This is a genomic window from Bifidobacterium vansinderenii (assembly GCF_002234915.1).
Lineage (GTDB): Bacteria > Actinomycetota > Actinomycetes > Actinomycetales > Bifidobacteriaceae > Galliscardovia > Galliscardovia vansinderenii.
This window is the reverse complement of sequence record NZ_NEWD01000006.1, coordinates 57,672-112,472: the sequence shown is the minus strand read 5'-3', so window position 1 is coordinate 112,472 and position 54,801 is coordinate 57,672. Positions and strand designations below refer to the sequence as shown.

57 protein-coding genes and 1 tRNA gene (1 of these 58 cut by a window edge) are annotated in these 54,801 nt (G+C 62.3%); 24 read left to right on the top strand and 34 right to left on the bottom strand.

What is annotated here, in order from left to right:
* Positions 1 to 323, top strand: partial view of a phosphatase PAP2 family protein gene (locus tag Tam10B_RS03550; RefSeq protein ID WP_233133565.1) — the final stretch only. It extends 334 nt beyond the left edge of the window; the window shows 323 of its 657 coding nt (coding positions 335-657); the start codon falls outside the window, past its left edge; its stop codon occupies positions 321 to 323.
* Positions 324 to 513: 190 nt separating this feature from the next.
* On the top strand, positions 514 to 1,161 hold the full coding sequence (locus tag Tam10B_RS03545) for a sugar O-acetyltransferase (RefSeq protein ID WP_093959890.1): 648 nt from the start codon (positions 514 to 516) through the stop codon (positions 1,159 to 1,161).
* Between the two features lie 94 nt (positions 1,162 to 1,255).
* Here the strand turns inward: Tam10B_RS03545 and Tam10B_RS03540 are convergent, their stop codons facing one another.
* Entirely contained in the window at positions 1,256 to 1,666 is a 411-nt protein-coding gene (locus Tam10B_RS03540) for a peptide deformylase (protein WP_093959889.1), read from the bottom strand.
* Positions 1,667 to 1,780: 114 nt separating this feature from the next.
* Here Tam10B_RS03540 and Tam10B_RS03535 point away from each other — a divergent pair, with 114 nt between their 5' ends.
* Entirely contained in the window at positions 1,781 to 2,836 is a 1,056-nt protein-coding gene (locus Tam10B_RS03535; protein ID WP_158214120.1) for an alpha/beta fold hydrolase, read from the top strand.
* Here the strand turns inward: Tam10B_RS03535 and Tam10B_RS03530 are convergent.
* Positions 2,811 to 3,683 carry a potassium channel family protein gene (locus Tam10B_RS03530; RefSeq protein ID WP_198947517.1) on the bottom strand — a complete coding sequence of 291 codons (873 nt, stop codon included), beginning with the start codon at positions 3,681 to 3,683 and terminating at the stop codon, positions 2,811 to 2,813. The genes Tam10B_RS03535 and Tam10B_RS03530 overlap by 26 nt on opposite strands.
* A 279-nt stretch (positions 3,684 to 3,962) precedes the next feature.
* Here Tam10B_RS03530 and Tam10B_RS03525 point away from each other — a divergent pair, with 279 nt between their 5' ends.
* Entirely contained in the window at positions 3,963 to 4,793 is an 831-nt protein-coding gene (locus tag Tam10B_RS03525; protein ID WP_093959887.1) for a tyrosine-type recombinase/integrase, read from the top strand.
* Here the strand turns inward: Tam10B_RS03525 and Tam10B_RS03520 are convergent.
* The 22 genes from Tam10B_RS03520 to Tam10B_RS13800 form a co-directional block, all read right to left on the bottom strand.
* On the bottom strand, positions 4,790 to 5,632 hold the full coding sequence (locus Tam10B_RS03520) for a peptidoglycan recognition protein family protein (RefSeq protein ID WP_093959886.1): 843 nt from the start codon (positions 5,630 to 5,632) through the stop codon (positions 4,790 to 4,792). The two genes, Tam10B_RS03525 and Tam10B_RS03520, sit on opposite strands and share 4 nt — an antisense overlap.
* A complete protein-coding gene (locus Tam10B_RS03515; RefSeq protein WP_093959885.1) occupies positions 5,629 to 5,982 on the bottom strand; it encodes a phage holin family protein in 354 nt (117 codons plus the stop codon). The genes Tam10B_RS03520 and Tam10B_RS03515 overlap by 4 nt, the downstream gene beginning before the upstream one ends.
* Before the next feature lie 12 nt (positions 5,983 to 5,994).
* Positions 5,995 to 6,666, bottom strand: coding sequence for a hypothetical protein (locus Tam10B_RS03510; RefSeq protein ID WP_093959884.1), 672 nt, complete (start codon positions 6,664 to 6,666; stop codon positions 5,995 to 5,997).
* On the bottom strand, positions 6,666 to 8,177 hold the full coding sequence (locus tag Tam10B_RS03505) for a hypothetical protein (RefSeq protein ID WP_093959883.1): 1,512 nt from the start codon (positions 8,175 to 8,177) through the stop codon (positions 6,666 to 6,668). Before Tam10B_RS03505 ends, Tam10B_RS03510 begins: the two co-directional genes overlap by 1 nt.
* On the bottom strand, positions 8,177 to 9,907 hold the full coding sequence (locus Tam10B_RS03500) for a hypothetical protein (protein ID WP_093959882.1): 1,731 nt from the start codon (positions 9,905 to 9,907) through the stop codon (positions 8,177 to 8,179). The genes Tam10B_RS03505 and Tam10B_RS03500 overlap by 1 nt, the downstream gene beginning before the upstream one ends.
* A 159-nt stretch (positions 9,908 to 10,066) precedes the next feature.
* Complete coding sequence (locus Tam10B_RS03495; RefSeq protein ID WP_093959881.1) at positions 10,067 to 10,411, bottom strand: hypothetical protein; 345 nt, start codon at positions 10,409 to 10,411, stop codon at positions 10,067 to 10,069.
* A complete protein-coding gene (locus Tam10B_RS03490; RefSeq protein WP_093959880.1) occupies positions 10,408 to 10,821 on the bottom strand; it encodes an HK97 gp10 family phage protein in 414 nt (137 codons plus the stop codon). The genes Tam10B_RS03495 and Tam10B_RS03490 overlap by 4 nt, the downstream gene beginning before the upstream one ends.
* Positions 10,822 to 10,824: 3 nt before the next feature.
* The gene (locus tag Tam10B_RS03485) at positions 10,825 to 11,235 is read right to left on the bottom strand and encodes a hypothetical protein (RefSeq protein WP_233133564.1); all 411 of its coding nucleotides are present in this window, start codon (positions 11,233 to 11,235) and stop codon (positions 10,825 to 10,827) included.
* Between the two features lie 10 nt (positions 11,236 to 11,245).
* Positions 11,246 to 11,629: a hypothetical protein gene (locus Tam10B_RS03480; RefSeq protein WP_093959878.1), complete on the bottom strand. Its 384-nt coding sequence runs from the start codon at positions 11,627 to 11,629 to the stop codon at positions 11,246 to 11,248.
* A complete protein-coding gene (locus tag Tam10B_RS03475) occupies positions 11,626 to 11,958 on the bottom strand; it encodes a hypothetical protein (protein WP_093959877.1) in 333 nt (110 codons plus the stop codon). The genes Tam10B_RS03480 and Tam10B_RS03475 overlap by 4 nt, the downstream gene beginning before the upstream one ends.
* 13 nt (positions 11,959 to 11,971) lie before the next feature.
* A complete protein-coding gene (locus Tam10B_RS03470) occupies positions 11,972 to 12,694 on the bottom strand; it encodes a hypothetical protein (protein WP_093959876.1) in 723 nt (240 codons plus the stop codon).
* Between the two features lie 65 nt (positions 12,695 to 12,759).
* On the bottom strand, positions 12,760 to 14,337 hold the full coding sequence (locus Tam10B_RS03465; RefSeq protein WP_093959875.1) for an HK97 family phage prohead protease: 1,578 nt from the start codon (positions 14,335 to 14,337) through the stop codon (positions 12,760 to 12,762).
* On the bottom strand, positions 14,327 to 15,421 hold the full coding sequence (locus Tam10B_RS03460; RefSeq protein WP_233133563.1) for a phage portal protein: 1,095 nt from the start codon (positions 15,419 to 15,421) through the stop codon (positions 14,327 to 14,329). Before Tam10B_RS03460 ends, Tam10B_RS03465 begins: the two co-directional genes overlap by 11 nt.
* A gap of 119 nt (positions 15,422 to 15,540) precedes the next feature.
* A complete protein-coding gene (locus Tam10B_RS03455; RefSeq protein ID WP_093959873.1) occupies positions 15,541 to 16,986 on the bottom strand; it encodes a hypothetical protein in 1,446 nt (481 codons plus the stop codon).
* Positions 16,983 to 17,288 carry a hypothetical protein gene (locus Tam10B_RS03450; RefSeq protein ID WP_233133562.1) on the bottom strand — a complete coding sequence of 102 codons (306 nt, stop codon included), beginning with the start codon at positions 17,286 to 17,288 and terminating at the stop codon, positions 16,983 to 16,985. Before Tam10B_RS03450 ends, Tam10B_RS03455 begins: the two co-directional genes overlap by 4 nt.
* Positions 17,289 to 17,416: 128 nt before the next feature.
* Positions 17,417 to 18,136 (bottom strand): HNH endonuclease, encoded by a 720-nt coding sequence (locus Tam10B_RS03445; RefSeq protein ID WP_093959872.1) that lies wholly within the window; start codon positions 18,134 to 18,136, stop codon positions 17,417 to 17,419.
* Positions 18,136 to 18,327: a helix-turn-helix domain-containing protein gene (locus Tam10B_RS03440; RefSeq protein ID WP_143248522.1), complete on the bottom strand. Its 192-nt coding sequence runs from the start codon at positions 18,325 to 18,327 to the stop codon at positions 18,136 to 18,138. The genes Tam10B_RS03445 and Tam10B_RS03440 overlap by 1 nt, the downstream gene beginning before the upstream one ends.
* An 8-nt stretch (positions 18,328 to 18,335) precedes the next feature.
* The gene (locus Tam10B_RS03435) at positions 18,336 to 18,677 is read right to left on the bottom strand and encodes a hypothetical protein (RefSeq protein WP_093959870.1); all 342 of its coding nucleotides are present in this window, start codon (positions 18,675 to 18,677) and stop codon (positions 18,336 to 18,338) included.
* A gap of 503 nt (positions 18,678 to 19,180) precedes the next feature.
* Positions 19,181 to 19,366 (bottom strand): iron-sulfur cluster assembly protein, encoded by a 186-nt coding sequence (locus Tam10B_RS03430; protein WP_093959869.1) that lies wholly within the window; start codon positions 19,364 to 19,366, stop codon positions 19,181 to 19,183.
* Positions 19,367 to 19,642: 276 nt separating this feature from the next.
* The gene (locus Tam10B_RS03425) at positions 19,643 to 19,909 is read right to left on the bottom strand and encodes a hypothetical protein (RefSeq protein ID WP_093959868.1); all 267 of its coding nucleotides are present in this window, start codon (positions 19,907 to 19,909) and stop codon (positions 19,643 to 19,645) included.
* A 3-nt stretch (positions 19,910 to 19,912) separates the two neighbouring features.
* Positions 19,913 to 20,197 (bottom strand): hypothetical protein, encoded by a 285-nt coding sequence (locus Tam10B_RS03420; RefSeq protein WP_093959867.1) that lies wholly within the window; start codon positions 20,195 to 20,197, stop codon positions 19,913 to 19,915.
* Positions 20,198 to 20,199: 2 nt separating this feature from the next.
* Positions 20,200 to 20,433 carry a helix-turn-helix domain-containing protein gene (locus tag Tam10B_RS13800; protein WP_093959866.1) on the bottom strand — a complete coding sequence of 78 codons (234 nt, stop codon included), beginning with the start codon at positions 20,431 to 20,433 and terminating at the stop codon, positions 20,200 to 20,202.
* A 91-nt stretch (positions 20,434 to 20,524) separates the two neighbouring features.
* On the opposite strand from Tam10B_RS13800, the gene Tam10B_RS13795 reads away from it, so the two are divergent.
* Positions 20,525 to 20,842, top strand: a complete 318-nt coding sequence (locus Tam10B_RS13795) for a helix-turn-helix domain-containing protein (RefSeq protein WP_143248523.1) — start codon at positions 20,525 to 20,527, stop codon at positions 20,840 to 20,842.
* On the opposite strand, the gene Tam10B_RS03410 is transcribed toward Tam10B_RS13795, so the two are convergent.
* Positions 20,802 to 20,875 (bottom strand) — tRNA-Ile (locus Tam10B_RS03410). The genes Tam10B_RS13795 and Tam10B_RS03410 overlap by 41 nt on opposite strands.
* 279 nt (positions 20,876 to 21,154) lie before the next feature.
* On the opposite strand from Tam10B_RS03410, the gene hdhA reads away from it, so the two are divergent.
* Complete coding sequence (hdhA, locus tag Tam10B_RS03405; protein ID WP_093959865.1) at positions 21,155 to 21,979, top strand: 7alpha-hydroxysteroid dehydrogenase; 825 nt, start codon at positions 21,155 to 21,157, stop codon at positions 21,977 to 21,979.
* A gap of 139 nt (positions 21,980 to 22,118) precedes the next feature.
* Here the strand turns inward: hdhA and Tam10B_RS03400 are convergent, their stop codons facing one another.
* The 4 genes from Tam10B_RS03400 to Tam10B_RS03385 form a co-directional block, all read right to left on the bottom strand.
* Positions 22,119 to 23,258: a 4-hydroxybutyrate dehydrogenase gene (locus tag Tam10B_RS03400; RefSeq protein ID WP_093959864.1), complete on the bottom strand. Its 1,140-nt coding sequence runs from the start codon at positions 23,256 to 23,258 to the stop codon at positions 22,119 to 22,121.
* Positions 23,259 to 23,437: 179 nt separating this feature from the next.
* A complete protein-coding gene (gene gabT, locus Tam10B_RS03395) occupies positions 23,438 to 24,772 on the bottom strand; it encodes a 4-aminobutyrate--2-oxoglutarate transaminase (protein WP_093959863.1) in 1,335 nt (444 codons plus the stop codon).
* A 134-nt stretch (positions 24,773 to 24,906) separates the two neighbouring features.
* Positions 24,907 to 26,304, bottom strand: coding sequence for an APC family permease (locus Tam10B_RS03390; protein ID WP_093959862.1), 1,398 nt, complete (start codon positions 26,302 to 26,304; stop codon positions 24,907 to 24,909).
* Between the two features lie 123 nt (positions 26,305 to 26,427).
* Positions 26,428 to 27,321, bottom strand: a complete 894-nt coding sequence (locus Tam10B_RS03385) for a carbon-nitrogen hydrolase family protein (protein WP_093959861.1) — start codon at positions 27,319 to 27,321, stop codon at positions 26,428 to 26,430.
* Positions 27,322 to 27,543: 222 nt separating this feature from the next.
* On the opposite strand from Tam10B_RS03385, the gene Tam10B_RS03380 reads away from it, so the two are divergent.
* The gene (locus Tam10B_RS03380) at positions 27,544 to 29,163 is read left to right on the top strand and encodes a PucR family transcriptional regulator (RefSeq protein WP_093959860.1); all 1,620 of its coding nucleotides are present in this window, start codon (positions 27,544 to 27,546) and stop codon (positions 29,161 to 29,163) included.
* A gap of 97 nt (positions 29,164 to 29,260) precedes the next feature.
* On the opposite strand, the gene Tam10B_RS03375 is transcribed toward Tam10B_RS03380, so the two are convergent.
* Positions 29,261 to 30,844, bottom strand: coding sequence for a GntR family transcriptional regulator (locus Tam10B_RS03375; protein WP_093959905.1), 1,584 nt, complete (start codon positions 30,842 to 30,844; stop codon positions 29,261 to 29,263).
* Positions 30,845 to 31,058: 214 nt separating this feature from the next.
* On the opposite strand from Tam10B_RS03375, the gene Tam10B_RS03370 reads away from it, so the two are divergent.
* The 5 genes from Tam10B_RS03370 to Tam10B_RS03350 all read left to right on the top strand — a co-directional run bounded on the left by Tam10B_RS03370 (position 31,059) and on the right by Tam10B_RS03350 (position 36,767).
* A complete protein-coding gene (locus tag Tam10B_RS03370; protein ID WP_093959859.1) occupies positions 31,059 to 32,081 on the top strand; it encodes an ABC transporter ATP-binding protein in 1,023 nt (340 codons plus the stop codon).
* A gap of 96 nt (positions 32,082 to 32,177) precedes the next feature.
* A complete protein-coding gene (locus Tam10B_RS03365; protein ID WP_093959858.1) occupies positions 32,178 to 33,374 on the top strand; it encodes an extracellular solute-binding protein in 1,197 nt (398 codons plus the stop codon).
* Entirely contained in the window at positions 33,353 to 34,375 is a 1,023-nt protein-coding gene (locus Tam10B_RS03360) for an ABC transporter permease (protein WP_233133560.1), read from the top strand. Before Tam10B_RS03365 ends, Tam10B_RS03360 begins: the two co-directional genes overlap by 22 nt.
* A gap of 63 nt (positions 34,376 to 34,438) precedes the next feature.
* Positions 34,439 to 35,206 (top strand): ABC transporter permease, encoded by a 768-nt coding sequence (locus Tam10B_RS03355; protein ID WP_233133559.1) that lies wholly within the window; start codon positions 34,439 to 34,441, stop codon positions 35,204 to 35,206.
* Between the two features lie 208 nt (positions 35,207 to 35,414).
* Positions 35,415 to 36,767, top strand: a complete 1,353-nt coding sequence (locus Tam10B_RS03350; RefSeq protein ID WP_093959855.1) for an NAD-dependent succinate-semialdehyde dehydrogenase — start codon at positions 35,415 to 35,417, stop codon at positions 36,765 to 36,767.
* Positions 36,768 to 37,163: 396 nt separating this feature from the next.
* Here Tam10B_RS03350 and Tam10B_RS03345 read toward each other — a convergent pair whose 3' ends face one another.
* Positions 37,164 to 37,667: an Lrp/AsnC family transcriptional regulator gene (locus tag Tam10B_RS03345; protein WP_093959854.1), complete on the bottom strand. Its 504-nt coding sequence runs from the start codon at positions 37,665 to 37,667 to the stop codon at positions 37,164 to 37,166.
* 240 nt (positions 37,668 to 37,907) lie between these two features.
* Between Tam10B_RS03345 and Tam10B_RS03340 the strand changes: the two genes are divergently transcribed.
* From Tam10B_RS03340 to prmC, 8 genes are all read left to right on the top strand, one after another.
* Complete coding sequence (locus Tam10B_RS03340) at positions 37,908 to 39,029, top strand: ABC transporter ATP-binding protein (protein ID WP_093959853.1); 1,122 nt, start codon at positions 37,908 to 37,910, stop codon at positions 39,027 to 39,029.
* The gene (locus Tam10B_RS03335; protein ID WP_093959852.1) at positions 39,029 to 40,069 is read left to right on the top strand and encodes an ABC transporter permease; all 1,041 of its coding nucleotides are present in this window, start codon (positions 39,029 to 39,031) and stop codon (positions 40,067 to 40,069) included. The genes Tam10B_RS03340 and Tam10B_RS03335 overlap by 1 nt, the downstream gene beginning before the upstream one ends.
* Entirely contained in the window at positions 40,066 to 41,037 is a 972-nt protein-coding gene (locus Tam10B_RS03330) for an ABC transporter permease (protein ID WP_093959851.1), read from the top strand. Before Tam10B_RS03335 ends, Tam10B_RS03330 begins: the two co-directional genes overlap by 4 nt.
* Before the next feature lie 27 nt (positions 41,038 to 41,064).
* Complete coding sequence (locus Tam10B_RS03325; protein ID WP_158214119.1) at positions 41,065 to 42,267, top strand: ABC transporter substrate-binding protein; 1,203 nt, start codon at positions 41,065 to 41,067, stop codon at positions 42,265 to 42,267.
* Positions 42,268 to 42,827: 560 nt separating this feature from the next.
* Positions 42,828 to 44,201: an aspartate aminotransferase family protein gene (locus Tam10B_RS03320; protein ID WP_093959849.1), complete on the top strand. Its 1,374-nt coding sequence runs from the start codon at positions 42,828 to 42,830 to the stop codon at positions 44,199 to 44,201.
* Positions 44,202 to 44,416: 215 nt separating this feature from the next.
* Positions 44,417 to 44,629 (top strand): 50S ribosomal protein L31, encoded by a 213-nt coding sequence (rpmE, locus tag Tam10B_RS03315; RefSeq protein WP_093959848.1) that lies wholly within the window; start codon positions 44,417 to 44,419, stop codon positions 44,627 to 44,629.
* 135 nt (positions 44,630 to 44,764) lie between these two features.
* A complete protein-coding gene (prfA, locus tag Tam10B_RS03310; protein ID WP_093959847.1) occupies positions 44,765 to 45,856 on the top strand; it encodes a peptide chain release factor 1 in 1,092 nt (363 codons plus the stop codon).
* Between the two features lie 86 nt (positions 45,857 to 45,942).
* On the top strand, positions 45,943 to 46,836 hold the full coding sequence (prmC, locus tag Tam10B_RS03305) for a peptide chain release factor N(5)-glutamine methyltransferase (protein ID WP_093959846.1): 894 nt from the start codon (positions 45,943 to 45,945) through the stop codon (positions 46,834 to 46,836).
* Between the two features lie 197 nt (positions 46,837 to 47,033).
* Here prmC and Tam10B_RS03300 read toward each other — a convergent pair whose 3' ends face one another.
* Positions 47,034 to 47,750 (bottom strand): sugar O-acetyltransferase, encoded by a 717-nt coding sequence (locus tag Tam10B_RS03300; protein ID WP_408606625.1) that lies wholly within the window; start codon positions 47,748 to 47,750, stop codon positions 47,034 to 47,036.
* Positions 47,751 to 48,140: 390 nt separating this feature from the next.
* On the opposite strand from Tam10B_RS03300, the gene Tam10B_RS03295 reads away from it, so the two are divergent.
* From Tam10B_RS03295 to guaB, 4 genes are all read left to right on the top strand, one after another.
* Positions 48,141 to 48,851 carry an L-threonylcarbamoyladenylate synthase gene (locus Tam10B_RS03295; protein ID WP_093959845.1) on the top strand — a complete coding sequence of 237 codons (711 nt, stop codon included), beginning with the start codon at positions 48,141 to 48,143 and terminating at the stop codon, positions 48,849 to 48,851.
* Positions 48,848 to 50,050, top strand: a complete 1,203-nt coding sequence (locus tag Tam10B_RS03290; RefSeq protein ID WP_093959844.1) for an MraY family glycosyltransferase — start codon at positions 48,848 to 48,850, stop codon at positions 50,048 to 50,050. The genes Tam10B_RS03295 and Tam10B_RS03290 overlap by 4 nt, the downstream gene beginning before the upstream one ends.
* A gap of 2 nt (positions 50,051 to 50,052) precedes the next feature.
* On the top strand, positions 50,053 to 50,598 hold the full coding sequence (locus Tam10B_RS03285; RefSeq protein WP_093959843.1) for a hypothetical protein: 546 nt from the start codon (positions 50,053 to 50,055) through the stop codon (positions 50,596 to 50,598).
* A 143-nt stretch (positions 50,599 to 50,741) separates the two neighbouring features.
* Positions 50,742 to 52,289, top strand: a complete 1,548-nt coding sequence (gene guaB, locus Tam10B_RS03280) for an IMP dehydrogenase (protein ID WP_093959842.1) — start codon at positions 50,742 to 50,744, stop codon at positions 52,287 to 52,289.
* A gap of 163 nt (positions 52,290 to 52,452) precedes the next feature.
* Here guaB and Tam10B_RS03275 read toward each other — a convergent pair whose 3' ends face one another.
* Complete coding sequence (locus Tam10B_RS03275) at positions 52,453 to 52,701, bottom strand: hypothetical protein (protein WP_093959841.1); 249 nt, start codon at positions 52,699 to 52,701, stop codon at positions 52,453 to 52,455.
* A gap of 213 nt (positions 52,702 to 52,914) precedes the next feature.
* On the bottom strand, positions 52,915 to 54,567 hold the full coding sequence (locus tag Tam10B_RS03270; protein ID WP_093959840.1) for an aryl-sulfate sulfotransferase: 1,653 nt from the start codon (positions 54,565 to 54,567) through the stop codon (positions 52,915 to 52,917).
* Positions 54,568 to 54,801 lie beyond the last annotated feature (234 nt).

Sequence of the window (54,801 nt, the reverse complement as noted above, 5' to 3'; positions counted from 1 at the left end):
AACAGGTGGTGGAACGGCCTCGCCCCTCCACATCGGTCGGCTCGTCCCTGCTGCCGAGCGACCCGAGCTTTCCCAGCGGGCACACCGCCGGAGCGGTCATGGTGGCGACCATGGGCGTGCTTATGACCCGCAGCATGAAACGACGCATCCGGCACGCGGTGGTTATCATCGGCGTGCTGTTGGTGGCCGCCGTCGGGTTCTCCCGACTGGTGCTCGGCCTGCATTTCCCCACCGACGTGCTGACCTCGATCCTGGTGTGTCCGGCCATCTCCTACGCCCTGTGGTACCTGTTCGTGGACGTGGGCAAGCGTCGAACTCGCTAGAAGCCGGTTCACGATTGCGAGAGTGCCATAAATCGTGAACCGAAGTCGGTTCGCCGATCAGCATGATTGCAATGGGAGACCATTGTTTTCTGGTTCACGATTTGCATGCCCCTGAAAATCGTGAACCGGAAACCGGCCATGCTTTAATGGATGGGTGACTTTGACGCCATGAAACAAGGAGGTTTGACCCATGAATGCCGAAGAGAAAGCCGAAATGCGCGAACACTTCGCCGAAATGCTCGGCGGTGACGTCTACCTGCCCACCGATCCCAGGTTCTTCCCCGTGCAGGCCGCCCAGCGAGACATCCAGATGGAGCTTAACGCCACCCCGATGAGCGACCAGAAACGCCGGACCGAACTCATGCAGGAGTTCTTCGGCGCCGCCGGCGAAGGACTCTACCTGGAATGCCCGGTGTACGCCAACTGGGGATGCAACACCTTCTGGGGCGAACGCTGCTACGCCAACTTCAGCCTCACGCTCGTCGACGACGGTGAGATCTACATCGGCGACCACACGATGCTCGGCCCGAACGTGACACTCGTGGCCACCGGACACCCCATCCGCCCCGACCTGCGGCTCGAAGGCGCCCAGTACTCGTTCCCCATCCACATCGGCAAGAACGTGTGGATCGGCGCGAATGTGACCGTGATGCCCGGCGTGACCATCGGAGACAACACTGTGATCGGCGCGAACAGCCTCGTCACCAAGGACATCCCCGCCAACGTGGTGGCGTTCGGCACCCCGTGCAAGGTGGTGCGCGAGATCAACGAACACGACGACGAATACTATTGGCGCGATCGCCGGTTCAAGCCGCCATTCGACAAGGTGGGAGAATAAGCGGCTCCGAGGTTCTTCCCTCCTTCAGTCCAGCCTGTGGCCGGACAGCTCCCTCCCCGGAGGGAGCACATCGGTACGGGGCTGAATGGTGGGGTCAGATCACGATGCCGTTGCAGTGGTCGATCTCATGCTGGATGATCTGCGCCGTCCAGCCCTCGAAGTTCTCGGTGCGGCGGCGGAACGCCGGATCGTCAAATGAGACCGTGATGCGACGATAGCGGGTGGTCCCGCGCTCGCCGACCAACGACAGGCATCCCTCACGGGTCTCATACGGTTCGGACTGCGCGGTGATCCGCGGATTGAACATCGCGCGGGCCGTACCGTTGTCGTCGAACACGATCACCTGCTTGGAGATGCCAATCATGTTGGCCGCCATGCCCACGCATTCGTTGGCGTGCGCGGTCAGCGTATCCAGCAGATCCTGCGCCACCCTGGCATCGTTCTTCGTGGCTGGGGCGGACGGCTGCGACAGGAATGCCGCGGAGGTCATGATCGGTCGGCGCATGGGGAGGCTCCTTGATGATGGGATGAATGGTGACGGACGCAGATCGTCGTCATGCCGTTCCAGCTTACGGCAAGATCGACGACCATCCTGCCGCGACGGGCGCACAATGAAGGCATGACACAGGTTGGGATGAACTCGCATGGCGCGGACGCCCGGCACCAAAAGCATGCGATCAGCGAACGACATACGGTGACACTTGGGGGAGTGCCACAGAAGATCTCCGTGGAAGGACCGGGAGGTGAAGCGCCGGTCATGATCATGTTCCACGGCGGGCCATGGGCGCCGTTCATCTACGGACTCGCCTACCGCGGCTTCTATCCGGAACTGTCCAGCCGATTCACACTCGTCTGGTGGGACCAATACGGCTGCGGCAGGAACGCCAGACGACTGCGCGACATGCCATCCGACATCAGCGTGGAAACGTTCGCGCACATGGCCATCGGCTTGACCGACGAAATCCGCAGACGATTCCCGCATAGTCCGATCCTGCTCAACGGATACTCGTTCGGCACCTACCTGACCATGCAGACGGCCGCCGCACGTGAATCGGACATCGCCGGCGTGATCAACCTCGGACCGATCATGAGCATGCGCGAAGCCACCGGACACTTCCGCGCCGCATGCGACCGTCGGATGAACGAGCGCGAACGGTTCAGAATGCAACGGCTGCAGACTGTGGAACGCTACGATCCCTACGCCGCCTACGTGGAACAATTGGCCGGCAAATACACGAACTGCTGCCACTACAGAGGCGCATCGTCGGGTGACGGTTCGGCATGGCGCACGATAACAGACAGTTGGCGCAACGATGCCATGTTTCGCCGGTGGATGCTACGCCTGGTAACCTCCGGAGACTACCGTCCGCTCGACCTGATCGGAGCCGCCATGGGAACGCTGCCATACGGCCGCACATCGCGACGATTCCACACGCTCTGGGACTCCATGGAAAACATCGACCTCTGGTCGCTCGCCGAACGACTCACCGTCCCCATGATCTATCTTCAGGGCGACGCCGAACTCTACGTGCTGCCCGACAAGCTGGCCGCGCTCGCCGAACGCAGACCCAACGTGGAATACGTACGGCTCGCCCACAGCGGACATATCCCGACAAGCCGGGCATGGGAACAGGCGATGCAAGCCATGATCAGGTTCGGCGAGACCGTTTCGTAAGTGGCTCCCGTGACCGTGCACGCTCGCCATCGCGTTCTTCGATGAGCTGGGCGAGCTGCGCGGACAGGGCGTCGATCTTGGCCTCCAGATTGGCGTCACGGGTGGCGCTCTCCTGTGCGTCCTCATCAAGTTCGCGGCTCATCTGCGCCTCGAGGGTCTTGGTGAACGCCTTCTGATCGCCCACCTGCACGCGTTCCATGATCCACGACGCCACCATGGCCGAGACCACGCCGATCAGCGTGATGCCGCCGAGCATGAGCGCCGCCGCGACCAGACGGCCCTGCCATGTCGTGGGCGCGTAGTCGCCGTAGCCCACCGTGGTCACCGTGACGAACGCCCACCACACGGCGTCGCCGAAATCGTCGATCTGCCTGGTGGGGGCGTACTGTTCCACGTCGTACACGGCGAGCGCGCCCACGTAGATCATCATCGTGACCGCACCCACCACATAGATGGCGATTCGGCCGCGCAACGCCATGCCGGACGTGCGGTTGAGTACCTTGAGCACCATGAACAGGCGGAGCAGCCGCAGTGGCCGCAGCATGGGCAGTACGACCGTGGCAAGATCGAACAGGTGACGGAAGAACCAGAACTGGCGGTTGTCCGACAGGATGAGCGACACGATGTAGTCGGTGGCGAACATCACCCAGATGATGTTCATGATGGTTTCCGTGACGATCGTGCTGGATGGGCGGGCGAGCACCTGATACGAGTAGACGACGAGGAACACGACGGCGGCGCCGGTCATGGGCCATTCCGTCCACTTGCGCCACTGGTCGAGCGTGAGTCGGTTGTGGCGCTTCGGACCGTTTGGTTCGGGGGCGTGAATCTCGTGAATCTTCGGCATGATATTCGACACCTTCGTCGGTTCTGTACCGTTCATGATTCCAGAGTATCCCAGAACGGTGGGGGATACGTCGGATGCGGTTCGGATGGGGAAGATGGGTTGGTATGCATTATGCGTGGCTTCCCATGACGGGAAGCCGGAAATGCAAGAAGTATGAAGTAGGGCCGCAGGGGCTTGAACCCTGGACCGACGATTCATCGATTCCAGAGGTTCGATTTCCTGCAAGGCGTATTGTACTGACATTGGCCGATTAGCTAGGATGACGAAATATGGTGCACCATGACCAGATATCGCAACCGGCATGTGGCACCGCCCCCGACACAACGCCTGATCGACTCGTATCTTGATTCGCTGCGCGCCGCAGGGCAGCGGCCTCAGACATTGGATACCCGGTACAGGCAGCTTGTGAGGATTCTCAGTGAAGTGGATCCACTGACATGCACCGATGAAGACATCGTTGGTTGGTTGGCCGCGCGACGGTGGGCGGCCGAGACCAGAAAAAGCAATCGTTCCGCCATTCGCGGATTCTTCCAGTGGCTGCAACGGACAGGGCGCCGGGCCGATGACCCTGCCTATGATCTGCCCAGGATACGCGCGCCGAAGCCTCAGCCACGGCCGTGCCCGGACAGGCATGTGACGGCCGCGCTCGGCATGGCCGAAGATCTCGGCGAGACCATCATGGTGCGCGCGGCGGCGGAATACGGGTTGCGGCGTGGCGAGATAGCGCGGCTCAGCAGCAACGACGTCATCGATGATGCGGGCGGTCGGGCGCTGATCGTCCACGGCAAGGGCGGCAAGACGCGCACGCTGCCGATCTCGGACGATTTCGCCGCTCTGGTCTTGGCTCACGACGGGTACGTGTTTCCCGGCCGGTTCGGCGGGCATGTAGAGGAATCGTACGTGGGTACGCGTCTGTCCAGGCTGCTGCCGGACGGGTTCGGCGCCCATACGCTGCGTCACCGCTTCGCGACGCGCACGTATGAGAGCACGCGGGATATCCTCATGGTGTCCCGCGCGCTCGGTCACGAATCGGTCGCAACGACGCAACGCTATGTCGCGCTGCCTGCCGACATGCTGCGCGATATGGTCGAAACCGCGCGTCTCGCCTAGCCTTCGGCGCTCACGGTGATCTTCAGGGCGTCCAGTTTGGCCTTCACCGCGTCCTGCACGGTCTTGGCGATGTCCTGCGGGTCGGCGCCCATGGCCTTGGACAGGGCCTCTATGGCGGCGGCCTGCGCGGTGATCGTTGCCGACATCTCGCGCACGCGCTTGTCGATGTTGACGACGCGCGTGTAGATGTCGCCGTTGGTGCCGTCGCCGGTGCCGGCGTCATCGGTTCGGCCGAGGATGGCGAAGAGTCTCGCGGTGTCCCAGTGTGTGAAGCTTAGGTGTTTCCATGCCTCGATGTCGTTCTTGCCGTATTCGCCTTCCTGTCCGATGCCGGCGTTCCATACGTCCTGTGGTGTCATGGTTTCGGGTTCCTTTCCTGTCGCCACCAGATTCCTGAATTGGTCCCATGTGTATCCCCACCTGGTGAAGTAGGGGATGGGGTCGGTGTGGTCGGTGCCACCCCACCGTGATCGGGCGATGTCGTGGTTGATGAGCCGGTCCATGCCCCAACCGTGGGCGTTCAGCCGTTCGCGCACCACGGCGGCGGCGATGATGATGCCGCGTGCGAAGTCGTCCCGGTTGGTCGCTTCGCAGATCTCCAGTCCCTCGACCATGCGATTGCCGTTGCCCACCTGCCAGCACACGCGGTTGTAGGGCACGGTGTGCAGGGCTTCCTTCCAGTCGCTGACCAGGTGTACGGCGTACGGGTAGTCGCGTGACCACAGACTGGCGTGGTTGGCGGCCGTCGCTCCCGGATTCGCGGTGGAATGCACGCAGAAGTAGGACGGGGTGAAGACGCCGTGTCCCCCGTTGACGATGCGCTCCTTGATGACGCTCATGACTTTTTCCCGTCGTCGCGGCGGAACAGGTCCAGCACCGGACTTTGGGCCAGTTCGGGGTTGATCTGCACCAGATTCTCAAGGATGGATGCCGTCTCGGTGAGGATGATGTACACGCACGCGGGGATGACTAATGGCAGCGTGTATCCGAGATCCACCCAATGCTGTCCGTGCTCGATGACGCCGGCCAGCACGACAACGAGCACGTACGCGCTCTTGTGCCACAGTCCCTCGCGCATTTTCCCGCTGTCGATGTCGTGGGCGTGCGCGGCCTTGGCGATGCCGGTGCCGTAGTCCATGATGATGAGGATGCCGGTAATGATGAGCGCGGCGAGTTCGGTGGTGTTCATGCCTAGTCCTTCCTAGTTGCCGGATTTGGCGATGATGAGGCCCTGGTGCCACATCTTCTCCGGGATGTCGTTCTTGCTGCCGTCCGTGTGGCACCAGAAGATCTCATGCCCGTTGATGCCGAGGAATCCGGTACCGGCTCGGTCGGCGCCCGTGTTCTCGGCGCATGGGAACATGCATTCCTCGCTCGACAAATCGTTGCCGATGTTTGCGATGGGCACCTTCACGAAGGCGTCCTTGTTGAACGCGCCGTTGTTCTGCCAGTACACGCGAATGAACAGCATGGCGCCCAGTCGTATGCCGCTGACCGACACCACGTCGTTCGTGTCGGCCTTCTTGGTCCATGTCAGCACCTTGTACTGGGTCGCCCACCACAGGTCACGGCGGGTCACGTCCATCAGCGCGGTCCATTTGCTGCCGTCGCTGATATAGGCGCCGAAACCGCCGTTGGGGCCGGTCGATGGTGATTGCACGAAGCCGATTTGGCCCATGCTGCCGGACTGGTTGCCGAGCACCTGCGGGTTCAGGGCGATCACGGGTGCGATGCCCTCGGGCGTGGTGCGCGCGTCCACGATCTTCAACGCGTCTTCCACGCCCTGCGCGATGCTTTTGGACGCGGCGGGCGCGTCGGCCACGAAGTCCGATGGTTCCAGATAGGGGATGCCGTATGTGGGGGTCTTGTCCATTACTGTCCTTTCTCGATGGTGTTGACGGTGCCGAGTTCGCCCAACGTGACGTCGGCCAGCGTCGCCCAGGTGATGGCGGTGCCGGTGAACGCGTTCCAGGTGATGCGGCCGGTCGCGGTGGTCAGCGGCCATAGGGTCACGTCGTGGCGGAGCACCGGCGTGGTGCCGTGCCATTGGAACGTGAGGGTGCCGCCGATGGTGGTCCACGCGCCGCCGAGCGCGGGGTGTCCGTCCGCGTCGGTCAGTCGGTTGGTGAGCGCGCCGGCGAAGACGATGGGGCCGCTCGGTGCGGCGTGGAAGAGCGTGGGCCATGCGGGCGGGTCCAGTTTGTCGCTGCGGAACGTGATGGTCTCGTATCGCAGTCGTCGGTTGATCTGCACCAGCCATTCGGCGCGCACGGTGCGTTCGGTGTCGTTCGGCGTCCATGTGCCGGAACCGTAGACGCCGGCCGATTCGTCGGCGCTTACCGCGTCGGACTGCACGGAGATCGTGTGCGCCGTCGCGGTCAGGTTGCCGGGCAACCGGCCTTGGCCGCTGAACGTCACCTGCGCGTCGTCGAACTCAAGCACGCCGTCGTTGTCGGTCTTGGCGCGCCGCGTGTCGATCACCGCGCCGGTGACGGGTTCGGGCACCACGTACACGCTGTCGGCCACCACGCGGCTTGCCGGTATCGCCGGACGGTCCACGCCCGCACGCTGCACCGACAGGCCGCCCGAAGCGTCCATGACGATGGCGGCGGTGTCGTAGTCGGCAGACTCGGCCACGGTCTGCGCCATGACCATGCTGCCGTTGCGTGACGGGTATTCGTACCAGAGCGGCCATGATCGGTGATGCGCGTACAGGCGGTGCAGCAGGTCCAGCAGGCTCGGGTAGTCGTCGGTGGTGTAGGGCGCGACGGACGGGGGCAGGGACAATGCGCCAACGTCCACGTTCGGAGCGCCGGCCGCTATCGCCCGGCGGCGGATCTCGGCCAGTCGGGCGGCGGGCGTGCCGGTCCAGTGCAGTCCCGACCATTTCGCGGCCGATGACGTCGGGCCCTGCGATTGGCTGCGCTTCCACAGCAGCAGGCGACTGGTCGCCGTGAGGTCCAGCCGGTACCCGGTCTTGGTCCGTTCGATGGTGCCGCCCGTGCTCACGATGCCGTCGAACAGGGTGATGGCTTCGGGGTCCAGACTGTCGGGCAACGGCGGTTGCACGCGCGTGTACAGGCGTTCCAGGGTCACGCCCTGTTCCGCCCATGTGCCGATCGATTCGGTCGCGTCGGCCCATCGCGGCTGCGATGAGAGTTGCAGCAGCACGCGCGCGCCGGCCAGTTCCAGCACATGGCCGGCCGTGTCGCCGGTCCTGTCCAGAAGCGTGAAGGACAGCACGGCGGGGTCGGGCTGCTCGGCGATGTCGTCGGTGCCCCACTCGATGCTGAAGCCGGCCAGTGCGGCCAGATCGCCCGAGTGGTCGTTGACGCGTCGCCAGCCGTCGCCGAGGTCAAGGAACATGAACGGTTGCTGCGCCATTAGTTCCGCTTCCTCTCATAGTCGGTGAGCAGCCTGCGGATTTCCTTGGCGGTGCCCTCGCGGTCGATGACCTTGCCCTGAATGGTCACGTTGACCACGGTGGTGTCCTGGCGGAGCGTGGGCCGGACGCTGCTTCGGAGCATGGTGGCGGTGGATCTCGGCACGGTGAGCAGGTCGGACGCGGCCAGCGTGCGCGCGGGCTGGTACGCGCGTGCGGCCATCACCGCCATGGGCATGGCCTGCGGTGCGGCCGCCTGCGCTTCGCTCTGCCCGGACACCAGCCCGGACAGCCAGCCGGTTGCCTTGTCCCATAGTCCCTTGATGCCGTCCACGATGCCGCTGATCTTGTCCTTCAGCCACTGGAACTTGGACGCCACCCATTCGATGGGCGCGCTGAACGCGCTCTTGAGGCCCTCGCCGATGCCCTGGAAGAAGCCGGTCAGGCCGCTCCACGCGCTGCGTATCCCGTTGACGGCGTTGCTTGCGCCGTTCCTGATCTGGTTCCACTTGTCGCCGAACCACGCGCCGATGGATCCGAAAAGGCCGGTGATCCACGCCCAGAACGCGTTCCACACGCCGCGTATCGCGTCCACCGCGCTGCTCGCGGCCTGCCGTACCTGCTGCCAGCGTGCGGCAAACCACGCGCCGAGCCCGGAGAACACGCCGGTCAGCCATGACCAGAACGCGTTCCATGCCGAGGTCAGCCACTGCGCGGCGGCTGCGCCCGCCTGCTTCACCGCGTCCCAGTGCGCGGCCAGCAGGACGATTGACGCGATCACCGCGACGATGATGGCGATGATGGGCAGGAACGCCAGATTAACGCTGCCCTGCGCGATGGCGACGATCGCCGCGACGACGGCGTACGCGCTCATGGCCGCGTTCAGGGTGACGATGATCGCGGCCACGGCGGCTATCACGCCGATCAACGGCACCAACCACGCGCTGTTGTTCTGCACCCATGTGCCGAACTCGGCCAGCTTCTGCGCGGCCGCCGTGACGGCCGGTAACAGGGCCTCTCCCAACGCGGCCTTGGCGTTCTCGAACGATGCGGCCATGCGCTGCTGCTGTCCCTGCGCCGTGTCCGATTCGCGCGCGAAGTTGCCCACGGCCTTGCCCGACTGCGCCGTGATCGCGGCAAGGGTCGCCTGCATCTTCGCGTTGCGGTCGCCGCTCTTGTAGAGATCGCCTAGGCCCATGCTTGCCGCTTGGGCCTGAAGCGTGGCGTCGTTCAGGCTGATTCCGTACTTCTCGATGGGGTCCATCTCGCCCTTGAGCGCCGACGACAGGGCGTCCACGGCGTCGGCCGTGCTGCCGCCGAACATGGATGACAGGTCGGCGCCGAGACCGATGAGCTCGTTGGTCTTGTTGGCGGATTCGTCCACCGACATGCCCATGTTCTGAAGCTGTGAGCCGACCAGTGTGGCGAACTCGTTGTACTCGTTCTTCGACAGGCCCACGGCCTGCGCGGCCGCGTTCGACCATTCCAGCATCTTCGATGCACTGGATCCAAACACGGTTTCGACGCCGCCGACCGACTGTTGCAGATCTCCGGCGCTTTTGATGCACGATGCGGCGCCCGCGCCGATCGCGCCCAACGCGGCGGCCGCGCCCACGCTTGCCTTGTCCAGCTTGTCCTTGAAGCTCATGGACGCGCGTTCGGCCTTGTCCATCGCGGCCACGGCCTGTGTGGCGTCGCCGATGATGCGGATTGCCAGGATGGCCGATTTCATGCGATCACCTCACCTTCGCTCTTGCCTCTTCGGCCTGGTCGGCCTCTTCGCGGAGCAGCTGCACGCAGGTGCCCCAGTCCGCTTCGTCCGGCATGGTCTCCCGTCGCCACTGCCACGGGGTGCCGCCGAACCGGGCCGCAAGGATGCAGCTGGTTTCGCCTAGGCTTCCGGCGTCCCACCGGTCAAAAAATCCGGCGCATCCGTGGCCTCGGCGATCACGGTGCCGTTCGGCGCCTCAATGGTTTCGGTGTCCACGCCGGGCTTGATGTCCTCGATCTGCACGACGGAACGCAACCACTGCTCGAACGGCTCGTTGAGCTGCCCGGCGCTGCGGAGCTTGGCGTACACCTGGTAGGCCATGAACGTCACGGGTTCGTCCTGCACGGTGCCCAGATGGTTGTTCTTCAGGTATCGGGTCGCCATGATCTGCTCGAACATGGTCACGGTCAGTTCCTCGCTGTGCCCGTCCTTGTAGGTGACCTTGGTGGTCTTGATGCTGCTCATTTGCTGGTGTCTCCTGTGGTGATTCGGTCGATGATCTTCTGCACGGCGTCCGCGTACAGCTGCGTCCACTGCGGTTCGGTGTTCTTGGCCGCCGTGTTGGCGAAGCGCGTGGGCCTGATGTTGTGGCCGGGCCATCCGTAGTTGATGACGCCGGCGTAGGGTACGCGCTTCGAGCCGACGCGCACGACGCCGGCCTTCTGCGTGGCGCCCGCGCGCACCGACGCGGCCAGTCTGCCCGACTGGTGCGGGGCCAGATTCTTGGCTTCGGGGACCACGATCTGCGCGGCGTCCTTGTTGACCTTGCGCAGGTCCTTCAGGTCAGCGCCGGCCTTCTTCAGGCCGCGTGCCAGTTCCTTGGCGCCCTTGAGTTGCAGATAGCCGTTGCCGCCGGCCGCGACGGTGCCCGCCATGGGTCACGCCTCATACGAGGTCGCGGCCACGTCCAGCGCGACAAACGAAAAGTCGTTGCTGTTCTTGGTCTTCACGTCGCCGCCGAACTTGATGGACGACACGACGACGCTGCCGGACAGCTTCACGGTGCCGGACGTGTTGGGCACCCACTCGAACGGCAGGGTCTCGCCTGAATGGGTCAGGCACCATACCTGAAGCCCGTCCATGCTGAAGTCTTCCTTGATGCTGCCGGTGAGCGCCCATGTCTCGGACTGGGTGCCGCCCTCGGTGTGTCCGTCCAGGAAGTTGTCGTTGTCCTCGGTGTCCGTGCTCGGCTCAAGCGCCGTGTTGATGACGTCCGCGCTGAAGTCGCGCGCCGAGTTGGTCGCGCCGATCTTCAGACTTCCGGGGCCTAGTGTCCTTACCTTTGCCATGATTGTCCTTTCATTCGTCTTCCGTGATTTCCAACGGGTTCAGGGTGATGGTGTAGGCGGCGAGACTGCCGACGCCGGCAATGCTGAACGTGCTGGGCTTCGCGTCCTTCATGTTCAGGTGCAGGCCCTGCAATCGCTCCACCGCGTCTATGAGCAGGTCCATCGCGGCGGTCTGCGTCGCCATCGTGCCGGCGATCAGGTTCACCGTCCACACGGGGGTGACGAACTGCCAGCCGTCGAACGTGATTTCGGGCGGGTCGATCAGCACGGCGATTTTGCCGGGCAGGGGTCGGGCTTCCTGCGCGTCGATGGTGACGACGGTGGCGAGATCGCCGAGCATGTCGGTCAGCGTGTCTATGAGCGCCTTACGCTCGGTGGCGACGTACCCGGTCATGCGATCACCATCGCTCCCGTGGGCACTCCGGCCGCGTTCAGCTTCGCCCACACCGATCGGAGCGGGTCGGCGCTGATGCGGAACGGCTCAAGCGTGCCGTCGCTCACGTTCATCACGCCCAGGCGCGCGTCACGCGAATTGTAGAGGTCGGCAGCGCAGGATACGACGCAATCGGTCCTCACGGTGTCCGCCACCTGATAGTCGCCGATCGCGCCGGCCACGTAGCCCATGGCGGCCGATATGGCCCGCTGCACGCGGTTGTCGTCGCCGGCAGGCACGCCGATCTCGTCGCGCACCGCGCTTTCGTATGGCTTCCAGTCGTCCGCCATGGTCGTTTCCTTTCTATTCGATTCTGTTGAGCGTCGGCCGTATCGTCCTGGGTTCGGACAATGCGGCGTTGACGTTGATCTGGCACCGGTAGCGTCCGGCCTCAAACGTGGCGGCCGGGGTGCCGGGCTTTATCAGCGAGTCGCCGGACTGTGACGGTGCCACCTGCAAGAGCAGGTCCCACGAGTCGAATGACGTCAATCCCTCGGACGCCTCTATCGAGTACGTGCCCGATTCCAGATTCACGGTCGCTTCAAACGTGGTCCACGACTTGTATTCGCCGGTGAGCGTGTACGTGCCGTCGCCGTTGTTGGTCAGGGTCACGCCGCTCTTGCTTGTGGTCGGGATGTCCGGCCACAGGTTGGCTAGCTCAGCCCCCCCCCCATTGAGATCCGTGACGTCGGGCTTCACCCACTCGGTCGCCGTGTCGCCCGCCTCAAGCTGAATCCGCGCGGTGCCGTCCACCGGATTCGTGGTGTTGGCGGCAATACGCAGTTCCAGCGTGGTCGTTTCCTGAGGAACGGTCGCGGTAGGGGCCGATGACGTCAGCGTGGCAAGCACGCCCGTGGATCCACGGAGCTGCAAATATGCGTACGTGCCGCCCGGCAGCGTCTTTGCCGAATAGGTGACCGTCTCCCCCCTGATCGCGTCGGGCACCGGCAGTTGCCAGCGAATGCCCACGTTTGCGGCGGTCGGCGTGCCCGACAGGTGAAGGCTGCCGTCATCATTCACGCTCACGGTCAGACCGTTTCCGGTGGCCGGCCCGTAGGAGAGCAGGTTACGCGACGCTACCGGGGGGGGGGTTACGCTTTTGGGAAGGCCACCGGGATGAGGCCGAGCGGCTGCGTGGCCGCGACTGCAAGGTAACCATAGACCGAATAGTTTTCGGTGAGCTTGGTGGGGTCGCCGTCGGACAGCTGCGTGGGGCCGCCGCTCTCCCACACCGTCACCGCTTCGGGGTCGATGAAGCACGCGGTGCCCGAGGGGGCAGCGGGCAGCATCTGCACGGGGACTCGCAGGAACCGGCCGGCGATGCCGGTCAGGTCGAAGTCGCCGATGGTGTCGCTACCGTCGCCGGACAGGTCGAAGAAGCGGCTGCCGGTGTCCTTGAGCTTGATGAGCGCGGCCATCACGTCCTTGGACACGCCGAGACGGGTCAGGTTCACGTTGCGGTCGTCGGCCAGTTCGGCGGCGTCCATGATGAGCGCGGCCCACTGGTCGATGGTCATGGCTGCAAGCGCGGCGGGCGCGGTGATCTTGTTGGCGTTGGTGGCCGCGTCCCTCTGTGCGGCGATGGTGTCGTACAGGTACTTGCGCACGGCCGTTTCGGTGGCCTTGGCGTAGGCGTTGCGAAGCGCGGCAAGCGCGGTGTTGAGCATGGGCGTGGTGCTGCGTTCGATCACCTGGCGAGACAGCGTGGTGTAGCCGCCGTACGTGTCGATGCTCACGCTCTTGGTGCCGAAGGTGACCTTGCCGAACGGCAGCGCGCCGCCCTCGGACGTCTGCTTGGATGCGGTTGTGGTGTCGGTGGCGACCACGTTGTATTCCATGCTCATGCCCTTGGCCGGCAGTGTGTCGTGGGTCAGCAGGTTGGTGACCTTGCGTCGCATTTCGATGAGCCGCAGGTCATCGGCGATCCACGACACCGTGTTGCCGGTGTCTCCGGTGGCGATCAGGTCACGGCAGTCGTGCATGATCTGCACGGCCGCTTCGTCGCCCTGGTACAGGGCCTGAAGGTAGTCGCCGGCCGTCCGGTACTCGCCGCCGAGCACCTTGGGCGCTTCCGTGGCGCCGGCCTTGGCGATGGCCGCCTTTAGGCTGCGCTGTTCGTCCTTGATGCCGTCCAGCATCTCGGAAAGTTCCTTGTCCATCCGGGTTTCCTCGCTTTCCTGGTTGTTTCCGGTTTCAGACACTTCGTTGAGGGGGTCGGCGCTGCGCTGCCCGGTGATCTTCGCGGCCTCATACGCGGGCCATGACACCACCGACGTTTCGAGCAGTCGTACCCGTTTGCGGTGGGCGACGCCCTGCTTGTCGGTCTCGGATTCCACGGGGATGAATCCGACCGACAGGCTGTCCAGCGCGCCGTCGCGGAGCAGGGCCACCACGTCGCGGCCGCGCTGCGTGTCGCTGATGCGCGCCGTGATGTGCAGCCCGTCGTCACGCGGTTCGGCGCCGGTGATGCGGCCGATCAGTTCGCCGTGCTGGTAGCACAGCTTGGCCGAGTCCACGTCGTCGAACACGCAATCACGGTCGAACGTCTCGGCGCCGTCCCATGTGTCGATCACCTGTCCGAACGGCACGGCCACGCCTTCCAGCGTCCGGCCGTCGCCTTCCTCGGCCGAGCGAAGGCACATGCCCTTCAAGCCGATTTCACGCCTCATTGCTGGTCCTTTCCGGTGCTGCGATCAGCGGCGGCAGCGCCTCACGCGCGCGCACCTCGTTGACGTCCATCCATCCCGCGTCTATCGCCGTCTTGTAGGCGTTGAACCGGTCGGCCATGTCCGCGCGACGGCTCGAATCCCAGTCGAACGCCGCCGTCCGGCCGCGCGGCAGCAGACGGTTGAACAGTTCCTCGATTTCGCCGGCGTAGGCCGCAAGCGTGTAGTCGGCAAACTCAATCCACGACTGCTCGATATTGCTATAGGTGAGGTTCGAGCCATCCACGGCCGCAAGCATGATCGACGCGGGGATGCCCAATAGTCGCGCGATCTGCGTGGTGTCGAACTTCTGCGTCTCCAGAAACTGCAAGTCGGCCGGCTTCATGTCCAGCGGCACGTACTTCAGTTTCGAGCCCAACACCTTGATGTCGGCGGCGGTGCCGGTCGCCTTCCACGCGTCCTTCGCGTTCCTGGCGATCTCGGGCGTCACCTTTTCCTCGGTCTGAAGATAGCCCTTGATGTTGGAAGAGTCGGTGTAGAACTTGGCCTTGTAGTCGCGGGCCATCTGCGCGCCCTCAACCTCTTCGCGCGCCGCCGAGATCGGGCCAAGGCCACGCAGGCGGCCGGGCACGTTGAGGAACTTGCAATGCACGATGTCGTCGGGGCCGTAGTCCTTGCCGAGATACGAGTAGCGGAGCTTCGGCGCGGCGGGGTCATGTCCGTCGTCGGACACCACCACCAGCGCGGGCGGCAGCACCTCGCACGACACCACGTCGCCGCCGAAGCGCACCAGGCGGACGAAAGCGTTGCCGTCGATCACCATGGACGCCACCATGTCGGCCAGAAAGTCCCGGCGCGAACGGTTCACGTCGGGCTGGAGAACAATGGACGACACGTTGTCCAGCTTTACGCCGCCACGCATTTCATGGATGGGAAGGCCGGTGATGGCGGTCTGCAACACCTGCACGCCACGAAACACGGTGGACAGGCTCAAGGGGTCGCACGCCGTCTGGCGGGCGGGCGGCCTGATGCCGTCCGGCATGTCGTCGTCGGCGCCGCGCGTCAGCACACGTCCCGCGATCTTCATTCGCTGCCATAGGTTCATGCCGCCAAGTGTGCGCCCGTCGTGCGCCGGCCGTCCATCACCGTGCCGCCAATCGCCGCCAAGTACCGCCAAGTACCGCCAAGTACCGCCAAGTACCGCCGTTAGAAGATCTGCAAGGGGCCGGATTCCTCGGGCCTGTGCGCCGCTCCCCATGCGGCCAACATGCAGCTTTCGAGCGGTGAGGTCAGGCCGGTGCTGCCGCGTCGGCTCACGCGCCATGCGTCGCCCGCCCACTTGCGCGCCGAGTTGGCCGCGCTTGCGTCCAGATCGGGGTCGGCCGCGTGCCATATCGCCCGGTTGGTCAGGCCGCTTACGTAGCTTTGCCCGGTGGTCAGGTAGTCGGCCGAGTCCATGTCCACGAACGGGATGAGGGGGTCGCCGTCCGGGTCGGTCATGTGGTGCAGACGGTCGGACAGGTCGGCGGCGGTACCGCGATCGTCGATCACGACAGGCGCGTGGTAGGTGGCGCATAGTCGGGCGATCTCGGTGGGCGCGTACCCGGTGCCGTCCAGGATCTTCAGCAGCTGCGTCGTGATGGTGCCGTCCTGGTTGCAGATGCCGGCCGAGATGCTGGTGTGCGTGCTATCCACGTCCACGGCCACGCCGAACACCACCGGCCTGTCGTCCAGATCGGCAGGGCCGATGGGCGCGGTGACGGTTGCCGCCCACGTCGCTTCGTCAATCGCCCTGTCGGTGATGCCTTCGTCACGCCGGTTGCCGAACGCGCGCGCCCAACCGGCCGGGTTGCCCTGGAACTGCTCACGAAAATCGGCAAGCTGCGAACGGTCCCAGAGCAATCCCGCTGCGGGATGATACCGCATGATCGTATCGAGATCTTCGGGGTCGGCGTCCGATGGAATGCCGAAGTCGAACCAACAGGTGCGCCGTGACTGCTCGCCCGCACGGCAGGCGTCCAGACGACGATTGAAGAACGTGGACTCGGCCGTGCCCTCGGTGCTGGTAATCCACAGTTGCGGTTGCACGCCGGTGGCCTTCAGACGGGTAGCCATCGTGGGCATGAAGCCATCAAGAATCGTGTTGCCGGTTTCCTCGGACAGGGAGAACGCTTCATCCAAAGTGATCTTGTCTCCCTGGACGCCGTGGCCGGCAACCTTCGTCACGCTCTTCGGCATGATGACGCTGCCGTTGGCGAATGGCTGTCGGAGATCGCCGGCGCCGAGGTACGGCCGTGTGGTGATCGCCGAAAGCGGTGAGGCCTGCACCGTCTTCAGGTACTTCTTGAAGTGGTCGCCCGCGTCCTTGCCGGTCTGCGCAAGATAGTAGATGAACCGGTCCGGCCCCCACTGCGTGTTCCTGGTGTCCACCGCGTCCACAAGCGTGGACTTGCCGCACTGGCGCGGGGTGCTCAAGATCACGGTGTCGTAGAAGTAGGTGCCGGTGTCCGGGTCGATCTCGCCCGCCACGTCGGCCACCAATCGTTGCCATGGCAGCAGGGGAGTGCCGAGCAGCTGCGCGAACTTGGCGACAATCGGCCCGTCCGTCCGCCGTTCGGGGTTGCGCTCGGTGCCGCCACGCGGCGGGGTCATGCCTTGGCCTCTTGCAGCAGGCCGGCCAACGCGGGGTCGATCTCCTGTTGGGCCGGGAACTTGGTTTCCAATTCCTGATACCAGGCAAGCAGCTGCGCCATGACGCGCGACGTGTCACGGCCCTTGGCGTTCAGGGCGTCGAAATTGCGCGCGATGTTGATCATGGTCTTGCACACGTACCGGGCACTGGGATTCAGGGTACGGCCTTCCACGAAACTGTCGATGAGCTCCTTGGTGGCCTTCTCCTGCAATCCCTCGTTGGGGGTGTAATAGTCGTCGAATCCGGGTAGGGTCATCTGCATTTCTCTTCACCTCGCTAATTGCTTGTTTTCGTTGGTATTCCGCCGTTTTCAGGAATTTTTTTCCTGATTCGAGAGAGTAAAAAAGTGGGCGCGGGGTCTTGCGTCGGCGGCGTCGTTTAAAAAACGGGTCACCATTCCGGCCGCGACGGCGATTGCGTGCTATCGGAGCGCAGGCCAAGGGCGATGAGCCGTTGCCGGCGTTCGGCCTGCCGGGCGTCCACCAGCGACTGCGACAGGTGCAGCGCGTACCATTGCCGTACCCGCTTGCGTCCGGCGTCGTCCGTGGCCCGCTCCCACTCGGTCGTAAAGCCGGGGTCGATCACCTGCACGTCGTAGTCCAGTGCTATCCATTCGTCCAGCATCCGAGGGTGCCGCCTGCTGCTCGGCGTGGTCCTGGTGCACCACACGTCGATCGGCGCGGCCGAGATGGCGAACTGGCGGTAGGCGCCCGACCACGCCATGGCCACCGCGCGCCGCTCGGCAAGGCTCGGACTGGTGAGGCCCATTGCGGCGGCTAGGGCGGTGAAGGACACCACGGGGTCGCCCGCGCTCTTATGGCTGTCGATGTAGTCCACGGCCTCACGGTCACAACTGCCGGGCGGTACAACGATCATGTGCATCCTGACGCCGTAGCCGTACAGCACGCGGTCCTGCCGGGATGCGTTGCAGTGCTTGCACGCGCGGCGAATGTTCGCCACCGTGTCACGGCCGCCGTGCGAGTAAGGCACGATGTGGTCGTCTTCCTCTCCGACGCGTGTGCAGCCGGGCAATTGGAGCCAACACGCGTTGCCCCATGTCTCGATGACCTTAGATCTGACCAGAGGGTCTATGGTCTGCCTGCGTGCCATCACTTCGCCTTCTGCGTTCGCACCCACATGTCAAGGTCGGAGATCTCGTACATGCATGGACTGTTGATCGCGTCGCCCGCCTTGAACCACGTCGGCCCGCTGCCATCGCCTCTCATGCGTTCCATCTGGCGTTGCGACAGGCCGAGATAGCGGGCGGCCTGCGCCGTGGTCAGCTTCGCACGCGGATTCACGCGCCGGTTCATCGCACGCCCGCCCATGCCTTGAGCGAGGTCAGCAGATCGGCCCTGTCGAACACCTGCACGCCAGCGCGCCGGGTCGGCTTGAGAATGACGCCCATGCCAATCAACTGCTGCAACGTGTGATCGCCGGACGGGTCAGCGCCCGGAGCGACCTTGTTCAGGCGGAGCAGCTGAATCACCATGTCCCGACTGATGTTGTCCGTTCCCGTGGTGTCGTGCTCCAGCTTGCCCAGATTCCAGCGAATGGCCTGCCTGAGATCCTTGGTCCGCTGTGCCTTGTTCTTCGGTACCTGCCTTCTCGCCCTGGTCCTCTTCGGCTTGTAATCGACTGCATATCCCATCTTGCTACCTCGTTTCGTTGATCGTGTCGGTTGGTGATTCACTGCCCGGTTGGTCTTGCCGGTGCATTTCAGGTGGTGAACGGTTAGAGCGGGGGAACCTAAGCACGGGACAAAGGAAAGCGGCGAAGCCGTGCAAGGCTTCGCCGTTCCGATGTCCCGTAAGGTTCGCCACGCGAATGGATAGGCTGCTTTTCAGGCGGAGCCACGGCCGTCGCATAGGTCAGCGGCACAAGGCCGCGCGCAAGGTCTCGACAAGAGGCCCGGCACGTATGCCGGTGATAGCACCCTGTTTCGCCCTGACAATGCGCCCCAAGTCGATCAGTAAACCCGCATGAAGGCCCCCGACCTTCGTCCTTAACCACGCCGCCTTCGACGCGTGTTTGTAACGCGCTGAGTAAGGCGCGCCGGGGTGTTTTCGCCCAATCAAGGGACTTATCGTGCTACGGCTCACCCGGGGTCACAACCGATCACGGCACATTCACTTATCGTCCGGCAAGGCCCATTCAGGCCTGCCGTCTTCGCCTGCGCTCCACCGCAACCGTCGCCATCGCGTCGGTCGCAGAGGCACGCAACGCCTCAATCTCGGGCTGCGTCAGCACCACACGCACCGACACGTCACCACCGTCCACCTGAAGCGTGTAGATACCCGGATAGTCGGGCAGATTCCGCACCACGGCACGCGTGCTCATAACCGCACCCTCCAACTGATCGGGCCACGCCCGCCAAGGCCGGCAATCGCCATCGCCAGCCGGGCGAACACGGACGCAAGACACATGAACACGAACGCCACAAGACCGAACGGCGCGGCCAACACATACCGAACGACCTTCACCGTCCACCCCGTTTCGTCGGATACAGCCACTCGGCCATGTCCGCCAGACGAAACGTCGCCGACAGCAACGCCAGACCAGCGAACAAACACAAGTAGCCCACGCCTTCCAGCACGGCCGCCAAGAAATGCCCAATCATTGCACTATCTCGCCTTCGTCATCGATGGACAATTGCACTTCGTCCGGTATCGACTTGATGCAGCACACCAGCGAATACCCGTCATATTCCGGTATCTTGCCGGTGGTCAGCACAATCGCAGGGTCATCGGCATCGTCCGTGAAGCACCGCACGGTGCCGCACGTCCACTTCACCGCACCCTTCTGCGTCACAAGCCGCAACACCACAAGATCTCCCGGCCGCACATCGTTGGCCACCGTCGTGATCTCGAAACGCACGCCCATGTGTCACACCGTCCTGAACGCGCCGACGAAATGCCAATTGGCCGAAGGCACGAACACCACATACGTGTCCTCGCCAAAATGCATCATGTCGGACTGCCCGAGCGTGCTAAGCCGTTCCATCATCGGCCGGCCGTCCGCGCGCACGTCACGCACTCGGGCCATCGTGAACAACCGGGAATTGCCCAGGCACTCAAACAACGCCACATCGCCCACCTGCAACGCTGCCTCGGACACCACCGGCGCCCACTGGCGCGGCCTATGTCGGTAAGCCGTCGTCTGCTTTGACATCGCTACATCTCCTTTGAATCGGAACGGCCATAAAGGTAATCGGTCGATACGCCGAAGAAGTCGGCAATCTTTGCCAGATCTTCGGCCGAAAAGCTGGACCCCGTTTTGAACTTCTGCGTCACGGCGGAACGCGTTACGCCGAGAAGCCGCGCTAGGCTAGTTCGACTCGTATTCGTGTCATGAAGCAAAACGTCAATACGTTTTGAAACGACATCGTTTATACATTCGTAAGTCATGCTTAATATAGTACCGTATGTTAAGTGAGGTTTGACATAAATTTATCATTTTCGGTTCAGCAGTCCTAAACTTCACTGTATATTATTAAGTATGAGTACACAAACGCTAGAGCCTGATACGCAAGCAATCCCACTGGGTCAGATCATCTCTACCAACGTCCGTGTTGGCCTGGCTATGAGGGGTAAGAATCAGTCCGATCTTTCCCGTGCCCTTGGCGTGTCGCGTGCGCTGATTTCTCAGAAGGTTAATGGCGCGACTGCATGGACGATTCCAGACATGGAAAAGATAGGCCTTTTTCTCAAGGTCGCACCGTCTCGATTGTTGGACCCAAATGGTTTTTTAGTGGCTGACCATAGACGCGGAGATGTGGGGCCGCAGGGGCTTGAACCCTGGACCGACGAATTATGAGTTCGCTGCTCTAACCGACTGAGCTACAGCCCCACGTTGCCGAGGCAACTTGTCTAGGATAACAGGGTGGGTGTATTTCCGGGGGTGCTGGGGTTGAAGCTGATTGGGAGGGCACCTCATCAGTCAGACTGCGTCTGACAGCTTCCCCTCGAGGGGAAGCCAAGGGCTGAACGAATGCGCTGGGCGAATGCACATAGTGGGACGATTGTGGGCTCGCCGAAAGAAATGGCAACGGAATGCCGGTTGAAATTTTCGGGGGATACAGTGAGACGTATTGCGGGAATGGGCCCGCGCATGACCAAAGGAGGTTTCATGTCTGGAAGACTGGATGGCAAGGTTGCCGTGGTGACGGCGTCGACGCGAGGCATCGGTCATGCGATCGTGAAGAGGTTCGCCGAGGAAGGCGCGATCGTCTATATGGCCGCGCGCAATCAGGAGCGTGCCGAGGCGAAGATCGCCGAACTCATGGCCGAGGATGCGATCGTGAAGTCCGGCGGCGTGGTGAAGTTCGTCTACAACGACGCTTCGAAGGACGAGACCTATGCGTCGGCGATCGACGAGGCCGCCGCGAACGAAGGACGTCTTGACGTGCTCGTCAACAATTTCGGCACGTCGAACCCGCGCAAGGACCTCGACATCGAGCACACCGATCCGCAGGAGTTCATCAGCACGGTGGACATCAATCTCAAGAGCGTGTTCCTCGCGTCGCAGGCGGCGCTGAAGTACATGGGCGAGGCGAAGTCGGGCAGCATCGTCAACATCTCGTCGGTCGGCGGATCGGTGCCGGACATCTCGCAGATCGCATACGGCACGTCCAAGGCCGCGATCAACTACCTGACCAAGCTGATCGCCGTGCACGAGGCGCGCAAGAACATCCGCTGCAACGCCGTGCTGCCGGGTATGACCGCCACCGACGCCGTGCAGAACGCGCTGACCGAGGACTTCCGTGAGTTCTTCCTCAAGCACACGCCGATTCGTCGCATGGCCACGCCGGAGGAGATCGCAAACGCCGTGCTGTACTTCGCCAGCGACGAGTCCGCGTTCACCACTGGGCAGATCCTCGAGGTGTGCGGCGGCTATGGTCTGGCCGCGCCCGTGTTCGGTGATCTGGCCGAACGCTCCGGCGCCCGCGGGTGATCTGCTTCGTGCTCCCTCCGGGGGAGGGAGCTGTCATGTGCAGCATGACTGAGGGAGGGTTGCAAGTCAACATGATTTGCAACCCTCCCTCTCGTGTTTCGTAATGGTGATCGAATCGATCAGTGGGTGATCGCTCGGATCAGTACAGCTCCTCGAAGATCTTGCGTACGCGATCCGCGTCGAGCGGGACGAAGCAGTTCTTCATCAGACGCTCCTGCGTGGTCATCACGCGCTCGGTGAACTCGGGCAGGTCCTCGCGGGTCACGCCGTACTCGTGCAGCGCCTTCTTGGGCAGCAGCTGGTTAATGAGGTTCTCCAGCTCGTCGTACACGTCGGCCACGTCGCAGCCGAGCACGTCGGCGATAACCTTGTTGAGCTTGGCGATCTCGCCGTCGGACTTGATCTCCATGTAGTTGCGCAGCACGCCGGTGAACATCGCGTAGTTGGACTCGCCGTGCGGCACGTGGTACTTGCCGCCCAGCTGATAGCTCAGCGCGTGCACGGCGGCGCAGCCACCGGTGTCGAAGCTGATGCCGGCGTAGTCGGAGGCGATCAGGAAGTCGTCCATGAGCTCGTTGCGCTTGGCGCGGCGCTCTGCGCTGCCGGGCTCGCCGGCCTCCACGATGGCCTTGTAGCCGTTGATGATCGTCTTCATGGCCTCGTAGCCGAACAGCTTGGTGTACGGCGTGGAGTTCGGCGACAGCGTGGATTCCACGGAGTGGACCAGGGCGTCGAGCGAGCTGGTCATGAACACGTGGTCGGGCAGGCCGTACAGCAGCTCGGGGATCAGCACGGCGTGATCGGCGAACATCTCGGGACCGGCGATGCCGGCCTTGCAGCCCAGACGGGTACGGTTGATGGCCGCGATCTCGGTGACCTCGCTGCCGGTGCCGCACGTGGTGGGGATGAGCACCAGGCCGACCTTGCGCTTGAAGTCGGGCAGATGGTCGATCACGTCGTCGATGCTGGCGCCGCCGGCCACGGCCACGACCTTCGACATGTCCATCACCGCGCCGCCGCCGATGGCGACGATGCGATCGTAGTCGAACTTACCGGCGTCGGCGATGATCTCGTCGATCATCACGTCGGTGGGCTCCTGGTTGCCGTACTTGTCGACGAGCAGCACGTTGGCGCCGTTCAGATACGGCTTGAGGAACTTGTCGTAGATCATTTCGATGCTGACGACCAGATCATTCGGTCCCAGCTCGAACGCTTCGGCGAAATCCTTGACGGTGGGGAACTTGAAGATGTCCTTCGGTCCCACGGTAAGCAGCTTCATGGTGAATGTCCTTTGATGTATGCCGATGTGTGCGGTTGCCTGACGGGCGGTCGGATTCGAGCGAAGGCGCTGCGTCAGGCGATATGAATGGTAGTCCGTTGCCGGCGGAGATTGGTGGAGGCTCCCCTCAGTCCTTCATATGACGGACTGAGGGGAGCCTCCGGAAGTCGGGGAATCGCTTACTTGGCGCTTTCCTCGACGATGATCTCCTTGAGCACGTCGAGTGCCTCGGTGAGCTCCTCATCGGTGATGGTCAGGGTGGGCAGCAGGCGGATCACGTTGCCGTTGATGCCGCAGGTGAGGATGATCAGACCCTCCTGGATGGTGCGCTTGGTGATGCGGCCCACGAGCTCCTTGTTCGGCTCGGACGAGCCGGGCTTGACGAACTCGATGCCGATCATGGCGCCGTGGCCACGGACCTCGGCCACCGTGTCGAGCTCGTCGACCAGCGGCTTGAGGGAGGCGTCGGCCACTTCGCCGATGTGGGCGGCGCGGGCCGGAAGATCCTTGTCTTCCATGAGCTTGACGGCCGCCAGGGCGGAGGCGCAGGAGACGGGGTTGCCGCCGTAGGTGCCGCCGATGCCGCCGGGCTGCACGCTGTCCATGATCTCGGCGCGGCCGGTGACCGCGGCGATCGGCATGCCGCCGCCCAGAGCCTTGGCGGTGGTGATCAGGTCCGGCACAACGCCGTCGTACTCGCAGGCGAACCACTTGCCGGAGCGGCAGAAGCCGGCCTGAATCTCATCGGAGATGTACAGCACGCCGTTGTCGTGCGCCCAGTCGGCCAGACCGGACAGGAAGCCGGGGGCCGGGACGATGAAGCCGCCCTCGCCCTGGATCGGCTCGGCGATCACAGCGGCCACGTTCTCGTGACCCACCAGCAGTTCGATCTTCGCGGCTGCGGCCTTTGCGGCGGCGGCGCCGTCGGCACCGAACTCGTCACGCAGCGGGTAGCTGAACGGCACGCGGTAGATGTCGGGAGCGAAGGCGCCGAAGCCGCGCTTGTACGGCATGGACTTGGTGGTCATGGCCATGGTCAGGTTGGTGCGGCCGTGGAAGGCGTTCTCCATCACCACGACGGCGGAACGGCCGGTGTACTTGCGGGCGATCTTGACGGCGTTCTCAACGGCCTCGGCGCCGGAGTTGACCAGCACGCTCTTCTTCGGGAAGTCGCCGGGGGTGTGCTCGGCGAGCTTCTTGCACACCTCGATGTAGTTGGCGTACGGGGTGGTGGCGAAGTTCGTGTGGGTGAGCTTGGCGACCTCGTCCTGCACGGCCTTGACCACTTCGGGGGCGCAGTTGCCCACGCCGGTGACGGCGATGCCGGAGGCCAGATCGATGAAGCGGTTGCCGTCCACGTCGGTGATGGTGGCGCCGGAGGCGGATTCGGCGAACACGGGCATGCCCTGGCCGACGCCGGCGCTCACGTACTTGTGGTGCTCCTCTTCAAGGGCCTGGGACTTCGGTCCGGGGATGGCGGTGACGAGCTTGCGGGCTACCTGCGGAACGGACATGATGTTTCCTTTCTCTGAATGATGAAAACTGAGAGAGTTTTTGATTGGTTGTTGTTGGGAGGGCCGCCGTGCGGTTATGGCAGCTGCGCGACGACCCAAGTCTTGTGTGTTTTTGCTGTTGTGTTTGTCGTGGATCAGCCGACGTGGTTGTACTCGGGCGGGTTGTGCTTGAATCCGCCGGTGAGCACGGCGAGGATCACCACGCCGATCGCCAGCCACGACAGGCCGAGGATCAGCGCGTGGATGTCGAGGTGCACGAGCAGATACAGGCAGAACAGAGCGCCGAGGATCGGCAGCAGGATGTTGCGCAGCGCGCCGCCGGGAAGGTATTCCTTGCGCTGTTCGGCATCCGCCTTGAGATAGGCGACGATCACGCAAACGTTCACCAGCGTGAAGGAGGTGAAGGCGCCGAAGTTCACGAACGAGGTGGACGTGGCCACGTCGAGGAACATGGCGATCAGGCCGATGGCGGCGACGAGCAGGATGGACAGGACCGGGGTGTCGAACTTGGCGCTCAGACGGCCGAAGAACTTCTTCGGCAGCACGCCGTCGCGGCCCATCACGTACAGCAGTCGGGAGGCGCTGGCCTGGGTGGCGATGCCGGAGGTGAACTGGCCGAAGCACAGGCCGGCGATGAACACGGAGGTGAACAGGTTACCGCCGATCTGCGCGGCGATCTCATAGGCCGCGGAGGACTCGTCGATGAACACGCCGCCGGGGTGCACCAGCTGGGTGAAGTAGGAGACGCCGATGAAGATCAGACCGCCGACCGCGGCGATCAGCAGGATGGCGCGGGGCATGGTCTTCTTCGGGTCGCGGGTCTCCTCGCTCAGCGTGGTCACTGCGTCGAATCCGAGGAACGAGTAGGCCGCGATGGCGCCGCCGGCCACAACCGCGGACAGCGAGGAGCCGTCGCCGAGGAACGGGCCCGCGCTCACCAGAGCGGAGGCGCCGTCGCCGGTGACCACGGAACGGATGGACAGACCGACGAACGTGATGATGACGATGGCCTGGAAGGTCATGAGGGCGAAGTTGATCTTGTCGGCCACGCTCAGGCCCACGATGTTGATGGCGGTGGTGAGCACGATGAAGCCGAGCACCCATGCCCAGATCGGCACGGCGGGGAACTTGGCGGCCAGATAGGAGGCGCCGATCAGCCACACCACCATGGGCAGGAACATGTAGTCGAGCAGCACGGCCCAGCCGACGAGGAAGCCAAGCTTGCGGCTGATCGTCTTGCCCACATAGGTGTAGGCGCTGCCGGCCTCCGGGTGAAGCACCGCCATGCGGCCGTAGCTTCCGGCGGTGAACAGCATGGCGATCGTGGCGGCCGCGTAGCTCATGGCCGTGGCGCCGTGCGACGTGGCCGAGATGACGCCGAAGGTGCCGAGCACGATGATCGGACACATGTAGGCCAGACCGAGCAGCACGATGGAACGCAGTCCCATGGTGCGCTGGAGTTGGGGCGTGGATACTGTGGCGGCTACGGGCTTGGCCTCTACGGCCGTCTGCCCGATGGTTTGCGTGGTCATTGCGATGTCCTCTCTGAACTACGCGAGCGGTTCGCTGCGGCGATACTGCGATGCGGTTGGGGATGTTGGGATATGAGGAATTGATGCGGGGAGGGGAAGGAACGTGGTGTTGCGACCGGGATGTCAGTCGACCGGTACGCTCCATCGGTCGGGATCGATTCGACCTTCGTAGAGCGGTAGGGGAACCGGACTGTCGCCGGGGCGGAACTGCTCCCACACCTTGTTGGTGCCGCTGGTTCCGGTCTGGTGGATGCGTCGGACCTGATCGAGCTGCACGGTGGCGGTGATCAGTCCCTCCTGACTGCCGGTGATCTGACGGATGATGTTGCCTTCGGGATCCACCAGCACGGATTCGCCGACTCCCTGCGGGGCCGCGGCGTTGATGCTGGCGAGGAACGTCTGGTTGACGATCGCGTTGGCGCGGGCCAGCACCAGTTCCTGACGGCGGTCGGGCGTGGTGGTGCGCACCAGGTTGACGATCATGTCGGCGCCAAGCCAGGCCACCTGACGGGAGATTTCGGGGAACCATGCGTCGTAGCAGATCGTCAGTCCGATGCGTCCCTTGCCGGGGATGTCGAACACGGCGAACGAATCGCCGGGCGTGTACTGCTCGAACGGGCGCCATGGGCAGATCTTGCGGTAGGTGGTCACCAGCTCTCCCGCGGGGGAGAACACGGGCGCGGTGTTGAATGCGCCGCCTTCACCGTCCTGTTCGGGAACGGTTCCGGGGATGAGCCAGATGCCCAGTTCCTTGGCGAGCGCCTTGAGGTTCTCGGTCAGTTCGTCATGGAAATCGGTGGCCGCGGCGATCTTGCTGCGCCGTGCCTGATCCTGCGGCAGGTCGCCGGTGCCGAACATGTGCATCTCAGGGAAGATCACGAGTTCGGGTCGGGCGCCCGCGGTGGAGTGAACGTCTACGACATGACGGACGGAATTCGCGAACCTGCCGAAGGGCTTGCCGATCGGCAGCTGGCTGTACTGCGCCATGGCGATGGTCAGTGCGCTGAGCTCGGTCATTGCCTTCTCCTTAGGTTGGGGTCGGGATGCGTTCCGCCTGTGTGAGGCGTTCTCGCTGTTGGCTTTTGCCGGTCCCGACGAGGTTGTTTCGACGTCTGTGTTCGTCGTTGGTTCCCAAAGATATGACCGGTTGAAACGAAATGTTATGGACAGTTTGGAGTAAATAGACTCAAATCGTGGACGAACTGTCCTTTATGGGGTTTCTCGACGTATGGTGGAGGCATGTCGATCACCCTGAATGCCTTGTTGGAGCAGCGATCCCTGCATCTGTCCCTTGTGGTGGAGGGAGCTCCGGGAAGTCTGGATACGCCGATCTCGTGGGTTCACTCCTCGGAATCGATTGACCCCACGCCGTATCTGGAGGGCGGCGAGCTGCTGCTGCTCACCGGACTGCTCATGCCGGAGAGGGATCCCGGCGAGGATTTTCGCCTGTATGTGGACCGGCTGGCGCATTGCGGCATTCGCGGCATCGGGTTCGGCGTGGGCGTGCATCATGCGGCGATTCCCGAATGGCTGGTCCGGCAGTGCGAGGCGAGTGACGTGCCGTTGTTCTCCGTGCCGTTGGAGGTGTCGTTCATCGCGATCACCAAGATGATCTCGCGCGGCATAGCCGACGACAAGCAGCAGGGGTTCGCCAGACTGTATCGCAATCAGCAGCAGCTGCTGCGTTCCGTGCACACGCTCGATCCGGTGAGTACGATCGTGTCGAAGACCGCCGAGCTGATCGGCGGATGGGTGGCGCTGCTGAACCCGGCGGGCACGGTGACCGAGTCGTCGCACCGGTTCCTGCCGATCGAGATGAGCGCGCTCGGCGACGCGCTGACGTTCAGCGTGCTGGGCGAAGCGAAGTTCGTGGCCATGCGCGGATACGATATCGCCGCGTTCCACATCGCCTCTCCGGCAGGGCAGACACTGGGCTATCTGGTTGCCGGTTACCGCGGAGAGAAGGGCACGCTCGACCATCCACTGGTGGCGCAGGCGGCGGCGCTGCTGTCGCTGGCCATCAGCAGTTCCGCCGATGCGAGCCGTGCCTTGGGCAGGCTGCGTGCGGCCATGATGCGGCAGTGTCTGGAGGGTGGCGCCGAACTCGTGCGGCCGTACGCCTCCGATCTGTGGGACGGCATGCCAGCCGAGCCGCTGACCGTGCTGCGTGTTACCGGCGAGCAGGAGGCGTTGGAGACCGCTCAGCGACTGTTCGAGCCGTTCCGTAAGTCGCTGGCGAAGAACATGAATCCCGCCGTGTTCGGCATGATCGAAAGCGACCTGTGGGTGGTGGTCTCGCAGTCGAACGCCGCAGAATGGGTGGAGGGACTGCTGCGTGATTCGCGCGTGATCGTGGGACAGTCGTCGGGCTGCATCTGGCGTGACCTGCCGCGAGCCCGCCACGAGGCGTATCAGGCGGCCTCCGAGGCCATGACGTCGGGCGTGCAGTCGCTGCGATACGGTCAGCGCGAGGGTGCCGGATCGTTGGAGAACATGGTGGAGCCGTCGAAGATGCGCGCCTTCGCCGACCTCAAGCTCGCGCCGATCTCATCGCTGATCTTCAACCTGGCCGTGGGACCGCACGGCGGCAGGGGAGATGGGGGGAAGGCCACTGTGCAGCCCGACGATTGGACCGAGCCGGACGGCATGAGCCTGCACGCCGTGGACGTGCTGCGCACTTGGCTCGAATGCCGCGGCAAGGCCGAAGAGGTGGCCCGAACGCTGGGTATCCATCGCCATACGGTGACCAAGTACATGGCCCAGATCGGCAAGGCCCTGTCCGTGGACCTTTCCGACCCGCAGACGGTCGCCGAACTCTGGTTCGCCTGCAAGTTCACCCGCTTCCCCGAAAAGAACTAGCCTCGCTCGTCCCTCGACTCTCTTGGGGGCTTGGAATCCTGTGGCTCCCCTCCCAGGGAGGGGAGCTGTCGGCGCAGCCGACTGAGGGGAGGGCTGGTTACAGCACCGCTAACATCAACGATCCCAAAGTCTGCCCATGAGCTCCGGCTCGGCGCGGTGACGCAGCCGTCGCCGATGAGGTTCCTACCCCACAGCCGATGATTGCTTTCGCATGCAGTTGGCTGATGTCTCGCACAAGATCGCCGCAGAGCATCGTATTTCTAGTCGAGGCGATCACGCGGCTTTCGTTGCCGATGATGACGGCGGGGCGTTCGAGCTTCAGCAGCATGCTATCGAGCCGCTGTTCCACCGCTCCGGCATCGAGATCAAGCCCGGCCACACCTGCGAAGCTGCGATTGACATAAAACGGGCGGCTCAGTGTGAGCGTGGGTTTGTTCGCGCAGATGTAATCGAAGTATGGGCCGGTGATATGCAGGCCATCAGCGTTGCGTGGTGCTTGCCACCAATCCTGCGCGGTGAAATCATAGAACGATGCCGATTGGGGATTGTCGGATATGCGCAGCGGCTGGATAGTCGGCACATCGCCGTCCCCTCTGGAGGTCTCCGCAGGGCGGGCGTCAGCGGACGGCCACTGCGAGGTCCACCAGCTGGAATGCCATGGGGCGTTCGGCAGAAAATCCGGGGAAGGAATCAGACCGGCTCCGACGGCCAGACGGTCGGTCTGCAGCATCGGACGGGTAAGCTGCTTGGCGAGTTCGTCGAACTGCTGCTTGCTGAGTACCTCCTGCGATGACCGTTCCGTGAGTCTGAGTTCCCATTGCCGTAGTGTTTCGCCATAGCCGTTGAACAGGTCGCGCACCTGATGGGAGATCTCCAGCGGGGTCTCGTATGCTTCGACTTCAGAGTCGCCGGCTGAGGTACGCTCGGCGTCTGCCCGCTCCCGCAAAAGTTGAATGCGGCGTTCCGCCAGCCAGGAGAATCCGACGATGACGATGTCGGTGATGCGCCGCTCAAACAGCTGGTTTTGCCCGGTCTCCAACAGATGTGCTGCATACGCGTACTGCTTGGTCAGAAAATCCACCTGCTGCGAGTCGGTGAACCGTATCCATAGCAGATGTCTGAGTTCCTCCTGCAGGTGAATCAACGTATTGACCAGATGCGATGAGCCGGTGGCCGCGGCGATCTCTGTGTGGATCTGCATTTCCTGATGCCCGCGGGACAAGCATTCTTGAATGCTAGAGTCGGCGGTTTGGCTCTTGAGCGAGCCTACCAAACTTTCGATGGCGTTCTGAATGCTTGCTCGTTCGTTATCCGATGCCTCTTCGGTGGCGATGCGTGCGGAGCTCGATACCAGCGCGATGTACAGGGCGCGATGATTCTTGAGATCCATGGTGGACATGGAGGCCAGACTGTTTTCAAGTCGTTTGAAGTTCCGATGCTGGTCCGAAGTGACGAAACTACCTCCGTCCCGGCCTCTGCGAGTCTCCACCAATCCTCGCGATCGCAGCCGCTCCAATGCCTCTCTGGTAGTGATTGGCGCTACTCCGAACATGCGGGCCATCTCACTTTCCCCGGGCAGGCGCTCGCCGTTCTTCAGCAGTCCCGATTCGATCGCCTGCGTGAGACGGTCGGTGATGAGATCAGTTTTGGTGACTTCGTTGATGGTCTGGAAGATGCTCATACGTCCGAAGGGGGTGGTCATGGTTACGCAGTTTACCAATTCCGTATTGATCAGATGAGCGGGTGGCCATAGGGGAGTCCTTCGCGTCGCCAATGGGTTGCCATGACTTGTTTTTACGGTCGTAATCTAGGTCGCAGAACCGTAATCTATGCCGAACAATTTTTAAACATCCTAAGTCGTAGGATTTAAGCAATTCGATGGGAGGTTTAAGGTTATGGACGCAATCACAATATCTTCGGTAACCAAGAAGTTCGGTTCGTTTCTGGCGATCGATGACCTGAACATGTCGATCCGAGATGGAGAGTTCTTCTCCATGCTCGGTCCGTCCGGATCCGGCAAGACGACGACGCTTCGACTGATCGCTGGATTCGAAAAGCCGACCAGTGGGACCATCGCGCTGCACGGCGAGGATGTGACGCGCAAGGCGCCATTCGAGCGCGACGTCAACACCGTTTTTCAGGACTACGCGCTGTTCCCTCATGTGACCTGCCTTGACAACGTGGCGTATGGCTTGCGCGTGCGTGGCGTTCCCAAGGCGGCCCGATACAAGAGGGCTCACGAAATGCTTGACCTTGTGCAGCTTGACGCCAAGGCCGGCAACAAGCCCTCGCAGCTTTCGGGAGGCCAGCAGCAGCGCGTGGCGCTCGCCCGTGCCTTGGCTCTCAAGCCCAAGGTGCTGCTGCTCGACGAGCCGCTTTCCGCATTGGACATGAAGCTGCGTCAGCAGATGCAGGTTGAGCTCAAGCACCTGCAACGCGAACTCGGCATCACCTTCGTATTCGTCACTCATGACCAGCAGGAGGCAATGGTGATGAGCGACCGCATCGCCGTGTTCAACAAGGGCCGCGTGCAACAGATGGGTACGCCAAGCGAGATCTACGACAGGCCGGCCAACATGTTCGTCGCCAGCTTCGTAGGCACCACGAACTTCATTCCCGAATCGGTCGTCTCCAAGAACGGCATGGAATCCGGACACTACAGCATTCGACCGGAACATATTCTGTTTTCCTCGCCATCCGCATCGATCTCGGACAAGGAGCATGTATCCATTCCCGTGACGGTATTTGACTCCACGTATTTGGGCACCGAATACCGGCTGCTTGTCCGAACCGGCAAAGGAACGACGTTCACCGTCGTACGGCCGGCGGACGAGGTTGTACCGGAAAGGGGGTCTCAGGTCGCCATCCGTTGGCGCAAGGACGATCAAGTTCGTCTGGCTTCGGTCAAGGGCGAGTAATCACAGCATATTCGTGATCGTCGCGATGACTGGAATGCGAATCCCACGTTATGCATTGACGATCATCGCACAATACGAAAAACGAGAGGGGTAATCATGAATAGGAAGCACACTATCAGCAGGATCGCGGCCGCTGTGTTTGCCGCAGCGACGATCGTCTCCGTCGCCGGTTGTGGTGCCGCTAGTGCGTCTGGTAACGGCGTGTCCTCTGCGAAGGCGGTGGACAAACTAGGCAAGGCCGAAGGGCAAGTGTCGATTCTGGCGTGGCCCGGATACGCCGAAGACGGATCCAACGATCCCAATGTCGACTGGGTCTCCAAATTCGAGCAGGACACCGGCTGCCAAGTGACGTCGAAGACCTACGGCACCAGCGATGAGGCCTACAACCTGATCAAGACTAGCGACAAGTACGACGTGGTCGCCGCTTCCGGTGACCTGACGCTGCGACTCATCAACGGAGGACTGGTCCAGCCGCTGAACACTGGACTTATTCCCAGCTACAAGAATGTCTACTCATTCCTGAAGAACCGTGACTTTAACACCGTAGACGGCAAGACCTATGGAGTGCCGCATGGCTATGGCGCAAACATGCTGATGTACTCCAAGTCCACGTTCTCCGAGGCGCCGACATCTTGGGATGTCATGTTCGATACTGCCAAGGCCTCGCAGTACAAGGGCAAGATCGACGCCTATGATTCTCCCATCTACATCGCCGACGCAGCCATCTATCTCATGAAGCACAAGCCCGAGCTCGGCATTAAGAATCCGTACGCGCTCGACAAGGATCAGCTCAAAGCTGCCACTGATCTGCTCAAGGAGCAGAACGTGAACGTGGGAGAATACTGGTCCGACTACCTCAAGCTCATTCAATCCTTCCAAAGCGGCGACGCGGAAGTCGGCGTCGGTTGGCAGGTGGCCTACAACCAACTCGACTCCAGCAAGTATGGCATTGCCATGCCGCAGGAAGGTGTGACCGGCTGGTCCGATTCGTGGATGATCAGTTCCAAGACCAAGAACACCACCTGTGCCTACAAGTGGCTCGACTACATCGACAGTCCCGAGGCCAACGCCCAGGCCACCGAATACTTCGGCGAGGCTCCGGCAAACTCCGAAGCCTGCAAGTTCGCCACTGACAAGGACTTCTGTACCAAGTACCACGCCGGTGACGAAGCCTACGAGAAGCAGATCTGGTACTGGACCACCCCTATCTCCGACTGTCTCGACGGTCGGAAGAACGTCAAGTGCACCGACTACACGGAATGGACTAAGGCATGGCAGGAAATCAAGGGCTGACCGTCAGCTCGCCACGGCGCGGAGTCGTCGGCGTCATTCACACCCTGATGGCGCGGCGGGCGGAACAGGAAACTGAACTCAAGGCAACGGTCGAGATGAAGGCTGACGGCGGTGAGACGGCATCGTTCGTCCCGGTCCGTCGGCACGCAATCTCATCGTTCCTCTACAACCATCCCATGCTGCATCGCGTGGCGCTGCTCGCTCTGCCTGTCGGTTGGATGGGACTGGTGTACATCGTGGCGTTGGTGGCATTGCTGGTCACCGCTCTCTGGTCGGTGAACGAATACACCGGACAAGTGGAGATGGCGTGGACCGCAGCGAACATCGTCTCTGCGTTCACGGACGCCTTGTACCTCAATGTTACGGCCCGGACGCTGTTCATCGCGGTGCTGGTCACTGTGGTGGACATCCTGCTGGCCTTTCCCATCGCGTTCTTCATGGCCCGTATGGCGTCGAAACGTTCCAAGAAGGTACTCGTAATCATGATTCTCACCCCGTTGTGGGCGAGCTATCTGGTCAAGGCATATGCATGGCGCTCAGTGCTCTCTGGCAGTGGACTTGCCGACTGGCTGCTTCGGCCGTTGGGCATCACGTCGCCCGGATATGGTCTGGCTGCCGTGATCCTCACCGAGGTGTACCTGTGGCTGCCATATGTGGTCATGCCGATTTTCACCGCCTTTGAGCAGGTGCCTGAATCGTTACTCGAGGCATCGGGGGATCTTGGCGCCAAGAGCTGGATGACCATTCGTGACATTCTGTTGCCGTTGATCGTTCCCGGAGTGGTGGCCGGGTCCATTTTCAGTTTTTCGCTGTCAATGGGCGATTACATTGCCGTTGGCATCGTGGGTGGCAAGACCCAAGTGCTTGGCAACCTGATCTACACCGACGTCGGCGTGGCCAACAATACGCCCATGGCCGCAGCGCTGGCGCTGATCCCGATCCTCATCATCGGTCTGTATCTGACATTGGTCAGCCGGACCGGTGCGCTCAAGCGGCTATAGCGGGCTGCGAAACTTTGACTCGGAAAGGAGAACCCGATGGAACTGAGACGGGGAACGAAGATCATGTTCGGTGTGGCATCGGTCATCGTGCTGATGTTCATCTATATTCCGCTGATGGTCGTAGCGCTCAACTCGATCAACGGCGATGCGTCCCTAACATGGCCTATTCGATCGGTCACCCTTGAATGGTGGGTGAGAGCGTTTCATTCGCAGGGGGCATTGCAGGCGGTATCCACCAGTCTGGAAGTCGCCGCCGCGGCCACCGTATGCGCGCTGGTGCTCGGAACGCTGTGTGCGCTGGCTCTACAGCGGTATGAATTCTTCGGCAAGAGCGCGATCAGCCTGTTGGTGGTGCTGCCTATTGCATTGCCCGGCATCGTCACCGGTATCGCGCTGAACAATGCGTTCACTACCATGGTCGGTATCCGCTTGTCGATGTTCACGCTGGTTGTGGCCCATGTGACCTTCTGCATCGTGACCGTGTACAACAACGCGTTCGCCAGACTCGGTCAACTTGGTGAACACGCCGAGGAGGCGTCGAGCGATCTGGGTGCAGGGGTATGGGACACCTTCCGCCTGGTTACGTTCCCGCGTATCAAATCGGCGCTGTTCGCCGGAGGATTGTTGGCCTTCGCGTTGAGCTTCGATGAGATCGTGGTGACCACATTCACCGCGGGACAAGACATCACCACCCTGCCTATTTGGATCATGAATAACATGTTCAGACCGCATCAGGCGCCCATTGTGGCCGTGGTGGCCGTCGTGATGGTGCTTGTCTCGCTGATTCCGTTGTGGATATCGCAACGCATCTCGGCGGAGGATGAGGACTGAGGCCGGAAGGGTTGTGTTATTGTTCTGCGACACACACAAGGCGATTGACGTTCGTTTCACGAACTGCAATCGCCTTATTGTTTCGAATAAGAAAATAAAAGTGCCATTTGTATAACGAAATCGAAACCAAGTGGGCTTACAACTGGATCTCAGAAGCGAACAGCAGGCGTGCGGGTGCGAACCGTATGCAGGCATGAAAGGAGCCATCATGAGCAAGTACGCGGTAACCAACCCGGCCACGGGCGAAGTCGAGGAGACCTTCGACACCTTCACCGACGCGCAGATCGCCGAAACCGTCGACAAGGCGCAGAAGGCCTACTCGACCTGGGGCAAGACCTCCATCGCCGAGGAGCGCACCGAACTGTTGCGCAAGGTGGCCGACCTCTATCTCGAACGTGAGGACGAACTCGCCGAAATCATCAACCACGAAATGGGCAAGAAGCTCGACGAATGTCGGGTCGAAGTCGAATTCTCCTCTGCCATCTACCGCTACTACGCCGATAACGGACCGTCGTTCATGGCCGACTCGCCCATCAAGCGCGAAGCCGCAGGCTCCGCCATCATCCGTCACAAGTCCATCGGCGTGCTGGTCGGCATCATGCCGTGGAACTACCCGTACTATCAGGTGGCGCGCTTCGCCGGCCCCAACCTCATGCTCGGCAACACGATCATCCTCAAGCACGCCGCACTGTGCCCCAAGTCCTCCGCCGCCATGGAGAAGATCTTCCATGACGCCGGATTCCCCGAAGGCGCCTACACCAACGTGTACGCCACCAATGAGCAGATCGCCGGCGTCATCGCCGACTCCCGTGTGCGCGGCGTCTCGCTCACCGGCTCCGAACGTGCCGGCACCGCCGTGGCGTCCGAAGCGGGCAAGGCGCTCAAGAAGGTCGTGTGCGAACTCGGCGGCAGCGATCCGTTCATCCTGCTCAGCACCGACGACATGGATGCCACGGTCGAGGCTGCGGTGGCCGGTCGCTACGAGAACTGCGGCCAGGTGTGCAACGGAGCCAAGCGCTTCATCGTGATCGACTCCCTGTACGACGAATTCCTCGACAAGTTCAAGAAGGCGTCCGACTCGGTGGAGCTTGCTCCGCTGTGCTCCAAGGCCGCTGCCGAACACCTCGCCGAACAGGTGTCTCGCGCCGTTGAGGCCGGCGCCACCCTTGAATACGGCGACGGCAAGAACGACGGCGCATTCTTCAAGCCGACCATCCTGACGAACATCCCCGAAGGATCGTCCGTGCGCTATGAGGAGTTCTTCGGCCCGGTTGCCCAGTTCTACCGTGTGAGCAGCGAGGAAGAGGCCGTGGCGCTCGCCAACGACACGTCGTTTGGTCTCGGCTCCTACGTGTTCACCACCGACGAGGAGCAGGGCGAACGCATCGCCGACGAGCTCGAGACCGGCATGACCTACATCAACGAGGTGGGCGCCGACTCCTGCGAGCTGCCGTTCGGCGGCGTGAAGAACTCTGGTTTCGGCCGTGAGCTCGGTTCGCTTGGCATGGGCGAGTTCGTGAACCTCAAGCTCATCTGCACCGATGCCGTCGGCCGGTTCTGAGAGCGGATCTGATTTAAGACCCCCGAGTTTTGTGGTTTTTCTAAGCTGAGCCCGGACATCCAATGCAGTAAAAGGGCTGTATTGGGCGCCCGGGCTCAGTATTTTTTGCCGGAAAACCACAAAACTCGGGGTCTTTTGGTTCTGGAGCCCTCTCCTCAGTCGGCTGCGCCGACAGCTCCCCTCCCTCGGAGGGGAGCCGAGCCCGAAAAGGGCGCGTAACTCAGGCTCCCCTCCCTTGGAGGGGAGCTGTCCGCCAGAGGCGGACTGAGGGGAGGGGCTCAAAAGCAGGTGCTCCCATTGTCGGTGTCGATACAAGTTAGGAGCATGTGTGCGATTTTTGCGCAACGTCACCAACGTATCCCGGCATCCTGCTGACCCCTGACTGTGTGGAGGGGCCTACCGCACGCCCCAGTCGTAGCGCTGGCTTTCCAGACGCATGTAGGTGAACAGTTCCGTGCGGTCGATGCCGTCGATCTTGCGGATCTGGCGATTGACGAGCTCGAGCATGCTTTCGTCGTCCTCGGCGAACACTTCGGCCAGAATGTCGAACCGCCCGGCGGTGATGATGATGTAGTCGATCTGTCGGATGTCCTTGAGCTTCTGTGCCACGTATTCGATGTCGCCGTCCACGGTGATGCCCACCATGGCCTGTCTGCGGAAGCCCATCTCCATCGGGTTGGTCACGGCCACGATCTGCATCACGCCATCGTCGAGCATCTTCTGCACACGCAGTCGCACCGCAGCCTCCGACAGCCCGATCTCCTTGCCGATCGACACATAGGAGCGGCGTCCGTTTTCTTGCAGTAAAGCGATTATTTTCTTGTTGACGTCGTCGATGGAGTCATCGTCGGCGGATTTTGTGGTTTGATTGAGGCGGGATGTCGTGGGTTCATTCTTCATATCCCAATCGTATCAACGACCCTTCGAAAACAATGGGTCGAACACCACTGTAAGTTCGTTTTTCGTGGAAAACTTATGTTAAATCACGAAAAATATCGCAATCGTCTGTTTACGTTACGGAAATCATGTCGAACTTTGATATTTCTCAGCGGAAAACCTCTGAATAAGAGTTTTGGCGGAATACAAGTTTCGGCCGATATTCCGAATCCGCGCAAGTGGAACTGAACAAGGGGAGGCGCGATGAGTGCTGCGCAGAAGGTGGTGGTAGCTCGCGACCCGGAGGTCGAGCTGCGAGAATCCGGTCTGACGATCAATCATGCGAAGAAGACGTTCACGTCCGCCGAGGGCAAGGAAGTCCATGCTATCGACGACGTGAGTCTGGCGATTCACAAGGGGGAGTTCTTCATCCTGCTCGGCCCGTCCGGCTGCGGAAAGACCACGCTGCTGAGGTCGATCGCCGGACTGGAAAGCCTGGACGCCGGCGAGATCTACCTCGGCGACCAGCGCATCGATCCGCTGCCGCCGTACGAGCGGCCGGTGAACACCGTGTTCCAAAGCTACGCGCTGTTCCCGCACATGACGGTCGCGCAGAACGTGGCGTTCGGCCTCGAAATGGAGAAGAAGCCCAAGGATGAGATCGCCAAGACCGTGCAGGAAATGCTCGACCTCGTCCACCTCGGCGAATTCGGCGGCCGCAAGCCTCATCAGATGTCCGGCGGCCAGCAGCAGCGTGTGGCCCTGGCCCGTTCCCTCGCCAAACGTCCCAAGGTGCTGCTGCTCGACGAATCCCTTTCCGCGCTTGACTTCAAGCTGCGCCGTCAGATGCAGGTCGAACTCAAGCGCATCCAGCGCGAGACCGGCATCACGTTCATCTTCGTCACCCACGATCAGGAGGAGGCCCTGTCGATGGGCGACCGCATCGCCGTCTTCTCCAAGGGCCGTCCCGAACAGGTGGGCACCCCCGAGCAGATCTACAACGAGCCGGCCAACCGATTCGTGGCCGATTTCATCGGCGACATCAACTTCCTCGATGCGGTCAAGAGCGGCGACGGCGTGATCACCGTCGAAGGCGTACCGTTCCACGTCAAGCAGGACATCTCCAACCTGTCCGACGGCGCCGAGATCTGCGCCGCCGTCCGTCCCGAACGCATTGAACTGGCCGCGCCCGACGACACGGCCCTGCAGGGAACCGTGGAGACCGTCGTGTTCATGGGCGCCGACGTGCGCTGCCACGTTCGTCTGGCCGACGGCACCCTGCTGCTCGTCCGAATCTCGCCGCCGTTCGACACCAGCGTGCTCTATCAGGGTGCCACGGTGAGCGTGCACGTCGAGGCCGCGCACATGAGGGTGGTGGAACGATAATGAGCAACACGACGAACCCCAATATCAAGAGTGACAAGCCGCCGATCGACAGCGCTACCAAGACCGCTGCCCCAGCCAAGACCGCCACCGCCGCCAAGACCGCCGCACCCAAGGAAACCGCCTGGCAGCACTGGTTCGGCTCCCCGCACGAGGTCAAACCCGGCCTGCTGCATCGCGCCTACGCCATCCCCTCCATCATCATCGGCCTGCTGTTCACGCTCGGACCCATGTGCGTGATCGTGGCGTTCTCCTTCATGAGCCGACCCGACATGGGCGGCGGCGTGAAGTTCCAGTTCTCCACCGACGCCTACGAAAAGCTCCTCTTCCGCCACGACTTCTTCGGCAACCGCTTCTTCGACACCCGCTACCTCGAAGTCTTCGGCACATCACTCTGGCAGGCGCTGCTCACCACTATCGTGTGCGTGGCGCTCGCATTCCCCATCGCCCTGTGGATGTCGATGAAAAGCGCCAAGGTGCAGCAGATCCTCGTGCTGCTGGTCACCATCCCGTTCTGGACCAACCTGCTGGTCCGCACCTACGCCTGGATGCTGATCCTCAACGAAAATGGCCCGATCAACTGGGCCGCCAACCTGCTGGGCCTCGGCAAGCAGCAGCTGCTCTACACGTCGTTTGCTTCGGTGATCGGCCTGATCTACACGTTCCTGCCGTTCGCCATCCTGCCCATGTACTCCGCGCTGTCCGGCTTCGACTTCCGTCTCGTCGAGGCGGCCTATGATCTTGGCGCCCGCAAGCTTACGGTGATGCGCCGCGTGATCCTGCGCGCCGCCATGCCGGGCGTGATGAGCGGCGTGGCCCTGTGCTTCATCCCCGCGTTCGGCTCCTACGTGCAGCCCGTGCTGCTCGGCGGCGGACGCGTGCTCATGGTGGGCAACCTGATCGCCTCGCAGTTCGCCGAGGCGCGCAACTGGCCGTTCGGCGCGGCCCTGTCCACCGTGATTCTGGCCATCACCCTGCTCGGCGCGTTCATGGCGACCGCGCTTGGCGGCAGGGCCTCTCGAAAGGCGGGTATGACGCTATGAGCATGCTGCATGATGATGTCGATCCCAAGGCCGTGAAGTACTCCGACAGCGAGGAGTTTGGCGCGCTGGTCGCCAGGACGCAGGCCGAGCGTGCGGCCAGCGGCGATGACGGCGCTCAGATGCCGGAATGGCTGGAGGGCAAGAAGCCCGACCGGCCGCTCAGCACCCGCCGATCCGGCAACCGCGACAATACGTTGAAGCGTTTTCCGGCAGTCGGATTCCTCAGCGTGTTCGTGCTCGCGTTCCTGTACGTGCCGATGCTGATCGTCGTGTTCTTCTCGTTCAACGGCGGCCGTCAGGCACTGCTATGGGAGGGCTTCTCGTTCCGCTGGTATGGCGAGGTGTTCACCAACGGTGCGATCATCAAGGCGACCGAAACGTCGCTGATCGTCGCGGCCATCGCCACTGCACTGTCCACGCTGCTCGGTGTGCTCTACGTGCTGGCCATCGACCACATGTCCCGTGCCGGGTCGGCGATCGCCACCGCGCTGATCAACGCGTCCATGCTGATCCCCGAGATCGTGCTCGGCGTCGCCACCATGGCGTTCATCCGACTGATCGGCATGGCACCCGGCTATGTGCCACTGGTTCTGGCCCATACCACGTTCTGCATTCCGTTCGTGGTCATGCCGATCCGCGCCAGATTGCAGACGCTCGACCGCGCATGCTTCGAGGCCGCCGAGGATCTTGGCGCGTCCGGCTTCACCACCGTGACCCGCGTGACGCTGCCGCTGCTCACCCCCGGTGTGATCTCCGGCGCGCTGATGGCGTTCGTGGTCTCCATGGACGACTTCATGATCTCCAACTTCCTCACCACCGCCGGCACCACCACGCTGCCGATCTACATCTTCTCGCTGATCCGCAAGGGCGTGAACCCGAGCATCAACGTGGTTGCCACGCTGCTGCTTCTGCTGGCGATCATCATCACGGTCACGTCCACGGTGCTGACGAACCGCAAGAGCAAGTAGGGGAGGGGAATCAAGATGGACGCATATATGAATGACGTGAATGACGATCGTCCGCAGACGCTGCGAACGACGCTGCGAAAAACATCGCGAACGTCGCTGCGAATTTCGAAGATCGCACGCTCCTGCGTGAAGGTTCTCGCAGTGGCGTTGTGCTCCGGACTGGTGTTCGGTCTGGCAGGCTGCTCCGGCGGGGTGAGCGACGTGTCCGTCAGTGGTGGCACGGCCGAGGCCACCGGCCCATATCACGAGGCCAAGGGCGGCGAATTGCACATCTACACGTGGGCCGGCTATATGCCCGACAGCGTGATCAAGGCGTTCGAAAAGGACACCGGCATCACGCTCAGTGTCGACACGTTCGACAGCAACGAGGCGCTTGAGGCCAAGCTGCAGTCCACGGGTGGCGAGGGCTACGACATCGTGATGCCCAGCGACTACATGGTCGAACAGCTCAAATACGAGGGCCTGCTCATGAAGTTCGACGTGAACTTGCTGCCCAACGCGAAGAACATCAAGCAGGAGTTCCGTAATCCGTACTACGACAGGACGATGCAGTATTCCATCCCGTACATCGTGAGCTACACGGGCATCGTGTACGACGCCAAGTCGATTCCCGAGTCCGATGCGCCGACGTCGTGGAAGGACTTCTTCCATCCCAAGGCGTCGTGGGGCAAGACGCAGCTGCTCAACGATCAGATCGAGATCGTCAACGCCGCGTTGCGCGCCGTGGGCAGTGATCAGTGCGCCACCAAACCGCAGGACTATCAGAACGCGAGCGATCTGTTGCAGTCCTACAAGTCCAAGGTGGGCGTGCTCAGCTCGGAAGGCGTGGCCGACCGACTGGCGTCCGGCGAGCAGAAGGTCGGCATGGCGTGGAGCTATGACGCCTATCAGGCCATGACGAGCAATCCCGATCTGAAGTTCGTGTTCCCGTCCGACGGTGCGAACAAGTTCGTCGACAACGTGGCGATCTCGCGCGGTGCGAAGAACATCGACCAGGCCAAGACGTTCATCAACTGGATGCTCGACCCGCAGAACAAGACCGCGGTGGAGCAGAACGCCGGCGCCGGCAGCGTGCTCAACGGCGGCGACGATCTGCTGCCCGAGGACATGCGCGACAAGAACGTGATCGTGCCGTCCGCCGACGAGCTCAAGCATGCGATTCTCGAAAAGCGCTGCTCCAACAAGCTCAACGACAACTACACCATGATGTTCGAGGACTTCCGCAGCTGATTGGTGAGTGAATGACGGCGGGCGGCGTGTGCTGAGAGGCCACGCCGCCCGCCGTTGTTTGTTTGCGGAGCATGTCGGAGTATGCCGTGGAATCGCCTTCGGCGATGCGCTGCTGTGTCGTTCGCATGCGCGAACGACGATTCCGCCTGCGGCGGGTCACCTCATCAGTCGGCTGCGCCGACAGCTTCCCCTCAAGGGGAAGCCGGCTCTTCCCTATGTGAGCCAATAGCGACATGCCGCCTTCCCCTTGAGGGGAAGGTGTCCGGCTATGCCGGACGGATGAGGTGACCCGCCGCAGGCGGCCGTTTTCGCTCCGGCGAAAACGGAATCATCGCATCGCAGTAGGCGATTTTGTATTTGTCGATTTCATCTCCGCCCATATGCTCTCTCCAGCCTCCATTCCCCATGCCGTCAGGTCTCCCGGTCGTTTCGATTGGGAGATTTTCTGTTATTTACCCAACTGCTGACCTATGTAAATCGTAGATAAATCTGTTAATAACTGCGAAATAAATAGGTGGTTTGCTGTAGGCATTAGGGAAAACGCAGTAAAGGAGTTGGCCATGACAACGACGATCGATGAAGCCCGAATCAAGGAACTCACCGAGAAGGAAGGTGAGAAGCTCAACGCCAAGCTCGGCAAGTCCCATGAGATGTACGACCGCGCCCGCAAGCACTTGTGCAACGGCGTCGCCTCCTCCTACCAGCTGCGCGATCCGTGGCCGATCTACGTGGATCGCGGCCAGGGCGCCAAGATGTGGGACGTCGACGGCAACGAATACTACGACTTCAACAACGGTTTCGGCGCCATGCTGCAGGGCCATGCCAACCCGATCATCGCCGAGGCCGTCAATGACCGCTTCTCCAAGGGCTCCCACTTCGCCATGCCTGACTGGGACGACGTGGTGGTGGCCGAGGAGCTGACCGAACGCTTCGGTCTGCCGAAGTGGCGCTTCAACAACTCCGGCTCCGAATCCACCATGGACGCCATCCGCATCGCCCGCGCCTACACGCACCGCGATCACATCATGAAGATCTTCGGCTCCTACCACGGCCACCACGACGCCGTGATGATCTCCATTTCCGAGGATTACAACAACATCGGCGACCGCTACCATCTGAAGTCCCTGCCGTACGGTGCTGGCATCCCGAAGGCCACCGTCGAACTGACCGTTCCGGTGCCGTTTAACGATCTCGACGCGCTCGAGCACCGCATCGAGGAAATGGAGGCCGCCGGCGAGGCGCCCGCCTGCCTCATCATGGAAGCCTGCCTGATGAACATGTCGATCGTGCCGCCCGAGCCCGGCTATCTTGAGGGCGTGCGCGAGGTGACCAAGAAGCACGGCATCGTGCTGATCTTCGACGAGGTCAAGACCGGTCTGACCGTTGGCCCTGGCGGCGCCACCAAGCTCTTCGGTGTGACCCCCGACATGGTCACCATCGCCAAGTCGCTCGCCGGTGGTCTGCCCTCCGGTGCCATCGGCGGTAGCGACGAGGTCATGAGCGTGGTCGAGGACGGTTCCGTCTACCAGGTCGGCACCTTCTCCGGCAACCCGCTGTCTATGGCCGCCGCGCGCGCCAGCCTCGAAAAGGTGCTCACCCCCGCGGCCTACGAGCACCTCGACCGCATGAACCAGCGTCTGATGGACGGCTGCAGCGCGATCATCAAGAAGTACGACTTCCCGGGCTACGCCCAGGGCTTCGGTGCCAAGGGCTGCGTCACGTTCTCCCCGCACAAGATCACCGACTACGTGAGCTTCCGCAAGGGCCAGAACGCCGCCCTCAACCAGCTCGCCTGGCTGTATCAGGCCAACCGCGGCGTCTACATGGCCCCTGGTCGCGAGGAGGAGTGGACGCTGTCCGTCGCCCACGACGAGAAGGCCTGCGACACCTACCTCGCCGCCTTCGAGGAAATGGCCCACGACCTCGCCAACTGAAAATAGGACTTGCTTGAAACGCCGATCCTCTCTCCGGCGTTTCGGGCTGGGTTAATGAGAATTGCAGCGCCTCGACGGGGTTCGAATCCCTGCCGAGGCGTTTTCTTGTCGGCTTGCCGTAATCCAGCCGTGCGCGTATAATCCCATAGGTTCCGGTTCACGTTGTGCCAGTGGGGCATGACGACCCGGTCCTGAAATAGATCCTAGGAGTAATCATGCAGCAGGGTATTCATCCCGAATACGTGCCCACCGAGGTCGTGTGCTCGTGCGGCAACACCTTCGTGACCCGTTCGACCATCACCTCCGGCCACATCACGGCCGACGTGTGCGCCAAGTGCCACCCGTTCTACACCGGCAAGCAGAAGATTCTGGACACCGGCGGTCGCGTGGCTCGCTTCGAGCGTCGTTACGGCAAGAAGGCCAAGTAGCAGACGTTACAACGCCAGTCCCGTTTCGGACCCTCGCGGTCCGTCCGCGGGGCTGGCGTTTTTGTATGCTTGAACAAGGTTTGTGCACGGCGGATTGGTGCACGGTAAGGTCTGCAAAGAGAACGGAAAGCGAACATGGCGGAAGAATTCCCGGCGGCGAAGACCGCGGTTGACGAATACCACAAGATCGAACAGGAAATGAGCCAGCCCGAGGTGGCGTCGAACCCCGAGAAGATGCGCAAGCTCGGTCGTCGTCATGCCGAACTGAGCGTGATCGTTTCCGCATACCAGCGTTACAAAACGCTCAACGACGACTACGAGGCCGCCAAGGAGATGGCGTCCGAGGACCCCGACTTCGCCGACGAGGCGAAGCGTCTGGAGTCCGAACTTCCCGAAGCACGTGAAAAGCTGCGCACCGCGTTGATTCCGCGCGACCCCGACGACGCCCGCGACACGATCATGGAGATCAAGGCCGGCGCCGGTGGCGAGGAGGCTGCGCTGTTCGCCGGCGATCTGCTGCGCATGTACACGCGCTACGCGGAACGCCGCGGCTGGTCGTGCGAGATCCAGAGCCAGAACGGCACCGAGCTCGGCGGCGTCAAGGACGTGCAGATCGCCATTCGCGCCAAGGGCACCGTGGCGCCCGCCGACGGCGTGTGGGCCTCGCTCAAGTACGAGGGCGGCGTACACCGCGTGCAGCGCATCCCCGTCACCGAATCGCAGGGCCGCATCCAGACGTCCGCGGCCGGCGTGATCGTGTTCCCTGAGGCCGACGACGATGATGACGAGATCGAAGTCGATCCGAAGGACCTGAAGATCGACATCTTCATGAGCTCCGGCCCTGGCGGCCAGTCCGTGAACACCACGTACTCCGCCGTGCGCATGACGCACATCCCCACCGGCATCGTGGTGAGCATGCAGGACGAGAAGTCGCAGATCCAGAACCGTGCGGCCGCATTGCGCGTGCTCAAGTCCCGACTGCTGGCCATGAAGCACGAGCAGGAGGCTGCCGAGGCCGCCGACATGCGCCACTCCCAGGTGCGCTCTCTTGACCGTTCCGAGCGCATCCGCACGTACAACTTCCCGGAGAACCGCATCGTCGACCACCGTACCAATTACAAGGCGTACAACCTCGACCAGGTGCTCGACGGCGACCTGCAGGCCGTGATCGACTCCGACATCCAAGCCGACGAAGCCGCCCGCCTCGCCCAGGCCGACAAGCAGTAGGCAAAGCTGGTGTGATCGTACTAAGACATGCATGGTCAAGAAAGCATGGCTGGTGTGATCACACTAAGAAGAAAGAGGGGAATTCCATGCCGGATGCCATTGCGCAGCTGCTGCATTCCGCGGCCGCAACTCTGCAAACTGCCGGCGTGGATACCCCCGACCACGACGCAAAACTCCTGCTGGCCCACGCCGCCGACCTCTCACTCCGCGACATCGATATGCTCATGCTTATGGGTCGCGCCCTGCCGGAGTCGTTCGCCCCCGCCGCATACGATGCGATGATCGCCCGCCGTGCCGCGCGCGAGCCGCTGCAGTACATCGTCGGCACCGCGCCGTTCCGATACCTTGAAGTGGAGGTCGGTCCCGGCGTGTTCATTCCACGTCCGGAAACCGAGATCGTGATGCAGGCCGGACTGGACTGGCTGGCCGAGAACGGTATTCGCAATCCCCGAGTGGTTGATCTGTGCGCCGGCAGCGGCATCATAGGCCTGTCCGTGGCGAGCGAGGTGCCGACGAGCGAAGTGTGGGCGGTCGAACTCAGCGAGACCACGTATGCGTGGACCGACCGCAACCGCACGAAGATCGCATCCGAATTCCCCGGCGTGGGGGAGCGATATCACCTGATTCTCGGCGACGCGACGGCTCCCGAAACACTGCGTGAGCTCGACGGCACCATCGATCTGGTGATCACCAACCCTCCGTATGTGCCGGAATCAGAAATCCCCGAACAGCCCGAAGTGCGCGACCATGATCCCGAACTCGCCCTCTACGGCGGTTCGGCCGACGGGCTGCACATTCCCGAACGCATCATTGACCGTGTGGTCTCGCTGCTGCGCGACGGGGGAGCACTGGTGATGGAGCACGACGTCAGTCAGGGCCCCGCATTGTGCGACTATGCGTTGACGCACGGCTTCGGCGAGGCGCGGACCGGCGACGATCTCACCGGCCGCCCCCGCTACCTGTTTGCCGAGAAGCGATGATGCGGGTGCGCGGGGTGGAATCCCTTCCCTCTGCCACGACGTTCGTCGTGACATCTCCCTCCCTAGGAGGGAGAACGCTCTTTATCTTTGTGCTCCCTCCAGGGGAGGAAGCTGGCCGGCGAAGCCGGACTGAGGGAGAGCTTTCATCGCACAAGCCCTAGGGCTCATCTCCCTCATCCAGCCCAAACCTTCGGTCCCTACTGCGCGTACTCCTGCAGCTCGGAGGCGTCCGCGTCGGAGATCGTCTTGATCACACGCGCCGGATTGCCCACGGCCACCGAATTCGCCGGAATGTCCTTTGTCACCACGGCGCCGGCGCCGATCACGCAGCCGTCGCCGATGGTCACGCCGCCCAGAACGGTCACGTTGCCGCCGAACCAGCAGTTCGAACCGATCACGATCGGCTCGCCATACTCATAGTCATAGGCAGTGCCGTCCGCGCGCTTGCGCACATTGCGATCCTGCCAGCGCAGCGGATGCATCGGCGGCAGCAGCGACACGTTCGGTCCGAACAGCACGTCGTCACCGATCGTCACGGGGGCGCAGTCCAACACGGTGAAGTTGAAGTTCGCGAACACGCGATCGCCAAGCGTGGTGTGGCAGCCGTAGTCGAAGAACACCGGACCCATCACATCCAGATTCTCGCCGTGATGCGGCAGCAGCTCGTCAAGCACGGCCGCACGCGTCTCGGTGTCGTCGCGGGACAGACCGTTGAACCTGGTGCACAGATCGCCGGCCCTGCGACGCATGGCATCCAGTTCGGGGTCGGACGCGTCGTACAGCTTGCCGTTCAGCATCTCCTCGCGCTCGCTGGCGCGCGGTGTGCGCAGTTCCACCGGCGGGTACTTCGATTCCGTGGTCTGTGCCGCGTTCTGCGGGGTTGCTGCGTTCGTCTGCGTGGCTTCGTCGCTCATCATGCACTTCCTTGTCAGATCGTTCTTGTCATATCGTGCGGTCCGTCGAACACATCGAATGCGGCAGTGCCGGGCTATCGAATGTGTACGTTCGTACGCATTTTCTTGAACGATCTAAATCATATCACTCAAAAACCGTTCGCGTGTTGTCCCGCTTGCATTGTGAGCGCGAACACAAGGTGTGTCGTTTATCTTATCGACTGTGCCTGCGAGTGCTTTCCGGAACTTGTGACGACATGCGGGCATAATGGATGCGTTTCCGTAAGTGTTGATTGAAGACAAACGATATGGTATGGCATCTTGGATGCTCCGCCATGCCTTATACCGACATGTTCGCGGACGAATTGTATATGGGGCGAATTGTCTCAGATGATGCGAGGTGAACGAGACATGGCACGAATCATGCCGATCGATGAGGAGTCGTTGGCGTTGGCGACCCGCTTGATACGGGAAGGCGAACTGGTGGTGATTCCCACGGACACCGTGTACGGCGTGGCCTGCGATCCGCGCAATCCCGACGCCGTGGACCGCGTGTTCAAGGCCAAGCACAGGCCGCGCGCCAAGTCGCTGCAGGTTCTGCTGGCGTCTGTTGACGACATCGACGCGTTGGGCCTCGACCTGCCCGTACCGTTGGACCGGCTGTCCGCCGAGTTCCTGCCCGGCGCGTTCTCTCCGATCTGCGTGGCACGTGACGATTGCAAACTGGTGACCGTGCGCGTGGACCCGCATGCGCATCCGTCTCGCACGCAGGGCATTCGCGTGCCGGATTCGGCCGACACCCTGCGCATTCTCGCAGCAACCGGGCCGCTCGCCGCATCCAGCGCCAACCTGTCCGGCCGTGATTCCGCGCAGACCGCGCAGCAGGCGGCCGACGATCTCGGTGATGCGATCGCCCTGTATCTTGACGGCGGTCCCACGCCGGGACCACTCTCGAGTACAGTGGTGGCGTCGGATCCGCACGGGCGCGACGGCATCGCCATCCTCCGTGAGGGCGTGATACCGCAGTCCCGCATCCACGAGGCCCTGCACGGGTCGCTGCGTGGTGGGGCATCCCGGTCCGTGGAATCCGACGTGAACGACGACGGAGGTATTACGGCGTGAGAATCTACTTTTTCATCGCGGCCATCGCCGGCGGCGCAACGTTTCTGCTGACGCCGCTCATCAGGCATCTCGCCATCGAATTCGGCGCGGTGGGCGAGGTGCGTGCCCGAGACGTGCACAAGGTGCCCACCCCGCGCATGGGTGGCGTGGCCATGATGCTCGGTTTTCTCGTATCGATGTGCTTCGCCAGTCATCTGTCACTGACCGAAGGACTGTTTCACGACAATCTGCAGCCGGTGATCATCTCCATCGGCGCCGTGCTGATCTGCCTGCTCGGCGTATGCGACGACCGGTGGGATCTCGACTGGATGCTCAAACTGTCCGGACAGCTCATCATCTCCGTGTTCGTGGCATGGGGCGGTCTCAAGGTCGTCTCCTTGCCGTTCGGCTCGCTTGTGGCCACGTCGCCCAGCATTTCCATGGCGGTCACGGCGATCCTGATCGTCGCGTCGATCAACGCGGTGAACTTCGTGGACGGTCTCGACGGTCTGGCGTCCGGCATCGTGGCGATCGGCGGCATCGCGTTCGCCATATATTCGTACATCATCGCCCGCAATTCGCCCAGCTACGCGTCCATGGCCACTATGATCGACGTGGCGCTGCTCGGCATCTGCGTGGGCTTCATCCTGCACAACTGGCATCCCGCCAAGCTGTTCATGGGCGACTCGGGTTCCATGCTGCTTGGCTATCTCGTCACCTGCGCGTCGATCGTGATGACCGGCCGCCTCGACCCGACCACGATCCACGCGAGCATCTACCTGCCCGTGTTCATGCCGATCCTGCTGCCGATCCTGGTGCTGTTCCTGCCGGTGCTCGACATGATCCTGGCCATCGTGCGCCGCGTGAGCAAGGGACAGTCGCCCATGCACCCCGACCGCATGCATCTGCATCACCGCATGCTGCGTATCGGCCACACCGTGCAGGGAGCAGTGCTGATCCTGTGGGGATGGGCGGCGCTGATTTCGTTCGGATCGATTATGATTCTGTTTTTCGAGGCGCGATACGTCGCCATCGGATTCGTGATCGCGGCGATACTGCTCACCGTGGCCACCCTGTATCCGTATGCCCGACGTCGCATTCCCGAGATTCGGGAGGAGAACGCGGCACTGGCCGCAGCGCGCGCCATGAATGGCCGTCCGAAACACAGTACGGATACCGTGACTGAGGAAGAGACGACGCCGACGGGAGGAAAGGCCTAGACATGTCGGAAGAGACGAATGTGAACGCGGACGAAACGACTGCGACGTCGGAGAAGATGGACGCCAAGTCCGGCGGTGACCGCCATCTGTTCGCCAAGCCGCGTCGTGCCGGCGAGGAGACCGTGTGGGACCTCATGTATCGCGCTATCTACCAGAGCGTGATGTTCCTGCTGGTGTTCGCGGTGCTCAGCGCCATCGCCGGATACATGTTCTCCGGCATCCTGGGCGTGTGGTCGGCGCTGGTGGCCATCGTGGCCGTGGTGCTGCTGTGCCTGACGAACCCGGTTCTGGTGGCGGTGCTCAGCCGCATGCATCTGCGTCCGGCCGCATACCTGACATGGTTCCTGCTCGGCTGGATGGTCAAGATCGGCATCGTGGTGGTGATTCTTCTGGGCGTGCAGCATGCCTCGTGGCTCAATCCGAAGCTGTCTGCCGTCTTCATGCTGATCGGCGCGGCCGTGATCCTGGCCGCGGAGATCCACACGGCCGCCACGTCTCGTGTGCCGTACGTCGATCCGCCTGTGAAGCGCGACCGTGACGACGACTGATCGTCGTCCGTCCGATTGATAGCAACGTAGTTTCACGCCGTCTTTGTCCGTAATGCGGGCGGAGACGGCGTTTTCGTTACGCCTGTGATAGCCATACAACACACGAATTTGCACAGGTCTACATGGCACTATAAAGTGACTTTATGGCTTCTAACACTTCTGTAGAACAAGAGTCCCTTTACAATCCCGTAGCAGCACCGTTCCAGCAGATTGGTCTGGCCTATGACGATGTTCTGCTTCTGCCGAATGAAACTGATGTCATCCCCTCTCAGGTCGATACCACCACTCGCCTGACCCGTGAGATCACCATGAAGTCCCCGGTCCTGTCCTCCGCAATGGATACGGTCACCGAGGCTCAGATGGCCATCGCGATGGCGCGTAACGGCGGCATCGGCGTGATTCACCGCAACCTCAGCATCGAGGATCAGGCGAATCAGGTCGACATCGTCAAGCGCAGCGAGTCCGGCATGATCTCCGACCCGCTGACCGTGCACCCCGACGCCACGCTCGCCGATCTTGACAAGTTGTGCGCCGCCTACCACGTGTCCGGTCTGCCGGTCGTGGACAACGACGATCACCTGGTTGGCATCATCACCAACCGCGACATGCGTTTCATCGCCTCCGAGGACTACGACCGCCTCAAGGTGTCCGACGTGATGACCAAGGACAATCTGGTCACCGGTCCGGCCGACATCTCCAAGGAGGACGCCCACCGTCTCCTCGCCCAGCACAAGGTCGAGAAGCTCCCGCTGATCGACGGCAACGGCAAGCTCGCCGGCCTGATCACCGTGAAGGACTTCGTGAAGACCGAGCAGTACCCGGACGCCACCAAGGACGAGCAGGGTCGTCTGCGCGTGGCCGCCGGCATCGGCTTCCTCGGCGACGCCTGGCAGCGTGCCACCGCCCTCATGGAGGCCGGCGTGGACGTGCTCGTGGTCGACACCGCCAACGGTGAGGCCCGTCTCGCCCTCGACATGATCCGTCGCATCAAGGCCGATCACGCCTTCGACGGCGTGCAGGTCATTGGCGGCAACGTGGCCACCTACAACGGTGCCAAGGCCATGATCGAGGCCGGCGTGGACGCCGTCAAGGTTGGCGTGGGCCCCGGCTCCATCTGCACCACCCGCGTGGTGGCTGGCGTCGGCGTTCCGCAGCTCACTGCCGTGTACGAGGCCGCTCGCGCCTGCAAGGCCGCCAACGTGCCGTGCATTGCCGACGGTGGCATCCACTACTCCGGCGACATCGGCAAGGCCCTGGTGGCCGGTGCTGACTCCGTGATGCTCGGCGGCCTGCTCGCCGGCTGCGAGGAGGCTCCGGGCGAGAAGGTGCTGCTGCACGGCAAGCAGTACAAGCTCTACCGTGGCATGGGCTCGCTGGGAGCCATGGCTCCGCGTGGCAAGAAGTCCTACTCCAAGGACCGCTACTTCCAGGCCGACGTCACCAGCAGCGACAAGGTCGTGCCGGAAGGCGTCGAAGGCCAGGTGCCCTACCGCGGACCGCTCAACTACGTGCTGTACGAGCTGGTCGGCGGCCTGCACCAGACGATGTTCTACGTGGGTGCCCACAACATCGCCGAGCTCAAGGAGAAGGGCAAGTTCATCCGCATCACCGACGCCGCGCTGCGTGAGTCCCACCCGCACGACATCGTGATGACCAAGGAAGCCCCGAACTACACCGGCTTCCACAGCTGATCACGCTGATTCAGCGTCGTTCCCCACGACGTGAACGGTAGTGGGGAACGACCTGTATGGCGTATACGCAAATCGCCGCCGACGGTCTCATCAGGAGATCATCGGCGGCGATTTCGCATATTCGCGTATGTGACTGGCATCTATCTGTTGTCCGCCATGCGTGTCACAGATCGGTTTGGCGGACGTGATTGACGAACCATTCGACGTGACTGCATTCCTCGCAGACGAGGATATCGGCGGACCGGTTGAGGAAGTCGAGATCAAGGAACGTCATGCCCGCGGTGTTGAGCAGAGCCTCGCCCTTGATGAAGGCGCGACCGCCGCACTGCGAACAGACGATCTCGTGGCCGTTGGATTCATAGGTATGAGGAACGTTCTTTTTCGGCGTTCCCAGCATGTCGGACAGTCCCATGTGAGCTCCTTTGCTAGTGGTGGGTACCTCAAGTATAGGGAGATTTTGGGGAATAGGGGGTGGAGAAGGACGGGGATCCCTCCCTCTGTCGCGGCTCGTGCCGCGACATCTCCCTCCCTCGGAGGGAGAACACAGGTGTTAGAGCGTGCTCCCTCCGAGGGAGGGAGCTGGCCGCCGGAGGCGGACTGAGGGAGGGATCCGCCACCCCGCGATCTACGCGAACCAGAAGCCCTTGAAGTCGTACTTGAAGACGCGGTAGATGAACGCGACGTTGATCTTCATCGTGTAGTCACGCAGCAGGGTGCCATCGGCGGTGTACACGCCCCACGTGCCCTTGATGCCCGACTCGGTGATGACCGTGCCGTCCTCATACTCCTCGGCGCTGCTGATGTAGCCGGAGAACGGCACCTCGAACCTGCTGACCAGCGTGTAGGTGCCGGCGTTCTCGTCCACCAGATACTTCTGGAAGTACGAGTGCACGTCGGTGGCCGTGCTGTTGAGCTTGGTGACTATGCCGGGGATCTGCGACCAGTCGTAGTCGCTCGTGGCGCTCACGCCGCCGTTGTTGTTGAACATGTAGATGTAGTACTGGCCGTCGGGCAGCGAATCGTCCTTCACGTAGGTGACGGTGTGCTGGCCGCCGGAGCTGGGTAAGTCGCCGATCTTGGTGAGGTTGTAGTTCGCGTAGGCGGTGTCGTCCCAGAACGTCTTCTCGCCGATGATGTACTTGAGCGTGGGGGTGCCGCTGACGTTGTCGATCTTGATGATCGACGAGGTCTCACGCGAACTGACGATGATGCTGTCGTCGTCGCTCACGTACTGGATGGTGTTGAGATGGATCCAATCCCACGAATCGGAACCGCTGTCGGTGGACGTGGCCTTGGAGTTCGAGTCGTGCTTGGTGGTGGACTTGTAGTCGCCGAGCAGATCGCCCATGTCGATCAGCAGCGTGGTCTTGCCGGTGGCGAGATTCACGCGCACGATGCGGTCCTGCACGGTGTTGCTGGTCATGTCGGTGGCGAGCACGAGCAGGTTGCCGCTGTTGTCGAACACGTAGTCGTGGTGCAGGATGTACTGGCTGCCGAGGTCGTAGAACTTCTCGATGCGGCCGAGGCCGTTCATGGCCACGATGTCGTGCGTGGACGCGCTGAAGTACATGAGCCCGTCCTTGAACACGAGACGCTGCGCGCGGTAGTAGAGGATCGGGATTTCGCCGCGCAGCACGCCATAGTCGTCGTACAGGTAGATCAGATCCTGCTCGTTGCTGTCGTTGCCGAGCACGGCGTACAGGCCGTTGCCCATGGTGCCGGCGTATTCGGTCTTGGAGCCGGTCTGGGTGACGGAACGGTTGAGCTGTACCTCCTCATCGCCGATCGTGGCCGCGGCCTTCTTGTGGATGGTGCGGGTGACGGTGCCGCCGTCCTGTGAGGTGAGCGTGATGGTGACGTCGTTGTCCTTGCCGGGGATGAGACCGATGACTTGGAACTCGTGTTCGGTGGAATAGTCGTCGCCTCCGGACGGGGTGGCGGAGAAGTCGGGATAGTCGGTGTCCGGCGTGCTTACCGTGTAGGAGACCTGGGTGACGTCGTCGGTGGTGAAGTACACGTACAGCGACGTGGTGTTGGTGCCGTACGGGTTCTCCTCGACCAGCATGTTGTCGACGGTCCATCCTCCGCGGGCCTTCTTCGCGTCGATCGTGCTCTGCGCCTTTTCCTGGTATTCCTCGGTGTAGATCTTCTCGATCTTTGCCGATACGTCGGATCCCGCCGATGCGGTGTTGGGGGAGACGAACGTCACCGCGACCATGGTCGCGGCCAGTGCCACGACGGCGAGTGCGCTGCATACGGTCTGAACCGTGGTTTTCATGACAGGCCTTTCGGAATGGATGTCGAATTCGCTGAAGAATCAGATGGGAGATCGCTGATGATCATTGACAATGTACGGCGGGCGACTCTATCGGCTCTGAATCGTTCCTGAAGGAACCATGAAAAAATGGGGCAAAAATTCTAGTAGTGGAGACTGCGGCGACGCAATCATCTTTACGGATGATTCTATGGCATGGTGCCGGTGTGATGCGAGAGTGTGAGAACCGCGACGATG

What these genes read in the sequence shown, in the direction of transcription:
- Tam10B_RS13795 (WP_143248523.1), top strand. Translation starts at nt 20,525, where the DNA reads ATGAGTACACAAACGCTAGAGCCTGATACGCAAGCAATCCCACTGGGT.
- Tam10B_RS03530 (WP_198947517.1), bottom strand. Translation starts at nt 3,683, where the DNA reads ATGCCGAAGATTCACGAGATTCACGCCCCCGAACCAAACGGTCCGAAG.
- Tam10B_RS03390 (WP_093959862.1), bottom strand. Translation starts at nt 26,304, where the DNA reads ATGACCACGCAAACCATCGGGCAGACGGCCGTAGAGGCCAAGCCCGTA.
- Tam10B_RS03295 (WP_093959845.1), top strand. Translation starts at nt 48,141, where the DNA reads ATGGCACGAATCATGCCGATCGATGAGGAGTCGTTGGCGTTGGCGACC.
- Tam10B_RS03485 (WP_233133564.1), bottom strand. Translation starts at nt 11,235, where the DNA reads ATGGCAAAGGTAAGGACACTAGGCCCCGGAAGTCTGAAGATCGGCGCG.
- Tam10B_RS03345 (WP_093959854.1), bottom strand. Translation starts at nt 37,667, where the DNA reads ATGAAGAATGAACCCACGACATCCCGCCTCAATCAAACCACAAAATCC.
- Tam10B_RS03365 (WP_093959858.1), top strand. Translation starts at nt 32,178, where the DNA reads ATGAATAGGAAGCACACTATCAGCAGGATCGCGGCCGCTGTGTTTGCC.
- Tam10B_RS03545 (WP_093959890.1), top strand. Translation starts at nt 514, where the DNA reads ATGAATGCCGAAGAGAAAGCCGAAATGCGCGAACACTTCGCCGAAATG.
- guaB (WP_093959842.1), top strand. Translation starts at nt 50,742, where the DNA reads ATGGCTTCTAACACTTCTGTAGAACAAGAGTCCCTTTACAATCCCGTA.
- Tam10B_RS03435 (WP_093959870.1), bottom strand. Translation starts at nt 18,677, where the DNA reads ATGGGATATGCAGTCGATTACAAGCCGAAGAGGACCAGGGCGAGAAGG.
- Tam10B_RS03525 (WP_093959887.1), top strand. Translation starts at nt 3,963, where the DNA reads ATGACCAGATATCGCAACCGGCATGTGGCACCGCCCCCGACACAACGC.
- Tam10B_RS03540 (WP_093959889.1), bottom strand. Translation starts at nt 1,666, where the DNA reads ATGCGCCGACCGATCATGACCTCCGCGGCATTCCTGTCGCAGCCGTCC.
- Tam10B_RS03380 (WP_093959860.1), top strand. Translation starts at nt 27,544, where the DNA reads ATGTCGATCACCCTGAATGCCTTGTTGGAGCAGCGATCCCTGCATCTG.
- Tam10B_RS03430 (WP_093959869.1), bottom strand. Translation starts at nt 19,366, where the DNA reads ATGAGCACGCGTGCCGTGGTGCGGAATCTGCCCGACTATCCGGGTATC.
- Tam10B_RS03500 (WP_093959882.1), bottom strand. Translation starts at nt 9,907, where the DNA reads ATGAAATCGGCCATCCTGGCAATCCGCATCATCGGCGACGCCACACAG.
- Tam10B_RS03325 (WP_158214119.1), top strand. Translation starts at nt 41,065, where the DNA reads ATGAATGACGTGAATGACGATCGTCCGCAGACGCTGCGAACGACGCTG.
- Tam10B_RS03360 (WP_233133560.1), top strand. Translation starts at nt 33,353, where the DNA reads ATGGCAGGAAATCAAGGGCTGACCGTCAGCTCGCCACGGCGCGGAGTC.
- Tam10B_RS03490 (WP_093959880.1), bottom strand. Translation starts at nt 10,821, where the DNA reads ATGGCGGGCACCGTCGCGGCCGGCGGCAACGGCTATCTGCAACTCAAG.
- Tam10B_RS03270 (WP_093959840.1), bottom strand. Translation starts at nt 54,567, where the DNA reads ATGAAAACCACGGTTCAGACCGTATGCAGCGCACTCGCCGTCGTGGCA.
- Tam10B_RS03445 (WP_093959872.1), bottom strand. Translation starts at nt 18,136, where the DNA reads ATGGCACGCAGGCAGACCATAGACCCTCTGGTCAGATCTAAGGTCATC.
- Tam10B_RS13800 (WP_093959866.1), bottom strand. Translation starts at nt 20,433, where the DNA reads ATGACTTACGAATGTATAAACGATGTCGTTTCAAAACGTATTGACGTT.
- Tam10B_RS03480 (WP_093959878.1), bottom strand. Translation starts at nt 11,629, where the DNA reads ATGACCGGGTACGTCGCCACCGAGCGTAAGGCGCTCATAGACACGCTG.
- Tam10B_RS03355 (WP_233133559.1), top strand. Translation starts at nt 34,439, where the DNA reads ATGTTCGGTGTGGCATCGGTCATCGTGCTGATGTTCATCTATATTCCG.
- Tam10B_RS03535 (WP_158214120.1), top strand. Translation starts at nt 1,781, where the DNA reads ATGACACAGGTTGGGATGAACTCGCATGGCGCGGACGCCCGGCACCAA.
- Tam10B_RS03385 (WP_093959861.1), bottom strand. Translation starts at nt 27,321, where the DNA reads ATGACCGAGCTCAGCGCACTGACCATCGCCATGGCGCAGTACAGCCAG.
- prmC (WP_093959846.1), top strand. Translation starts at nt 45,943, where the DNA reads ATGCCGGATGCCATTGCGCAGCTGCTGCATTCCGCGGCCGCAACTCTG.
- Tam10B_RS03420 (WP_093959867.1), bottom strand. Translation starts at nt 20,197, where the DNA reads ATGTCAAAGCAGACGACGGCTTACCGACATAGGCCGCGCCAGTGGGCG.
- Tam10B_RS03400 (WP_093959864.1), bottom strand. Translation starts at nt 23,258, where the DNA reads ATGAAGCTGCTTACCGTGGGACCGAAGGACATCTTCAAGTTCCCCACC.
- Tam10B_RS03375 (WP_093959905.1), bottom strand. Translation starts at nt 30,844, where the DNA reads ATGAGCATCTTCCAGACCATCAACGAAGTCACCAAAACTGATCTCATC.
- Tam10B_RS03520 (WP_093959886.1), bottom strand. Translation starts at nt 5,632, where the DNA reads ATGAGCGTCATCAAGGAGCGCATCGTCAACGGGGGACACGGCGTCTTC.
- Tam10B_RS03275 (WP_093959841.1), bottom strand. Translation starts at nt 52,701, where the DNA reads ATGGGACTGTCCGACATGCTGGGAACGCCGAAAAAGAACGTTCCTCAT.
- Tam10B_RS03450 (WP_233133562.1), bottom strand. Translation starts at nt 17,288, where the DNA reads ATGCAGATGACCCTACCCGGATTCGACGACTATTACACCCCCAACGAG.
- Tam10B_RS03505 (WP_093959883.1), bottom strand. Translation starts at nt 8,177, where the DNA reads ATGGCGCAGCAACCGTTCATGTTCCTTGACCTCGGCGACGGCTGGCGA.
- Tam10B_RS03300 (WP_408606625.1), bottom strand. Translation starts at nt 47,750, where the DNA reads ATGAGCGACGAAGCCACGCAGACGAACGCAGCAACCCCGCAGAACGCG.
- prfA (WP_093959847.1), top strand. Translation starts at nt 44,765, where the DNA reads ATGGCGGAAGAATTCCCGGCGGCGAAGACCGCGGTTGACGAATACCAC.
- Tam10B_RS03455 (WP_093959873.1), bottom strand. Translation starts at nt 16,986, where the DNA reads ATGACCCCGCCGCGTGGCGGCACCGAGCGCAACCCCGAACGGCGGACG.
- Tam10B_RS03475 (WP_093959877.1), bottom strand. Translation starts at nt 11,958, where the DNA reads ATGGCGGACGACTGGAAGCCATACGAAAGCGCGGTGCGCGACGAGATC.
- Tam10B_RS03320 (WP_093959849.1), top strand. Translation starts at nt 42,828, where the DNA reads ATGACAACGACGATCGATGAAGCCCGAATCAAGGAACTCACCGAGAAG.
- Tam10B_RS03370 (WP_093959859.1), top strand. Translation starts at nt 31,059, where the DNA reads ATGGACGCAATCACAATATCTTCGGTAACCAAGAAGTTCGGTTCGTTT.
- Tam10B_RS03425 (WP_093959868.1), bottom strand. Translation starts at nt 19,909, where the DNA reads ATGGGCGTGCGTTTCGAGATCACGACGGTGGCCAACGATGTGCGGCCG.
- Tam10B_RS03495 (WP_093959881.1), bottom strand. Translation starts at nt 10,411, where the DNA reads ATGAGCAGCATCAAGACCACCAAGGTCACCTACAAGGACGGGCACAGC.
- Tam10B_RS03465 (WP_093959875.1), bottom strand. Translation starts at nt 14,337, where the DNA reads ATGAGGCGTGAAATCGGCTTGAAGGGCATGTGCCTTCGCTCGGCCGAG.
- gabT (WP_093959863.1), bottom strand. Translation starts at nt 24,772, where the DNA reads ATGTCCGTTCCGCAGGTAGCCCGCAAGCTCGTCACCGCCATCCCCGGA.
- Tam10B_RS03460 (WP_233133563.1), bottom strand. Translation starts at nt 15,421, where the DNA reads ATGAAGATCGCGGGACGTGTGCTGACGCGCGGCGCCGACGACGACATG.
- rpmE (WP_093959848.1), top strand. Translation starts at nt 44,417, where the DNA reads ATGCAGCAGGGTATTCATCCCGAATACGTGCCCACCGAGGTCGTGTGC.
- Tam10B_RS03515 (WP_093959885.1), bottom strand. Translation starts at nt 5,982, where the DNA reads ATGAACACCACCGAACTCGCCGCGCTCATCATTACCGGCATCCTCATC.
- hdhA (WP_093959865.1), top strand. Translation starts at nt 21,155, where the DNA reads ATGTCTGGAAGACTGGATGGCAAGGTTGCCGTGGTGACGGCGTCGACG.
- Tam10B_RS03340 (WP_093959853.1), top strand. Translation starts at nt 37,908, where the DNA reads ATGAGTGCTGCGCAGAAGGTGGTGGTAGCTCGCGACCCGGAGGTCGAG.
- Tam10B_RS03285 (WP_093959843.1), top strand. Translation starts at nt 50,053, where the DNA reads ATGTCGGAAGAGACGAATGTGAACGCGGACGAAACGACTGCGACGTCG.
- Tam10B_RS03330 (WP_093959851.1), top strand. Translation starts at nt 40,066, where the DNA reads ATGAGCATGCTGCATGATGATGTCGATCCCAAGGCCGTGAAGTACTCC.
- Tam10B_RS03350 (WP_093959855.1), top strand. Translation starts at nt 35,415, where the DNA reads ATGAGCAAGTACGCGGTAACCAACCCGGCCACGGGCGAAGTCGAGGAG.
- Tam10B_RS03335 (WP_093959852.1), top strand. Translation starts at nt 39,029, where the DNA reads ATGAGCAACACGACGAACCCCAATATCAAGAGTGACAAGCCGCCGATC.
- Tam10B_RS03510 (WP_093959884.1), bottom strand. Translation starts at nt 6,666, where the DNA reads ATGGACAAGACCCCCACATACGGCATCCCCTATCTGGAACCATCGGAC.